Annotated in this window: 54 protein-coding genes, 1 other RNA gene and 1 pseudogene (1 of these 56 only partly in view); 16 read left to right on the plus strand and 40 right to left on the minus strand. The window is 46.3% G+C overall.

The window, feature by feature from the left end; genetic code table 11:
* Positions 1–83 precede the first annotated feature (83 nt).
* The 4 genes and pseudogenes from QZ157_RS04210 to QZ157_RS04225 all read left to right on the plus strand — a co-directional run.
* Positions 84–734: pseudogene (locus tag QZ157_RS04210) on the plus strand (Plug domain-containing protein); the annotation flags it as partial.
* 567 nt (positions 735–1301) lie between these two features.
* Positions 1302–3335, plus strand: a complete 2034-nt coding sequence (locus QZ157_RS04215; RefSeq protein ID WP_295142232.1) for an ATP-dependent helicase — start codon at positions 1302–1304, stop codon at positions 3333–3335.
* Between the two features lie 120 nt (positions 3336–3455).
* Entirely contained in the window at positions 3456–4544 is a 1089-nt protein-coding gene (locus tag QZ157_RS04220) for a DegT/DnrJ/EryC1/StrS family aminotransferase (protein ID WP_295142235.1), read from the plus strand.
* Entirely contained in the window at positions 4537–5421 is an 885-nt protein-coding gene (locus QZ157_RS04225) for a Gfo/Idh/MocA family oxidoreductase (RefSeq protein ID WP_295142238.1), read from the plus strand. The genes QZ157_RS04220 and QZ157_RS04225 overlap by 8 nt, the downstream gene beginning before the upstream one ends.
* Before the next feature lie 1181 nt (positions 5422–6602).
* Here the strand turns inward: QZ157_RS04225 and QZ157_RS04230 are convergent.
* The 13 genes from QZ157_RS04230 to QZ157_RS04290 all read right to left on the minus strand — a co-directional run bounded on the left by QZ157_RS04230 (position 6603) and on the right by QZ157_RS04290 (position 18118).
* Positions 6603–7493: an NAD(P)H-dependent glycerol-3-phosphate dehydrogenase gene (locus QZ157_RS04230; protein WP_295142240.1), complete on the minus strand. Its 891-nt coding sequence runs from the start codon at positions 7491–7493 to the stop codon at positions 6603–6605.
* 538 nt (positions 7494–8031) lie between these two features.
* A complete protein-coding gene (gene gatB / locus QZ157_RS04235; protein ID WP_295142242.1) occupies positions 8032–9453 on the minus strand; it encodes an Asp-tRNA(Asn)/Glu-tRNA(Gln) amidotransferase subunit GatB in 1422 nt (473 codons plus the stop codon).
* Between the two features lie 126 nt (positions 9454–9579).
* The gene (locus QZ157_RS04240; protein ID WP_295142244.1) at positions 9580–10290 is read right to left on the minus strand and encodes a F0F1 ATP synthase subunit A; all 711 of its coding nucleotides are present in this window, start codon (positions 10288–10290) and stop codon (positions 9580–9582) included.
* Between the two features lie 147 nt (positions 10291–10437).
* Positions 10438–11205 (minus strand): TSUP family transporter, encoded by a 768-nt coding sequence (locus QZ157_RS04245; RefSeq protein WP_295142247.1) that lies wholly within the window; start codon positions 11203–11205, stop codon positions 10438–10440.
* Positions 11206–11651: 446 nt separating this feature from the next.
* Positions 11652–12200 carry a superoxide dismutase family protein gene (locus QZ157_RS04250; RefSeq protein WP_295142250.1) on the minus strand — a complete coding sequence of 183 codons (549 nt, stop codon included), beginning with the start codon at positions 12198–12200 and terminating at the stop codon, positions 11652–11654.
* A gap of 136 nt (positions 12201–12336) precedes the next feature.
* Positions 12337–13098, minus strand: a complete 762-nt coding sequence (locus QZ157_RS04255; RefSeq protein WP_295142253.1) for a TIGR02757 family protein — start codon at positions 13096–13098, stop codon at positions 12337–12339.
* 54 nt (positions 13099–13152) lie between these two features.
* Positions 13153–15006 carry a flagellar hook-associated protein FlgK gene (gene flgK / locus QZ157_RS04260; protein WP_295142255.1) on the minus strand — a complete coding sequence of 618 codons (1854 nt, stop codon included), beginning with the start codon at positions 15004–15006 and terminating at the stop codon, positions 13153–13155.
* A gap of 2 nt (positions 15007–15008) precedes the next feature.
* Positions 15009–15437 carry a flagellar export chaperone FlgN gene (flgN, locus tag QZ157_RS04265; RefSeq protein WP_295142257.1) on the minus strand — a complete coding sequence of 143 codons (429 nt, stop codon included), beginning with the start codon at positions 15435–15437 and terminating at the stop codon, positions 15009–15011.
* Positions 15438–15472: 35 nt separating this feature from the next.
* Positions 15473–15676: a flagellar biosynthesis anti-sigma factor FlgM gene (locus QZ157_RS04270; RefSeq protein WP_122873807.1), complete on the minus strand. Its 204-nt coding sequence runs from the start codon at positions 15674–15676 to the stop codon at positions 15473–15475.
* A gap of 53 nt (positions 15677–15729) precedes the next feature.
* A complete protein-coding gene (locus QZ157_RS04275) occupies positions 15730–16041 on the minus strand; it encodes a rod-binding protein (protein WP_004321285.1) in 312 nt (103 codons plus the stop codon).
* The gene (locus tag QZ157_RS04280; RefSeq protein WP_295142262.1) at positions 16041–17102 is read right to left on the minus strand and encodes a flagellar basal body P-ring protein FlgI; all 1062 of its coding nucleotides are present in this window, start codon (positions 17100–17102) and stop codon (positions 16041–16043) included. Before QZ157_RS04280 ends, QZ157_RS04275 begins: the two co-directional genes overlap by 1 nt.
* A gap of 66 nt (positions 17103–17168) precedes the next feature.
* On the minus strand, positions 17169–17735 hold the full coding sequence (rsmD, locus tag QZ157_RS04285; RefSeq protein ID WP_295142263.1) for a 16S rRNA (guanine(966)-N(2))-methyltransferase RsmD: 567 nt from the start codon (positions 17733–17735) through the stop codon (positions 17169–17171).
* A complete protein-coding gene (locus QZ157_RS04290; RefSeq protein ID WP_295142266.1) occupies positions 17732–18118 on the minus strand; it encodes a hypothetical protein in 387 nt (128 codons plus the stop codon). The genes rsmD and QZ157_RS04290 overlap by 4 nt, the downstream gene beginning before the upstream one ends.
* Positions 18119–18261: 143 nt before the next feature.
* On the opposite strand from QZ157_RS04290, the gene QZ157_RS04295 reads away from it, so the two are divergent.
* The 5 genes from QZ157_RS04295 (at position 18262) to QZ157_RS04315 (ending at position 21462) form a co-directional block, all read left to right on the plus strand.
* Complete coding sequence (locus QZ157_RS04295; protein WP_295142268.1) at positions 18262–18633, plus strand: FlaG family protein; 372 nt, start codon at positions 18262–18264, stop codon at positions 18631–18633.
* Between the two features lies 1 nt (position 18634).
* A complete protein-coding gene (gene fliD, locus QZ157_RS04300; RefSeq protein WP_295142271.1) occupies positions 18635–20371 on the plus strand; it encodes a flagellar filament capping protein FliD in 1737 nt (578 codons plus the stop codon).
* Between the two features lie 11 nt (positions 20372–20382).
* The gene (gene fliS, locus QZ157_RS04305) at positions 20383–20769 is read left to right on the plus strand and encodes a flagellar export chaperone FliS (protein ID WP_295142274.1); all 387 of its coding nucleotides are present in this window, start codon (positions 20383–20385) and stop codon (positions 20767–20769) included.
* Positions 20756–20974 (plus strand): hypothetical protein, encoded by a 219-nt coding sequence (locus QZ157_RS04310; protein ID WP_295142277.1) that lies wholly within the window; start codon positions 20756–20758, stop codon positions 20972–20974. The genes fliS and QZ157_RS04310 overlap by 14 nt, the downstream gene beginning before the upstream one ends.
* A gap of 71 nt (positions 20975–21045) precedes the next feature.
* Complete coding sequence (locus QZ157_RS04315) at positions 21046–21462, plus strand: hypothetical protein (protein ID WP_295142280.1); 417 nt, start codon at positions 21046–21048, stop codon at positions 21460–21462.
* A 213-nt stretch (positions 21463–21675) separates the two neighbouring features.
* Here the strand turns inward: QZ157_RS04315 and rnpB are convergent.
* From rnpB to QZ157_RS04400, 17 genes are all read right to left on the minus strand, one after another.
* An RNA gene (gene rnpB / locus QZ157_RS04320) (RNase P RNA component class A) lies at positions 21676–22001 on the minus strand.
* Between the two features lie 149 nt (positions 22002–22150).
* On the minus strand, positions 22151–22360 hold the full coding sequence (locus QZ157_RS04325) for an alkylphosphonate utilization protein (RefSeq protein ID WP_185898507.1): 210 nt from the start codon (positions 22358–22360) through the stop codon (positions 22151–22153).
* Positions 22361–22659: 299 nt separating this feature from the next.
* Entirely contained in the window at positions 22660–22977 is a 318-nt protein-coding gene (locus QZ157_RS04330) for a hypothetical protein (protein WP_295142284.1), read from the minus strand.
* A 73-nt stretch (positions 22978–23050) separates the two neighbouring features.
* Entirely contained in the window at positions 23051–23668 is a 618-nt protein-coding gene (locus QZ157_RS04335; RefSeq protein WP_295142286.1) for a Type 1 glutamine amidotransferase-like domain-containing protein, read from the minus strand.
* 261 nt (positions 23669–23929) lie between these two features.
* Complete coding sequence (truD, locus tag QZ157_RS04340; RefSeq protein ID WP_295142288.1) at positions 23930–25054, minus strand: tRNA pseudouridine(13) synthase TruD; 1125 nt, start codon at positions 25052–25054, stop codon at positions 23930–23932.
* Entirely contained in the window at positions 25032–25865 is an 834-nt protein-coding gene (locus tag QZ157_RS04345; RefSeq protein WP_295142291.1) for a thiamine-phosphate kinase, read from the minus strand. Before QZ157_RS04345 ends, truD begins: the two co-directional genes overlap by 23 nt.
* A gap of 100 nt (positions 25866–25965) precedes the next feature.
* Positions 25966–27774 carry a menaquinone biosynthesis decarboxylase gene (locus QZ157_RS04350; RefSeq protein ID WP_295142294.1) on the minus strand — a complete coding sequence of 603 codons (1809 nt, stop codon included), beginning with the start codon at positions 27772–27774 and terminating at the stop codon, positions 25966–25968.
* Positions 27775–28055: 281 nt separating this feature from the next.
* Complete coding sequence (locus QZ157_RS04355) at positions 28056–28778, minus strand: hypothetical protein (protein ID WP_295142296.1); 723 nt, start codon at positions 28776–28778, stop codon at positions 28056–28058.
* Entirely contained in the window at positions 28775–29710 is a 936-nt protein-coding gene (gene hemC, locus QZ157_RS04360) for a hydroxymethylbilane synthase (RefSeq protein ID WP_295142299.1), read from the minus strand. Before hemC ends, QZ157_RS04355 begins: the two co-directional genes overlap by 4 nt.
* A complete protein-coding gene (locus QZ157_RS04365) occupies positions 29698–30135 on the minus strand; it encodes an FxsA family protein (RefSeq protein WP_295142302.1) in 438 nt (145 codons plus the stop codon). Before QZ157_RS04365 ends, hemC begins: the two co-directional genes overlap by 13 nt.
* On the minus strand, positions 30132–31844 hold the full coding sequence (locus tag QZ157_RS04370; RefSeq protein ID WP_295142433.1) for a proline--tRNA ligase: 1713 nt from the start codon (positions 31842–31844) through the stop codon (positions 30132–30134). The genes QZ157_RS04365 and QZ157_RS04370 overlap by 4 nt, the downstream gene beginning before the upstream one ends.
* Entirely contained in the window at positions 31841–33133 is a 1293-nt protein-coding gene (hemA, locus tag QZ157_RS04375) for a glutamyl-tRNA reductase (protein ID WP_295142305.1), read from the minus strand. Before hemA ends, QZ157_RS04370 begins: the two co-directional genes overlap by 4 nt.
* Positions 33133–34026: a polyprenyl synthetase family protein gene (locus tag QZ157_RS04380; protein WP_295142307.1), complete on the minus strand. Its 894-nt coding sequence runs from the start codon at positions 34024–34026 to the stop codon at positions 33133–33135. Before QZ157_RS04380 ends, hemA begins: the two co-directional genes overlap by 1 nt.
* Positions 34027–34049: 23 nt before the next feature.
* A complete protein-coding gene (locus QZ157_RS04385; protein ID WP_295142310.1) occupies positions 34050–34505 on the minus strand; it encodes a hypothetical protein in 456 nt (151 codons plus the stop codon).
* Positions 34498–34755 (minus strand): DUF2018 family protein, encoded by a 258-nt coding sequence (locus tag QZ157_RS04390; RefSeq protein WP_295142312.1) that lies wholly within the window; start codon positions 34753–34755, stop codon positions 34498–34500. Before QZ157_RS04390 ends, QZ157_RS04385 begins: the two co-directional genes overlap by 8 nt.
* 66 nt (positions 34756–34821) lie before the next feature.
* The gene (locus QZ157_RS04395; protein WP_295142314.1) at positions 34822–35445 is read right to left on the minus strand and encodes an HAD family hydrolase; all 624 of its coding nucleotides are present in this window, start codon (positions 35443–35445) and stop codon (positions 34822–34824) included.
* Positions 35442–35774 (minus strand): hypothetical protein, encoded by a 333-nt coding sequence (locus tag QZ157_RS04400; RefSeq protein ID WP_295142317.1) that lies wholly within the window; start codon positions 35772–35774, stop codon positions 35442–35444. Before QZ157_RS04400 ends, QZ157_RS04395 begins: the two co-directional genes overlap by 4 nt.
* A gap of 79 nt (positions 35775–35853) precedes the next feature.
* Between QZ157_RS04400 and QZ157_RS04405 the strand changes: the two genes are divergently transcribed.
* Complete coding sequence (locus QZ157_RS04405) at positions 35854–37125, plus strand: aminotransferase class I/II-fold pyridoxal phosphate-dependent enzyme (protein WP_295142320.1); 1272 nt, start codon at positions 35854–35856, stop codon at positions 37123–37125.
* Between the two features lie 163 nt (positions 37126–37288).
* Here the strand turns inward: QZ157_RS04405 and QZ157_RS04410 are convergent, their stop codons facing one another.
* The 4 genes from QZ157_RS04410 to QZ157_RS04425 all read right to left on the minus strand — a co-directional run bounded on the left by QZ157_RS04410 (position 37289) and on the right by QZ157_RS04425 (position 40707).
* Positions 37289–37636, minus strand: coding sequence for a hypothetical protein (locus QZ157_RS04410; protein WP_295142322.1), 348 nt, complete (start codon positions 37634–37636; stop codon positions 37289–37291).
* Between the two features lie 258 nt (positions 37637–37894).
* On the minus strand, positions 37895–39340 hold the full coding sequence (locus QZ157_RS04415; RefSeq protein WP_295142324.1) for a potassium/proton antiporter: 1446 nt from the start codon (positions 39338–39340) through the stop codon (positions 37895–37897).
* Between the two features lie 124 nt (positions 39341–39464).
* Positions 39465–39842: a helix-turn-helix transcriptional regulator gene (locus QZ157_RS04420; protein WP_295142327.1), complete on the minus strand. Its 378-nt coding sequence runs from the start codon at positions 39840–39842 to the stop codon at positions 39465–39467.
* Position 39843: 1 nt separating this feature from the next.
* Positions 39844–40707, minus strand: a complete 864-nt coding sequence (locus QZ157_RS04425) for a DnaJ C-terminal domain-containing protein (RefSeq protein WP_295142330.1) — start codon at positions 40705–40707, stop codon at positions 39844–39846.
* Between the two features lie 174 nt (positions 40708–40881).
* Here QZ157_RS04425 and QZ157_RS04430 point away from each other — a divergent pair, with 174 nt between their 5' ends.
* The 4 genes from QZ157_RS04430 to QZ157_RS04445 all read left to right on the plus strand — a co-directional run bounded on the left by QZ157_RS04430 (position 40882) and on the right by QZ157_RS04445 (position 46728).
* Positions 40882–42300: a Do family serine endopeptidase gene (locus tag QZ157_RS04430; protein WP_295142333.1), complete on the plus strand. Its 1419-nt coding sequence runs from the start codon at positions 40882–40884 to the stop codon at positions 42298–42300.
* 556 nt (positions 42301–42856) lie between these two features.
* The gene (locus QZ157_RS04435) at positions 42857–44488 is read left to right on the plus strand and encodes a DUF6138 family protein (protein ID WP_295142336.1); all 1632 of its coding nucleotides are present in this window, start codon (positions 42857–42859) and stop codon (positions 44486–44488) included.
* A 288-nt stretch (positions 44489–44776) separates the two neighbouring features.
* Entirely contained in the window at positions 44777–45469 is a 693-nt protein-coding gene (locus tag QZ157_RS04440) for a response regulator transcription factor (RefSeq protein WP_295142339.1), read from the plus strand.
* A gap of 20 nt (positions 45470–45489) precedes the next feature.
* The gene (locus QZ157_RS04445) at positions 45490–46728 is read left to right on the plus strand and encodes an ArsS family sensor histidine kinase (protein ID WP_295142342.1); all 1239 of its coding nucleotides are present in this window, start codon (positions 45490–45492) and stop codon (positions 46726–46728) included.
* Positions 46729–46950: 222 nt separating this feature from the next.
* Here the strand turns inward: QZ157_RS04445 and QZ157_RS04450 are convergent, their stop codons facing one another.
* The 4 genes from QZ157_RS04450 to secA all read right to left on the minus strand — a co-directional run bounded on the left by QZ157_RS04450 (position 46951) and on the right by secA (position 52601).
* Positions 46951–47613 carry a hypothetical protein gene (locus QZ157_RS04450; protein WP_295142344.1) on the minus strand — a complete coding sequence of 221 codons (663 nt, stop codon included), beginning with the start codon at positions 47611–47613 and terminating at the stop codon, positions 46951–46953.
* 100 nt (positions 47614–47713) lie between these two features.
* Positions 47714–47923 (minus strand): hypothetical protein, encoded by a 210-nt coding sequence (locus tag QZ157_RS04455; RefSeq protein WP_295142347.1) that lies wholly within the window; start codon positions 47921–47923, stop codon positions 47714–47716.
* Positions 47924–48394: 471 nt separating this feature from the next.
* Positions 48395–49591, minus strand: a complete 1197-nt coding sequence (locus tag QZ157_RS04460; protein ID WP_295142350.1) for an ABC transporter permease — start codon at positions 49589–49591, stop codon at positions 48395–48397.
* A 424-nt stretch (positions 49592–50015) separates the two neighbouring features.
* On the minus strand, positions 50016–52601 hold the full coding sequence (gene secA / locus QZ157_RS04465) for a preprotein translocase subunit SecA (protein ID WP_295142352.1): 2586 nt from the start codon (positions 52599–52601) through the stop codon (positions 50016–50018).
* Positions 52602–52688: 87 nt separating this feature from the next.
* On the opposite strand from secA, the gene lolA reads away from it, so the two are divergent.
* Positions 52689–53201, plus strand: a complete 513-nt coding sequence (gene lolA / locus QZ157_RS04470; RefSeq protein ID WP_295142355.1) for a LolA-like outer membrane lipoprotein chaperone — start codon at positions 52689–52691, stop codon at positions 53199–53201.
* A gap of 659 nt (positions 53202–53860) precedes the next feature.
* On the opposite strand, the gene QZ157_RS04475 is transcribed toward lolA, so the two are convergent.
* On the minus strand, positions 53861–54364 hold the full coding sequence (locus QZ157_RS04475; protein ID WP_295142358.1) for a hypothetical protein: 504 nt from the start codon (positions 54362–54364) through the stop codon (positions 53861–53863).
* Positions 54361–55683, minus strand: a complete 1323-nt coding sequence (locus tag QZ157_RS04480; protein WP_295142361.1) for an AAA family ATPase — start codon at positions 55681–55683, stop codon at positions 54361–54363. The genes QZ157_RS04475 and QZ157_RS04480 overlap by 4 nt, the downstream gene beginning before the upstream one ends.
* Positions 55684–55733: 50 nt before the next feature.
* On the opposite strand from QZ157_RS04480, the gene QZ157_RS04485 reads away from it, so the two are divergent.
* Positions 55734–57039, plus strand: partial view of a M15 family metallopeptidase gene (locus QZ157_RS04485; RefSeq protein ID WP_295142364.1) — the 5' portion only. Its footprint extends 764 nt past the window's final position; only the first 1306 of its 2070 coding nucleotides appear in the window; it begins with the start codon at positions 55734–55736; its stop codon lies off the right edge, out of view.

Consider the following 57039-nt stretch of genomic DNA (forward strand, 5'->3'; position numbering starts at 1 on the left):
CGTATTAAGCAAATAAAATATAATATTCCGAATATAAAAATATAAAATAGAATATTTTTATAAAATTCTAATAAGGAGCTTAAATGAAAGGTAAAATTTCCCTTGCCGCGTGCGCCGCGTTGGCGGTATTTTCCGCTCAGGCAAACGCCGCCGAGGCTAGCGCGTCGCCCACCGCTAAAAGCGCAAATCAAGCAAATAGCGTTCAAAACGTCGAGCTTGGCGGCGTCGAGATAAACAGCGTCGGCGATAATATCAGCGAAAGCGGCATCAGCGAAGGATTTTTAACAAAAAACGTCCAGCAAGGCATGCTAGCGGGCAAAAAGGTCATAAATTTACCCTACCAAATCAACACCGTAAGCAAGGAGATAATAAACCACCAAGGCGTAACGGGCTACGAAGAGGCGGTTAAATTTTTCCCGTCCGCGCAAATTCAGATGCGTGGCGGCGCGACGGTCGGACGCCCGCAAACGCGCGGCTTTGAGGGCAGCGTCGTAGGAAATAGCTTCTGGGACGGCTTTTACACCATCTCGACGACTGCGATACCTATGGCGATGTTTGAGAGTTTCCAGGTGCAAAACGGCATCGCCGGCTCGCTTTACGGGGCGCAAAACCCGGTCGGCATTTTTAGCTACACCAGAAAGCGCCCGACCGAAAATCAGCAAACCGTTTGGGCGGACTACACTAGCCGCGCAAATTTCGGCCTAGGCTTTGATAGCTCTATGAAATTCGACAAATAGCGGCTCGTCTTTTTGGTTTATACTTCGTTGCTTTTAAATTCGGCTCGGTCACTACCGACAAGGTAGCTCCCGTCGCCAAATTTAAAATCGCCTCGTCTAAACGCAAAAATACTTCGCCTTGCCGTTTTACGTTCAAATTTGGAGTCAATGTTGACTAAATTTGCAAATTTGACTCAAAATTTTACTTGCCAAGACCAGTATCTTGAAAATGCTAAATTCGTTACACTTAAATTTAACTAAAAACCCATGACGCTTTGCATCAGCAAAGCTATGTCGCCGCATCTCGCGTGCAGTGGGGTTGGAGAGGGTTTCTGCGTCGCTACGCTAGCAGCTGCAAGCAGAGCGTAATTCAAGCCATCCCCCCCCTTAACAAAGAAGTAAAATTGTTTCAAGCAATGTATCAAATAAAGATTCGGGTCTGGGTGCGTCAAATTTGCATGCGTTTCAAATTTAAAATACAAAACCGCCGCGCGAGCAAAACAAACCATCCCTCCTCGCCGGCTCAAAATTTTATAAATTTAAGCCCGTTTGGGTATAATCTGCCCTTTTAAACGCGAGGAAAATATGCCCCTTTCAAAACTAAATCAAGAACAATACGCCGCCGCGACCGCTCCAGCAGGACACAATCTAGTTATAGCAAGTGCGGGCACCGGCAAAACCAGCACCATCGTCGCGCGCATCGCTCATCTGCTAAATTTAGGCGTAAAGCCCGAAAAAATCCTACTGCTAACCTTCACCAACAAGGCTGCGGCCGAGATGATCGAGCGATTAAACCGACATTTTGATAAAAAAATCACCTCGCGCATCACGGCTGGCACCTTTCACTCGGTTTCTTATTCGCTACTTAAATTTCTAGAAAAACCGGTCACGCTAAAGCAACCTAGCGAGCTAAAAACTCTACTAAAATCGCTCGTCGAGAGGCGTAAATTTAACCACCTAAGCGACGTTAAGCCTTATGGGGGCGCTTATCTTTACGACGCGTATTCGCTATTTCAAAATTTAGCCCTAAAGCAGACGTTTGGCGAATGGCTAAAAGAGCGAAGCGACGAGCAAGGCGTATATGCCGAGATTTACGAGGACGTTTTGCGCGAATTTGAGGAGGAAAAGAGCAAATTCGGCTATGCGGATTTTAACGACTTGCTTATCAAAATGCGTAACGAACTGAGAAAAGGCGCGCCGCTAAGATTTGAGGAAATTTTAGTCGACGAGTATCAGGACACAAACTCGCTGCAAGGCTCGCTAATCAGCGCCTTTGAGACGAAAAGCCTTTTTTGCGTCGGGGATTTTGACCAGAGTATTTACGCCTTTAACGGCGCAAACATCGAGATCATCGGCTCGTTTAAGGACCGCTTCGCAGACGCTAAAATTTACGCGCTAAACATCAACTACCGCAGCAGCTCCGCTATCCTAGCCCTTGCTAACAAGGTGATCGCAAACAACCCGCGCCTTTACGAAAAAAAGCTAGTCGTCGGCCGCGAGGGTAAATTTACCTCGCCAAAGCTGCTGGTTTATAGCGAGCTTTTCGACCAGTACGCAAACATCGCGCAGATCATCGCCGTTTCAAAATATAAACAAGAAAACATCGCCATCATCTTTCGCAACAACTCGAGCGCCGACGGCCTAGAAGTCGCGCTGCGAGAGCTTGGTATCGGCTCCAAGCGCAAGGGCGGCGTGAGCTTTTTTGAGAGCCGCGAGGTGCGCGCCGCGATGGACCTGCTAGGCATCCTTATAAATCCAAAAGACATCATGGCCTTTATCCACGTGTGCGAATACGCAAAAGGCGTCGGTGCGGCGCTTAGCAAGGAGATTTTTGAAGTACTAAGCAAGGTTGGACACGGCGACGTCGTGCGCGGATTTTTGCAGCCTGACGATAGCGTGGAGGCCTTTGCTAAAAAGACCAAAAACTACCAACTGGGGCTTTTTGACGAGCTTGACGAGGTCGGGGAGAAGTCGCGCTTTGCTAAATTTAACTTTTGCGAGGATTTTTTCGCGCACCCGATTTTAAAAATGCAAAAACTAAGCGAGAGCGGCGGGCAATTTTTGTATGAAATTTACAACTTTTTAAGCGCCGCCAAACGCCACTCGCGCCCGACCTCGCTGATAGAAGATCTCAAAAATAGCAAAATTTACGCTCTCATCGCCGATAGTCTTGCCACCAAGCGCGCCACGCAAAAAAACGGCAACATCGACGAAACGCTAAAAAAAGAGGCCCTCGAGCGCATCGCGGGCAAGCTTGAGGTGCTGGGCGAACTGGCCAAAAACTACTCGGAGGCGGAGAAATTTTATAACTTTATCACGCTAGGCAGCAGCGAGATGAGCAGCGGTGAAGGTGTAAATTTGCTAAGCGTGCACGCCTCAAAGGGGCTTGAGTTTGACCTCGTTTTCGTAGTCGATCTCGCGCAAAATCGCTTCCCAAACCTCAAACTCATGAGCATGGGCGGCTCGCTCGAGGAGGAGCGGCGACTCTTTTACGTCGCGGTCACAAGGGCGCGCGACGAGCTGATTTTAAGCTACGCCAAATACGACAAAATTAAAAAGATAAACTATCAGCCGAGTCGGTTTTTAATCGAGGCTGGGATGGCTAGCGAGGGGATTTAGACCCGTTTTTGTTGCGGATTTTTGCTTAAATTTAAGTCCAAAAAGCCCTAAAATACGAGTATTTTGATAAATTTAATAAATTTAGTAGTATAATTTTTAATCTTAAATCGAGGAAAATAAATGAAAATAAATTTTATAGATTTGCAAGGACAATACCGAAAATACAAAAATGAAATCGACGAGCAAATCGCGCAGACGCTAGATTCTAGCGCGTATATCGGCGGCCAAAAGGTCGCGCTGCTAGAGGAAAATTTAGCTCGCTTTAGCGGCGCAAAGCACGCCATAGCCTGCAGCAACGGCTCTAGCGCGATATTTGTCTCGCTTCTAGCTCTTGGTATCGGACGCGGCGACGAGGTCATCACGTCTCCTTTTACCTTTTTTGCGACCGCCGAGATGATAGCTTTAACGGGAGCTAAGCCCGTGTTCGTCGATATCGACGAAAAAACCTACAACATCGATCCAAACCTAATCCAAGCCGCAATCACGCCAAAAACCAAAGCCATAATGCCCGTCTCGCTTTTCGGTCAAATAGCCGATATGAAACGCATCAACCAAATCGCCGCGAAGCACGGCCTAACCGTCATCGAGGACGCGGCGCAAAGCTTTGGCGCGAAGCAAGAGGGCGCAAGGTCGTGCAGTCTATCAAAGCTAGCCACGACTTCGTTTTTCCCCGCTAAACCGCTTGGCTGCTACGGCGACGGCGGAGCGATATTTACGAGCGACGACGAGCTGGCGCAAAAGATAAAAATTTTACTAAATCACGGCTCAAAAGAGCGGTATTTCCATAGTGCTATCGGCATAAACGGCAGGCTAGACGCCATCCAAGCGGGCGTTTTAAACGTGAAGCTAAAATACTTTGACGACGAAATCGCGCGCCGCCAAGAGATCGCTGCACGCTACGGCCAAAACCTAAAAAACGTCGTAACGCCCTTTGTGGAAAGCGGAAATACGAGCGTCTGGGCTCAGTACTGCATCCGCGTAAAAGATAGAGCTAGGATGCTAGAAATCTGCGCGCAAAAAGGCGTGCCGACTGGAGTTTATTACCCGCTACCGTTACATTTGCAAGAGGTCTTTAAGGATCTTGGCTACAAAAAAGGCGATTTTGCCGTTAGTGAGCGCGTGAGCGAGGACATCATGGCGCTGCCGATGTCGGCGTTTTTGAGCGAGCAAGAGCAAGACTACGTGATAGAGGTTATCAATCATGCTTAAATTTGCCGTTATCGGCCTTGGCGTAATGGGTAAAAATCACGCCCGCGCCCTGAAAAACGTAGCGGACGCAAAGCTAGTCGCTACGTGCGATCCATTTGCTAGCGGGGATTTTTGCTGCAAGCATTACGGCGACTTAGATAAGATGCTAGAGAGCGAGGATTTGGACGCCGCCGTCATCGCGACGCCCACTTTTGCGCACAAAGACGCCGCGATAAAATGCGCGCAAAAAGGCGTAAATTTACTCATAGAAAAGCCCTTAGCCTCTAGCGCCCCTCAGGCGCGCGAGATAGCGGAGGCGGCTAAAAAGCTGGGTATAAAAGCGGCAGTCGGACACGTAGAGAGATTTAACCCCGCAGTCTGCGCGCTAAAAAACGAACTAGCCCAAAGGCGAATTTACGAGATTCATACGACTAGGATTTCGCCGTTTCCGACTCGTATCGGCGACGTGGGCGTGCTAGCCGACCTTGCCGTACACGATATAGATTTGATTAGATTTATTAGCGGAGAGGAGATTTTGAGCTCGCATATCCTAAAATCCCGCCGCATCCACGCTAGCTGCGAGGATAGCGCAAATTTAAGCTTCGAGCTTAGCGGTGGCGCTACGGCCTGCGCTAGGGTTTCGTGGCTATCGCCGTTTAAAAAGCGAACCATCGAAGTCGTCTGCGAGGGCGGCGTTTTCGAGGCGGATTTGATCTCGCAGGAGCTTAAATTTTATACAAATTTAGACGCGAACTCTTTTTCGCAAAAAACCTGCTTCGTAAAAAAAAGCGAAGCGCTAAGCGGCGAGCTAAATGCCTTTACCAGCCTGCTAAAAGGCCAAAATAGCGATATAGCGACGCTTGAAGACGGCATCAGAACGCTTGAGGTTATCTCGTAGCTTTACGTATCAAAACCTAAATTTAGCGGCAAATTGGATGATTAAAATTTGGCTAAATTAGGCACGAGTTTTCCGCCGCAAACGCTAAATTTAGGCTTATCTTAAAACTTGGCTTAGTTTAGACCCGCCGGTCAGACTAGAGCGCTACGTTTTTGCCGTATTTTTGGTTGCCGTTTGACCCAAAGCAAAGGCGCGGTAATTTTCTCCAGATTCTTGCTCCAAATATCGCTAAGCCTAAACCCCTAATCGCAAACTAGGCAAGCCTAGCAAACTCAAACGCAAGCTTGGCAAATTGTGCTAAGCCGCGATGATTTTATGTGGCTTGATTCCTTTGTGCCAAAGCTAAGGGCTACGGTGCGCTTATCATGCCTGCTCTGCAACGCGGCCAAAGCCAAAATGGCTACGACTTTTTAGCAAATAGTCGCGAGTACCCTACCAAATTTTCCCTAAACGCGTCGTATCGCCGCATCAAAAATATGCATTAGGCCGTTTTGGACTATTTATGCGCTCTTAAAATATTGCAATGATTGCGGCAATTTTAATTTTTTATGGATAACGCGCAAAATTTAGGCGAAATAGTACGGTTTTTACGGCGCTTTTGCTCTATAACGGTTTAACTTTGCCGTCTTTACGCAAGCCTTTTGTAAAAAATATTTAAAATACATTAGATTTGGTTTTTATATTTGCTCGTTTATAAGTGAGATTTGCCAGTATCAAGCCGCCCGCTCTAAAGCCCTTATAGGCCCGCGTCGTATCTTTAGGGTAAATGCGACGATATCAAGGACGAATTTTACAAAGCTAAATTTTAAATTTATGAGTTTAGTTGCCTCTCTTACGGCGAATAATTTAAGATTTTCTAAATTTGCTTTGAGATTTACCGTGGATTATACGTATATTTATTGCGCCGTATTTTGCTTTTACTCAAGCTTAGTAAAAGGATGGTTTTTAAATTTAGCAACGAAATTTTATTTATCAAGTACCGCTTTTACATACAGATTTTGCGCCGTAGATATCGCAAACTAACGGGCAATGCGGCATGCTGCCGCCAAAAAAGTTCTAAAACTTCATTTACCGCTAAGACCGGTTTTGTATACCCCGCAATCTTTGCGCCGGTTTCGTCATAGATGCAAACGCCAAAAACTGCATCCCGGATTTTAACGAAAAACGAGTAAGCCTAAATCTTACTTTTTGCTAAGCAGGTCTTTTAAGCTCTCCTGTACGTCTTTGCCGCGCAGCATCGCCGCGACCTCGTTTACTATCGGCGTATAGATGTCTTTGCTAGCGGCGATTTTCTCTATCGCGTACGAGGTATCCACGCCCTCTGCGACCTCGCCTAGATCGTTTAGGATTTTGTTAAGGCTCTCGTTTTTAGCAAGCCCTAAGCCCACTCGGTAGTTGCGCGAAAGCACCGATGAAGCCGTAAGGAAAAGATCGCCCGCCCCGCTAAGACCCAAAAAGGTCTGCTGCTGCGCGCCGAAATACTCGCCGAATCTCGCCATCTCGACGAGCCCGCGCGAAATGAGGCTAGCTCTAGCACTGTTGCCAAGCCCAAGCCCGTCGCAGATACCGCCCGCGATCGCGATGACGTTTTTATAGGCACCCGCAATCTCGGCACCGATAACGTCGCTGCTAGCGTAGGCTTTAATATTTCGCGGGAAAAGCCCTGAAATCTCGCGCGCAAGAGCTTCGTTTTTAGAATTTATAACTAGCGCGCACGGAAGGTCGTTTTGTATCTCTTTAGCAAAACTAGGGCCCGATAAAAAGGCCAAATTTGCCGCATCTACGTGCTGCTCGTAAATCTCGTCTAAAAAACGAAGGCTCGAGGTTTCGATGCCTTTTGAGGCGACTAAAATTTTCTGCCCAAAGTTTTTAAAATACTCTTTTAGCCAGCCGCTAACGGACTGCGAAGGTATGGCAACGACGAGCAGATCGCACTTTAGCGCCTCCTCTAGGCCGACAAAATGCGCGCCCTCAAGCTGTCTGCGCGAGCTGATAACGCAGTCGTTTTTTTGTGAAAGCGCGTGAAAAAGCGCGCTACCCCACTTCCCCGCTCCGATGATGGCTATTTTCATTTTTACTCTTTTTTGTGATTTACGTTTATTTTAGCTAAATTTGATCGGCTTACTTCGCTTTTAGCGAAATTTATCGCTAACTTTTTGTAAAAATTGATCCCATGTTCGCAGAAAGCGTTTTAAATTTATCGCTACCGACGTCAAAGAAAGTCGAAATTTAAAACTATCGCAAAGCAAATTTACCCTATTTATTCACGCCGCTAGCAGTCTTGCAAAGCTCGTTAAATTTAAACTCGGTTTAAAAGTTCAAATTTTGCCGATGCCGACTTTACGCAAAATAAAACGCGCTTAACATTTTTAATTTATCGGTTTGGGCGGCTTTGCGGCGCCGTATTTGATGGTTTAAAACCGCGCGAGGATAAATTCGAGAAATAAATTTTGATCCGTTTTTTGTCAAATTTAACCTTTCTGGCTCCTGCAAACTCATAAATTTAGCAAAAATTTAATTCCAAAAGCTTGCTTAAGCCAAATTTAGCGCAAAACGGTTGCGTCGGAAAAAACAAAATTTAAGCGCCGAAACGACGAAATAGAACAAAATTTACCCCAGTTTAGCCTTCAAAAGCTCATTTACTTTTGCAGGATTAAACGCACCTTTGCCCTCTTTCATCGTTTGTCCGACGAAAAATCCAAAAAGCTTGTCCTTGCCGCTTTTATACTCTGCGACCTTGTCGGCGTTCGCGCTTAAAATTTGATCTATTGTCGCTATGATGGCCGAGTCGTCGCTGACCTGCTTTAATCCTAATTTTTCGATGACGGCGTCTACGCTACCCTCGTTTTCCATGAGGTAGTCAAGCACTTCTTTTGCCGCCTTGGCGCTTATCGTGCCGTCTTCGATGCGGCGCAAAAGCTCTATCATCTTAGCCGAATTTACGGGCGACGTCTCGATCGTGGCGCCGTTTTTTAGACGACCCAAAAGCTCGACGATGAGCCATGTTACGGCAAGCTTAGGAGAGATATTAGCAGCGATTAGCTCTTCAAAATACCTCGCCGTCTCCACGCTACTAGTTAAAACTACGGCATCGTCCTCTTTGACGCCAAGCTCTCGCTCGTATCTAGCGACCTTTTGCTCGGCAAGCTCGGGGATATTGATCGCTTCGTTATACATCTCCTCTGGGATCTCGACTGGTAGTAGATCGGGATCAGGGAAATATCTATACTCGGCGCTATCTTCTTTGCCTCGCATCGAGCGCGTGACTAAATTTACTGTATCAAAAAGGCGAGTCTCTTGATAAACTTCCTCATCATATTTGCCGTCTTCCCACGCCGCGCTCTGACGCTCGACTTCGTAATCGATCGCTTTTTGGATAAATCTAAACGAATTTAAATTTTTAATCTCTACGCGGGTGTAGAGCTTGCTGTCGCCTTTTGGGCGGATGCTGACGTTGGCGTCGCAGCGAAAGCTTCCCTCTTGCATATTAGCGTCGCTGATGTTTAAAAATCGCAAAATCGAGTGCAGTTTTTTTAGATATGCAACCGCCTCGTCGGAGCTGCGCAGATCAGGCTCGCTCACGATCTCAAGCAGAGGCGTGCCGGCGCGGTTTAGATCGACTAGACTCTGTCCGCTCTCGTGGATATTTTTGCCCGCGTCTTCTTCAAGGTGCGCACGAGTGATGCCGATGCGCTTTTTCTCGCCGTTTACGTCGATAAAAAGCTCGCCTTTTTCTACTATCGGTATCTCAAACTGCGAAATTTGATAAGCTTTTGGAAGGTCCGGATAAAAGTAGTTTTTACGGTTAAAAACAGAGCGTTTATTTACAGTCGCATTTACCGCCGCACCGAAGCTTATCGCCTTTCTCACGGCTTCTTTATTTAATACCGGTAAAGCACCCGGTAGCGCCAGGCAGGTCGGACAAACGTGAGTATTTGCCTCATCGCCGAAGCTCGTGGAGCAAGAGCAGAAAATTTTAGTTTTTGTATTAAGCTGAGTATGAACCTCTAGCCCGATAACGACTTCAAACATAATTTGCCTTTTATTTAAAATTTAGGGCTTATTTTAGCAGGATTTTTATTTAAGTTAGATAAAAAGAAAAGGTTGCGCCCGCCGATTTTTAGCGTATTTTAGCTAGCGGACGCATAAATTTAAATTTTAGTGTTCCTCGTGGCTGATCAAAATTGCGCCGGCAAGATACACGTAAGTAAGAATCATAAAGATAAATGTCTGCAAGCACGCCATAAAGGTAAGCAAAACAAACGCAGGAAGCGGAGCTGCCCAAGGCGCTAGCGCAAGCACGACCAAAAGAAACAAATCATCGCCCTTGATGTTGCCAAAAAGCCTGAAAGAAAGCGATACTATGCGAGATAGATGCGAAACGACCTCAACGATAAACATTATCGGAGCTAGCCATTTGTTCGGTCCCATAAAGTGCGCAAAATACTTAATGATGCCGTTTTGTCTAATACCCTCAAAGTTGTAAAATATAAAAACAACGAGCGCCAAAGTAAGAGTCAAATTTAAGCTCGAAGTAGGAGCCTCAAATCCAGGTATTATGCCTATTATGTTACTCACGAATACGATCAAACCGATAGTGGCGACTAGCGGCAGATATTTTCTAGACAGCGCTTCGCTACCTAGCACGTCCTTGCCCATAGATACCACGCCCTCCAGATATGCCTCAAGCAAATTTTGAGAGCCGCGAGGCACTAGCTGCATATTTTTTGTAGCAAGTTTAGCAAAAAGCACTACGATAAGAGCGACAATAGCAAGATGTCCCGCATAATTTACCGCATGAATAACATGGTCGTTAGTCGTAAAAAAAGAAGCGATCCAACCCGTAAATAAAAACAAATTTTCTTGCATAGATTAACCTTGAATTTATAAATTTTAGACGCAATTTTATCTAAATAAACGTTAAAAGTTTTTTAAGTTTGCCCCAAATTTCGCCCGGTTTTTAGCTTTTTTACAAAATTTAGCCCAAATTTCGTCGCCGTTTTTTTAAAATCCTGCTCACGCGAAAAATCTATCGTAAACGAGCTTTAATATCGTCGCGCCCACGACGGCTAGAAATACGACTCTAACAAATTTAACGTCCTTTTTCATGACCATATTTGAACCGAAATACGCGCCCAAAACCTGCCCCGCGCCCATCAAAAGCCCTACCGCCCAAAGTATCTGTCCGCCCGCGATAAAAACGGCAAGAGAGACGATGTTGCTGGTAAAATTTAGGATTTTCGTATGCGCGACGGCTTTTTTCATATTTAGCCCGATGAGCGCAACCATCGCAAACGTCCAAAAACTGCCCGCTCCAGGCCCGAAAAATCCGTCGTAAAAGCCTAAAATTAGGCCAAATATCACGTAAAAGGCTCGTGCGTTCATTCGGGCAGCCCTATCCTCGTCGCCGACTTTTGGCATCAAAAGCGTATAAAGGAAAATCGCTATCAAACAAAACGGGATAATAATGCGCAAAAACTCGGCGCTCAAAAACAAAATAAGCACCGTGCCGACGCACGCGCCGATAAATGTAAAAACAATGCCGATAAAAACTTCGCGGAAATTTATCATGCCTTTTCGGGCGAAATTTAGCGCCGCCGTGAAGCTACCGAAAGTACCTTGGAGCTTGTTCGTCGCTAGCGCCACGTGAGGCGGTACGCCCATCGCCATGATCGTGGGTAGTGCGATCAGTCCACCGCCGCCCGCGATCGCGTCGACGAAGCCAGCCGCAAACGCCGCCGCAAAAAATATCAAATACGCTGTAACGCCGAAGTCAAAGTCCATTTTTACCCCTTCAAAAAACAAAATCATACTACGAAAAATTTAAAAATTTATAAAATTTGGCTTTTTGTTTTACTATGGTTAAAATTTAATAAAACTGCGAGTAATTTTTGCCAAGCAGGGTTAAATTTAGCAGTTTGGGTTGCGGCGTATTTTGTAAAATTTGCCGGTACAGTCGGCGATTTTATTTTGAAATTTTGGAACAAATTTCGTAAATTTAGATACCGAAATTTGAGTCAAATTTGATAAGGGTAAATTTGGCATAGTTTTTAAAATTTCATTTGTAAAACACGATGATAAAATTTATATTTAAAAAGTGTAGGTTTAAAAAGCAGGCTATCAAATTTAACGTCCAAAACGCCTTTAGAGCAAATTTAAATCACGTCAAATTTGAGTAAAAAAAGAAAAATCCGCCGACCGCCGAGCGCGGCAAATCGGCGAATGCGGGATTATTTTATAACGCCGCAAACCATTCTAGCGCCGCCGCCGCCAAGAGGCTTTGGATGGTCGCTGTGGTTATCGCCGCCGACGTGGATCATTAGCGAGTGGCCTTTTAGCTCGTCGATTGTTTTGATTTTTGGAGCTAGCACAGGATAAACCGCGTTACCCTCAGCATCAACGAAAAGCGCAGGTAAATCGCCCTTGTGGCCGCTGTCGTCCCATGCAAAAGAGTGTTTTTTAGTCTCAGCCGGATCCCAGTGACCGCCCGCTTTCATGCCTAGGCCTTTTTCATTTGCGCCGCAGTCAGCGTTTTGATGCACGTGAAATCCGTGCGCGCCGCCCTCAAGGCCTTTAAGATTCGGGAATAGCGCCACGCCGTAGTTAGTCTCGATCGCTACGACCTCGCCTACGACAGTGTTGCCCTTTTCGCTTAGTTGCTCCATAGTTACGACTAGGTGCTTGCCTGCCTTTGGATCAAAGGCTTTTTCCTCGTGCGCAAGGGCGCTAGTAGCCAGTAGATAGCCTAGAGCCGCGCTAGCTAAAACGATTTTTTTCATTTTTTCTCCTTAAAATGTAATTGCAAGGTAACTATAGCCTAAATTTGATTAATTTAGGCTTTAAATTTTCTTAAATTTAATGCGCCGCGATGCCTCAAATTTGCCGCCGTTTCGCGTAAAGCAAAACCCGTCAAATTTACTTTATCCAGCTTAAAATTTGCGCCAGTTCGCCGCTTTGACCGATGCGGTAGAGCGCAAAGTCGTATTTGATTGGGTCGGCTGGGTCAAATTCGCAAAGCTTGTCCGTTAGCTCGCGCACGGCTTTAAAATCATAGCTTTTGCGAGAGATTAAGCCCAAATTTAGCGAAACTCGGTGTGTGTGCACGTCAAGAGGCATGAGGAGCTCGCTTTTTGGCAGGCTTTTAAAGAGCCCAAGGTCGATGTCGCTATCTCGCACCATCCAGCGCAAAAACATATTGTAGCGTTTATACGGGCTTTGCGGCGCTTTTTCGTAAGGCTTGCCGAAAAAAAACTCATATCCCTCCGAGCGGTAAGGGTTTAGCGAGTAGATAAATTTAATAAGCTCGTTTATACCGTCTATCATCGAGCCGTTTTTCTCAAAGCCAGATCTCACCGCGCTTTCGATATCGCCGTGCTTTTTTAGGCGTGAAACGGTGATAAAAATCTGCCGCACGTCCTCGCAGCTTTGAAAGCGGTATTTGTGCCGCGTCAAATTTGAGATGATCTCCTCCTCGCTTTTATCCAGCAGCGAAAAGTCGAGCGAATTTAGAAAATTTACGATTAGCTTTGCGTTGCCGTAAGCAAAAAGCGCGCAGATGAGCGATATCTCGGGCGTTTTAAATTTGCTAGCGACTTGCAGCGGATCGGCTGCGGCAAACAAGTCCGCATGGGTATTTTTAGAGATTACGTTTTGATCTAGGAGGGTTTTTAAGTCCATTTTTAGCCTTTTTGGCCGAGATTTTAAACCAGAAAGGCTAAAAGAAATTTAAATTTACTGTTTTAGCGTCAGCAAGGTATCGAGCATCTTTTCTACGGTCGTGATGATTTTGGCCGCCGCGCCGTAGCTGCTTTGAAAACGTATGAGATTTGTTAGCTCCTCGTTTAAATTTACGCCGCTAACCGACTGGTACTCAGACATAGCAACTTTATGGATAGCTGTATTTGCGTCGTTTAGATCGTTATTTGCTTGAGTCTGGCTGGCTAGATCGGTTGTGATATAGCGGTAGTAGCCCTCGACGCTCTCCTCCTTGTCCGCATGCTTATCGGAGTAAAATATTATTTTTTTATACTGCATTTGCACCATATCGTTTGCGACTTCGTTGTTGCCCGGAGTCGGATTTGAGTAGGCTTTTAGCTTGTGCGGATTTTCGGTTAGCTCGCTTTTTACGCTCATATTTTTTGCATTTCCGCCCTCAAAGACCCTATTTATCCCGATTATACCCGGGAAATTCGTACCACGGTCTACAAAAGCAACGCTGTATTCTCCGGCATTTCTTTTAGCTGTTACGCCAAACGTACCTTTGCCCGTCGCCGCGTCATATTGATAGTTTGCCTGAAAATAATCGTCCACGTCGTTTAGCGAGTTATTATCGCCGTTGTCGTCGGTGTCGGAGTTAAAGTCCCGCACGATAGAGTTGCCGCGCGTGTTGTCGTTCATAGACGTGGTTGCGTTTACGTTTATCGTCTTGCGTGCGACTTCTTGGCCTTGGTTATTATAAACTACGACGTCAAAGCTACCGTGCTTGATGTCGTTATTAAAATTCATCAGCGTCCTAGAGTTGCTTAAACCGTCTAGTTCGTCCGTTACGGCGTTTTCTACGGCTGATTTGGCGTAGATATTGTTCGTCTCGTTGATGATGCCTTTAGCAAACGTATTTAGGTTGTCGATGTATTTTTGTATGGTTCCGTCTTGAAACTCTCCGCTATCGTCCACCCTGCGTCCGCGTAGATCCAGCGCGGCGCCTAGTTTACCGCCTGAAATTCGTCCGTTTAGATCGACCTTTTTACCGTCGTTCCTCTCAAAAAATACGCCTTTAAAATCGCTCTTATCGCTTATCCTATCGACTGTTAGCGGATGATACGTCGTGCCGTCTACGATGTTAAATCCGGATATATTTATCTGATGCTTCGTACCCATATCGGTTACGGTCGGATCGACATTACTGCTTTGTAGTTGCCCTTTAAATACGCTAATACCTACGAGCTTTGACATCGCAAGCTCGAGCTGATCGCGTTTATCTCGTAGGTCGTTTGCTCTAGTAGTGCCGACTGATTCGACCCGGACGATCTCTTTATTTATCTGCGCGATTTGCTTGGCGTATTTGTTGATTTCGTTTACGGAAACCTCTACCTGCGAGTCCACGTCTTTTTGTATCTTGGTTAGCATATCGCGGGCTTTATTTATACTATTTGATAGCGTCGAGGCCGAATTTAGCAAATTTACCTTCTGCGAGCCTTCCGTCGGGTTTGATGCAAGGTTGTTCCACGCGTTAAAATAATTTTGCAAATCTCTGCCTATACCTACGCTTTGCAGATCGGGGAAGCGCTGAGAAATCTCTTCTAAAATTTGCTTTTTATATTCGCTTGATTCTAAATTTATATTTGAAGTACGAAGCCTAGCGAATGTAAACTCGTCATGCACGCGCACGACCGTATCGACCTTAGTGCCAGTACCGATGTCGCCCGGCATATCGTGAAAAGGCTCTCTAGCAGACTGTACGACGCGCTGCCTCGTGTAGTGCTCGCTATCGGCGTTTGTTATGTTGTGTCCTGTCGTAGTGATTTGCGTCTGCGCGGCATCTAGGCCGCTCATCCCGATATGTAAAGACGAAAAAATATTAGCCATTTTTAAACCCTCGTTTTAAATAAACTTTCAGGCATCAAGCCTTCTTTATCGTAGTTGCCGGGCTCGCTTTTAAACATATTTTTTAGCAAGCTATCGAAAAATTCTTTCACTCCGACGACGTATTTTGCGTATTCTTTGTTTTTTGAGTAGAGCTCTTCAAGCTTTGAGCGCATAAGTGCGAGAGATGATTTTACCTCATCATCTAGGATAGAGCTTAAATTTGCCCCGCCGTTTTCCTTTGAGACTCTTAAAAGCTCTTTATCTAGCAGCGATTTTATAGATTCGAATTTTTTAACCAGCTCGTTTTTGCGTCTAACGCTATCATCGACCTTAGTGTGATCGGCTAGTTTTATCTTTTCTATATCTTCCGTAGTTTGAGCGATGAGCTCGTCTAGCACCCCCATCGCCTCATCCAAATATCTTTTAAGCATTTTTGTCCTTTCTTTTTACGCAAGGACAAAAAATCTTATAAAAGCGTATCGGCAACGGCTTTTGCAGTCTTGGACATATCTAGTTTATATGTTCCGTTTGCGATCTGCTCGGCTATCTTTGCAACCTTGCTTTCTTCTTTGCCTTGTGTTTTTTCCATGTTTTCGCTCTTTTTTACGTCGTTTGAGCGAGTGATTTGCTGTGGGCTCATGCCCAGTTTAGCTCCCAAAGTTCCTATCATTTTAAAGCCTTTTTAGATTTGTTAGAAACTAAATCGGCAAATTTTGAAATTTCTTAAGCCCTTTCTTTCAAATAATTGAATAAAAGTTCGCTAAAGCCCAAATTTCCGCTCAGAGCCTTACTCATCGTATCGTTATACATCGAGTGATATATCTCGTCTCCGGCATCTTTGCCAAATAACGGATTTTCATCCTTTAGCGCGATATCTAGCACGCTTTTAACCAAAAACGCCTCAAAAGCGTCGGTTTGCTCTTTTAAAAGCGCGTCTTGCTCGCTTTGAGGCTTATCCGTGCGTCTATTTTCGATAGAGCTCGTGGCAAATTTATTATACGAGCTTAAAGCCGCCGAAGTATCTACGTTTAACATTATATTATCTCCAAATTTACGTGTATAGCGCCTACGCGTTTTAGATTTTCCATTATCGCGATGATGTCGCTAGGCGTCGCGCCCATCTTGCTTAGCGCCCTTGCGACGCTAGCTACGGTTGTTTTTTCGCCGCTGATTTTTAGCATATTAGTTAGCGGATCAACCGCTGCGCCGTCTTGCAGATCGATTGTTTGCTGATTTGCAGCCATATCGCCATACGAGCTAGGTTCTATCTTTATCGTGATATCTCTGTGCGTGATGACGACTGGATCAACCGTGATATTTATACCGCTTACTATCGTACCGGTTCGCTCGTCGATTACGATTTTATCTAGTGCTTTATAATCAACGTCTAAATTTAACACCTTAGCGATAAACTCAACCGCGTTTGAGCCTTCCGGTTTTGATACTTTGATGGTTCTAGAGTCGATAGCCGTCGCAGTTTCGCCGCCTAGATTTAAATTTACGGCTCTTTGGATATTTGAAGCGGTGTCGAAATTCGACTCCTTTAAGCTTAAAAATATCGCTTCTTGATTATAGATATCGTATGCTATCTCGCGCTCCACGATCGCGCCGCTTGGGATCGTACCCGCAGTTACGTGGTTACCATCCTTGCTTGCTCCGCCGCGAGATGCCGTCTTGCCGCCTATGGTTAGCGAGCCCTGCGCTAGAGCGTAAATGTCGCCGTCCACTCCCTTAAGCGGAGTCATCAAAAGCGTTCCGCCCTGAAGGCTCTTTGCGTCGCCGATAGATGAGATTACGACGTCAAGCTTATCGCCCTGCCTAGCAAATGGCGGCAGCTTTGCGATAACCATTACCGCGGCGGTGTTTTTTGATTTGATGTCGTCTGGCTTTATTTTTACATTCACGCTTTGAAGCATATTTGAAAGAGACTGGATCGTAAACTCCGAGCTACTGCCGTCGCCAGAGCCGTTTAGGCCTACGACCAGGCCGTATCCTATCAGCTGATTTTCCCTCACGCCCACGACATTTGCGATGTCTTTTATCTGCGCCGCAAAAGCCGATATAGCAAGGGTTAGCAAGCATGCCGCTAGTTTCATTTTTGTCCTTAAATTTGTATTTTCAAGGACTAAAAGCAATTAGCATTCCAAATTTGACGCAAGAATTTAAGAGTAGTAGCTAAGCGAAGTATTTCCGAATTTTTTAGATTTTAAAAGCGTAAACGCACCGATGCTTTCCGGTAAATTTAGGTGGCTAGCATGCTCAAAAGCGATCAGGTAAATTTTATCTTTAGGCAAATTTAGCACCAAATTTACGCACTTTTCATAAATATCCGCAAAGCCGTCTCTGATATCAAAAGGCGGATCAAGATACAAGATAACGGGCAAATTTTGCCTCGTGACGATGGCGGGAGTAGTATCAAAAGTATCGCCGTTTATGATTTCTAGCTCGTCACCGATAAGTTTAGCGTTTTGTATCGCGATTTTGTAGGCGTTTTTATCAATTTCTACCGCGTAGGCCTTTACCGCGCCGTTACTTAGCGCTTCTGCAGCCATCAGCGCGCTACCGCCGAAAGCCTCGATAAAAACCTTACCAGCTAGCTCGTAACGAAACGAGTCGAAAAACGAGCCTTTGACGATGCTTTTGGTGCTTCGCGTAGTTTGAAGCGATGGCAAAAGCAGCTTTTTACCCTTAAATTTACCGCTTGAAATCGTAGCGTAGAGATTTTTCAACGAGTTTTCCTTAGAATCGCGAGCAGCTCTTCTTTAAATTTATCTATCAAATTTGAAACTTCAAGCTCCAAATTTGAACCGTTTTGCGATGCGGCTTCTTCTTTTATAACAAATGCGGGCGAGGTCGTGCAAGAAGGCGCGACGGGTTCTGAAAACTGAATCGCCGAATAAAACTCCTCAAGCGCGGAGATAAGGACTTCTTTGCTAAAAGGGATTTTTAGATGAGGAGAGTGCTCGGCGATCACGAAAACGGGCTTTTTTGCTTCTATCTTTTTATCAGCCACGATAAAATCGCAATCTTTTTTAGGCGAGATAAAATCTCTTAAAAATAACCTTAGCGACTCCCCTAGCAAAATGCAGTCGCACTCAAGCGAAATTTTCACGAATTCTCCTTTCCGCCTTGATTTAGGCTGGATTTTAACAAATTTATGCGAAAATTTAAATTAAGAAAAAATTTGCCCGGCGGGGCTAAAAAAATTTGCAAATTTGACGATATAGAAGCTAGCAAACATTTAAAGGAGAAAATATGGAAATTTTCAAAGCGGCAAGCCAGCCGATGGCAAACGTAGCTACAAGCTCGCATGCGCAAAGCTCTACTCAAACTAGAGAGGTCGAGCAAACTCACATCCAGCATGACGCAACGCGTAATTTAACCGAGCAAAATAACGAAACGCTAAGCAAAGAAGTAAAAGAAGCCACCGAAAAACTAAATAAACAAATGGAAGATCTAGGCACCAGCATACGCTTTGGCTATAACGATAAAATAGGCGCGATGTATGTAAACGTAATGGAGATGAAAACAGGCGAAGTTATTCGCAAAATCCCGACCGAGCAGGCGATGAAGCTAAGCGAGTATTTTAAAGAAGCCGTCGGCGTATTATTTGACAAGGAGAGCTAAAATGGCGCTAGGTAAAGTTTCTTCACTCGGCTTTGGAAGCCAAGTTCTAACTCAAGACGTTATAGATAAGCTAAAAGCCGCCGACGAAGCGGGTCAGATAAAACCGGTGACCTCTAAAATCACGGCAAATGCGACGAAGCAAAAGGATCTAACAGCTCTAAAAACACTCATCAGTACCTTTCGCTCCTCGGTTTCAACTCTAGCAGACGATAGCTCGTATCAAAAAAGAACTACCACCGCAGACGGCAAAAGCGCGGAGGTGACCGCAAGCGCGGGCGTGGCGGTACAAGATATAGAAATAGACGTAAGGCAGCTAGCCAAAAAAGACGTTTATCAAAGCACCAAATTTGCCACCTCAAGCTCATTTATCGGCAAAAACGGAACATTTGGCATAAAAGTCGGGGGCACGACGCATAAAATAGAAGTAAGAAGCTCCACTACGCTTGAAGAGCTAGCCGATAAGATAAACGAGGTCACAAACGGCGCCGTTTCGGCAAAAGCGATGAAAGTAGGCGGAGAAGATCCGTATCAGCTTATACTGCAATCAAAAGAAACGGGTGCTGAAAACAAGATCGAAATCACCGACGTAGATAGCGACGGATCGGCTCTAAGCGGCGCATCGGACGTCTTGCAAAAGCTCGGCTGGGACAGCGCAAATATCGCTAGTAATAAAATCTCAACCGCGCAAGATGCAGAGTTCGTCTACAACGGTATCACGATAAAACGAAGCGGCAACGAGGTAAAAGATTTAAATTTAGGAATGACGATAAAGCTAAAAGATACGGGCAAGACGACTTTTAGCATCAAAGAGGACGCAAGCGCTATAAAAGAGAGTATGCAAAGCCTAGTTACGGCATACAATAATCTTACCAACAACCTAAAAGTCGCCACCGACTACGATAGCGATACGAAAAAATCGGGTACTTTTCAAGGCGTGAGCGAGATAACGGGCATAAAATCGATGCTAAATAAAATTTTATTTGCCAATCAAACCTACACCGATAAAAACGGCGTAACCAAAACCGCAAATTTAGCCGACTACGGGCTAAGCTTGAATAAAGAGGGCTTGCTGGAGCTTGATAGCTCAAAACTGGGTAGAAAGCTAGACGAGGATTTGCAAAGCGTGCAAAAGATATTCGCAGGAGGCACGACCTACGGCACGGCTCAGGCCTTTAGCTCTAAAGCCGTAGACGCCGGCTCGCTAACTATCGCAAACGAAGATCTAGTCATAAACGGCAAAAAGATAAATTTACCGGCTACTGCGGCTACGAATACCTCAAAGCAAAATGCACTAGCTCTACTAAAAGCCATAAACGACGCAGGTATCGCTGGCGTGCAAGCTACCATAGCCTCAAGCGAGGACAAAATAACGCTAAAAACCACAAACGGTACGGCAATAAGCATAAAAGGCTCGCCCGCCACGCTAAACGCGGTAGGCCTAAGCGAATCTACGATAACGCCTAAAAGCACGACCGTAAACGGCATCTTTTCCTCGGCGAAAAAGACTGTAGACGGGCTAATCAACTCAAAAAACGGCTCTTTAACCAAATACGGACAAAGCCTGATCGAGGAGAAAAAAACGCTCGATGCCGAAAAAGAAAGGACGCAAAAGTCGCTAGACGCGAAGTACGCCACGATGGAAGAGCGATTTTTAGCATACGATAAGATCATCAGCAAGCTAAATAGCCAATTTTCGTCGCTAAAATCGATGATCGAAGCCGAATATAATAAAAAATAAAAGGTAAATTTATGCAATACAACACTGCACACGCTGCGTATTCGCAAAATGCCGTAGGCGGCATCGAGTCGCCTACTAAGCTCATCGAGATGCTTTACGAGGGCGTTTTGAGATTTGTCTTTAGAGCCAAAAAAGCGATGCAAGAAAACGACGTGGAGAAAAAAGTATATTTTATAAACCGCACAAACGCGATTTTCGTCGAGCTTCTAAACTCGCTAGACTACAACCAAGGCAACATCGCGCACTATCTGAGCGGCCTTTATACCAGGCAGATCCAGCTACTAGCCATGGCAAATATAAACAACGACGAGCAGAGCCTAAACGAGGTCGTAAGCGTCACAAAGCAGCTACTAGAAGCTTGGAAAGAAACGACCGGACAAGCCGATGTGGCTGGATGAGCTAAAAATCGCCGTCGCTAACGATGATGCGGAGGCTATCGCGGCGCTAGCAAACGAAGCGCCTAGCAAATTTGACAGCCTAGAGGAAGCCCTGCAAGCCAAAGAGCTCCTGGGCGCAGCGATAAATTTGATCCAAGAAAATAAAGCAAAGCTAGGCAAAGAGCTAGAAAAACTAAAAAACGTAAAAAAATACATGGCGTCGTAAATAATTTCTTAAATTTACGGCGCTTTTATCTCAAATTTTCTTCTAAAATTTACCCAACAAAGGCAAAAAATATGACGAAAAACGCTATAAAGGACGCTTTAAAAAATAGACTCGGTGCGGATATAGCGGGCGACTTTAGAGTGCTAAAGGAGCATGAATTAGCCAAATTTAACAATGAAACGAAATTTGTTTTTGAGGGCGAGAGCGAGATAGTGCGCGAGTTTTATATCTTTGCAGATACGGGAACGGGCGATCTTTGGCTTGTCTGTTTAGATGACGGCAAGGTTGCTTTTTACGATCATGACGCGGGTTATCTTTGCGCGTCAAATTTGGTTAAATTTAACCTGGATATAGCAGGCTGGCTTGAAGTTGCCGAACTGTTTGGAAAATTTGAGACCATAGACGAACCGAGCGACGAACAAAAATCTAAATTTAAGCTAGCTGTTAGCGCTGCGTGTCCGCAAATTTTAGAAATTTGGGATATTTAGGCTCCAAAAACGCGCCTTGCGCAGTTTCAAATTTAAACCCTATCCGTAGCCGTCAAATTTAAACCCAATTCCGCCTCGCCAAATTTGATCAAATTTTACTTTGCCGCACGGTCGCCGCAAACCTCAGCTTAAATTTGCAAAACGCGCCGTTAAGATAGCGGTTTGTCGCAGTAAAAACACATAAATTTAAAAACTTGATGAAATAAAAGTAGTAAAAAAGGCATGGCGATAAGCCGAGTTCTGTCGTGAGTGATTATTTATCTACTCCAAATTTTACAATTTGGCTCTAGCGAAGGGTTTGACATAAGACTCAAAACCATCCCTTCTTGCTGCGAGTTGGGTTTATATAGCCGCCGCGCTTGCACGCCGCGCTGGTGGGCTCTTACCCCACCGTTTCACCTTTACCGCCGAAGCGGCAGTTTGCTTTCTGTTACACTGTCCCTTGGGTCGCCCCAGCCATCCGTTAGATGGAACTCCGTCTTATTGCAGCTCGGACTTTCCTCTTTTGCATACGCAAAAGCAATCACTTGCCATACCTTGGGCGCGATTATAGCTTTTTCGGGTTTAAGGATAGCTTGGATGTGATTTTGCGACCTTTGAAACAAATAAAAAACCACGCAAATATCGTTAGGCATATAAATTTAACGAGCGACTTATCGCGTCAAATTTGCGTTTTTTATAGACGAGATTAAGCCTTCTTTAAAAACTCCGTCTTTAGCACTATAACGCCCATTTTATCGATCTTGCCTTCGATTTCTTTGTCGTCGTCCGTGAGCTTGATGTTTTTTACCATGGTTCCGCGCTTTAGCGTCGCGCCAGCGCCTTTTACTTTTAGATCTTTTATCAGGGTTACGTTATCTCCCGCGTTTAGTTCGGTTCCGTTTGCGTCTTTTGGCATATTTTCTCCTTTAAATTTAGCGCCCATTTTACTAAAAAATCATCAAAAAATAAAGCCCGACGCGCTAAATTTAAACACGGATAGTAAATTTTGCCGTCATAAAATAAGCCAGTCTCGTTGCGAGTAGCTCAAAAGCCAGCCGTGAGCTAAAAAAGCTAAATTTAACTCCGCGCGTCAGGCTAAGCCGCGATCTTTATCTGCCCTCTTTCTTTTTATTTTTTACGCAGTTTTTAAATTTATTAAGCTAAAGCCTCGCGCGCCTTTTACGCCGTCTCAGCCAAGCGCGAATTCCCGTCCGCTTACCTACTCTCCCGCATCGTATAGACGCCGCCTTCGTTCGTTACGTCAAATTTTTGCTTTGCTATCTCGTCAAAACTCTTGCCATTTATCTTTACCTTGCCGGACGTAGCGCTTTTATCGCCTATATTCATCTTAAATTTACCTCCTGCTAAAAGCAGCTTTACGCGGATGCCGTTTTTGGGCGAATATTTACCGTCTTTTTTATCAAAAAGCGCGCTAAAAGGCAGGCCGTGCGCCGTCTCGCCGGGGCCTAGCAACCTAAAATCGCCCGCAAACGCGCAAACGGCCGCAAGCGTAAAAATCAAAATTTTCTTCATCGCTCAACCTCGTTTAAATTTTATGCGATACAAAACTCCGCGCCGCACTTTGCGACCCGCGCCGTAAAAGGCTTTAAGCCTCGATAAATTCGTCGTTATTTATCGCGCGCAAGTCGCAAACATCGCCGAATTTCGCCATAATCTCGCGCGTAGCCTCCGTAAAAGGCTCGCAGCCAAAGTGCGGCACGACGCAAAAATCAACCAAATTTAACCCCGTAAAATCGCTCATTTTTGCGCTATTTTCATCCATCAGCGTAGCATATTTCGTATCCGGAGCCGCCGCGATCGCTCCCGCCGACTCGCCGACGTAAATTTTACCCGCTTTGACCGCGTTTTTTATAGCTTGGGCGGCGCGCGATTTTCGTAGCTCTTTAAGCAGATAAAACGTATTTCCGCCGCTAACGTAAATGACGTCGCACCGACTAATAGCGGCTAAAATTTCATCGCCATAAAAGGATTCGTCCTGCTCTGATACTAACGCCGCCGAATTCTGGGCGCGAGAGACGTCAAGGCGTATTAGCTTCGCGCCTAATTTTTCTAAAATCTCCGCCGCTTCGCCGACGTAGAAATTTACCTCTTCAAATTTCGCCGCGGTATCTATGAAAACGACGTTTTTGCCGCTAAATTTTATCCGTTCGTTAATCCTAGTCGCGACCTGCGCAAAGTAAGAGCAAAGAAAAATATTCGCCATTTTTAATCCTTTTAAAATATAAATTCGCAAATCCATTATATCCAAACGAGCCTAAAACTCTCGCATTTCGCGTCGCCCGCGTCTTACTCTATGGTTAAATTTAGCGGTTTTAGGATACGGGTATCGGTGTGTAAATTTTGGTAAATTAGCCTCAAATTTAAGCTTAAAACGACTCAGACCAGACAGAGGCAAGGGAACGGGCTAGTCGTCCACGACCAAAGCCGAGCCGCTAACGACTTATGGCGGAAAAGACAAGCCGCCCTACTCAAAGATATTTTTGTGTAACATTTCCTCCAGCACCACCGTCGCGTAGCTTCCTTTTTGTAGCGTGAAATTTATCGTAAAGTGCGCCTTCTCCTCGTTGTATTTGTAGCCGGCATCCTCCAAATAACACCACGCAAAGCGCCTAGATCCCGTCATTTTAGCTTTATATTCATTTGCCTGCGCGAAAATTTGATCCTCTACCGCTTTCGCCGCGCCCTGCGCCTCATACGCCTTTGCGCCCGCGATCAGCCCGCAGCTAGTGATATCTCTCGCGTCAAAGCGCGCCCCCTCTGCGTCCAAATCCTCACATAAAAAACACTTGCCGTGCGGGTAGTGCCCCAAAACTTCGCCCTCAATAAGCTTAAAAAATCTCTTTTGCGATTTTAAATTTTTCAAAATCGCGCCGTCAAGATAAGGGTAAATTTGAGCTAGCTCGCCTAGGCTAAAATCCTGCGCAAATCTCGAAATCTCCACGCGTTTGCTAAGCCAGCGGTTAAAAAGATCGCTCTGAAAGGCCGAGATCAAAAAGTCGTTTAGCTTTGGATTTTTGCTCTTTTTGCCGTTTACGGTGCCCGATTTTAGCAGTTCCAGCCCGCTTTGCGCATTGTCGCCGTATTTACCGAAACGCTGATAGCCAAAGTAGTTAGCATATCCCGCCTCGCCCACGTTTCGCACGGCTTGCTCGAGTTTGGCGGCCTCGCTAGGCATCACTTTTTTTAGGCGGATAAAAAAGCTATTGCCTTTTAGGTGCCCGATGCGCAGTTTATTGTCGTGCGCGGCAAGGCTTAAAATTTTCATCTTTTCGTGGCTAAAATTTGCTAGCATAGCCTCAAATTTACGCGGCATCGAGATAAACTGCGTCGTCATGCCCTGCTTGTCTTTTAGCCCCGCGTAGCCAAAATCTCGCATCTTTACGCCGCTTATTTCGCTTAGCGCATGCAAGGCTTCTTGCGTCGTCATGTCTTTTTTGCAAATTTCAACGATGAGGTGCTCGCCCTGCCCGCTAAATGCGTAAAGCGGGATCTCGCGCACCACAAAATCGTCCGAATTTTTACTAAAATATGCATTAATGGGCGCGTGAGTGAGCGCGTAGAGAGGCTTAAAAATGGTGGTTTCTTGCATTGCTTTTAAATTTTCCTTTCGTTATTTTGGCAAAAATCGTGATCTTGGTGCGGGTTTTGCGTGCTAGGCTTAAGATTTTAGCGCGGTTTTTCGGACTAAACGTAAATAAAATCTCGTATTCCTCGCCGCTATTTAGCTCGCGTTTGCTTAGCCGTTTGCTAAATTTTGCCCCGCACCGACTCTGCACGCAAAGCTTGGCTAGATCTACGCCAAGCCCGTCTGAAACGTCCATAGCGGCGTTTATCTTGCTTGCTGCGGCGTAGAAAAATTTATCTTTTAAAATAGGCCTTTTAAAGCGCGAATTTGACGCGACCCGTCCGCCATTTAAAAGCGTCCTAAGCCCTTTTAGACTGCCTCCAAGCTCGCCCGTAAAAGCGACCAGATCGCCCTTTTTTGCTCCGCTTCGCAAAACCGCCTTGCCGCAAAGCCGCGAGATAATCGTAACGCTAAGTAAAATTTTATCGCTACCGATCGTGTCGCCGCCGATGATAGTCACGCCGTACTCGTCGCAAACGTCCGCAAATCCCTTGCGTAGCGCCGAGATCTGCGCCGCGCTCGTGTTTTTTGGTAGCCCAAGTCCCAAAAGCGCAAATTTAGGCTCGGCATTCATCGCGACGGCGTCGGAGAGATTTACGAGCATCGCCTTGCGCGCGATCTCCTCCATGCTAAGCCAGCCTACCAGGAAGTGCGTCCCCTCGCAAAAAAGATCCTTACTATACACCCATTTGCCGCGCTCATGCGTCACCACAGCGCCGTCGTCGCCGATGAAGGAGTTGCTAAATTTATCGATTATTAGGCGTTCTTTATCCATTTTGCGATTTTATAAAATTCGGGCTAAAAAGGCGCTTGAAAAACGAATTTATTTAAGCGGCTCAGCAAATTTAGCCTCTCAAATTTGCCGATTTTAAAATCTATCCGAAAATCTCAAATTTGTTAAATAGCTCAGGCTCATCTTTTACTATGCCGCGCTTAACGAGATCAGCCACGACTTCGCGGTTGCAGTCGGTTTGCAGCGGCCAGCCACGCGTATAGCCCTCGGCCTCGCCTTTTGCGGTGGCGTCGATGCAGACCGCACCCTCACGCACGTAGATATCACGCAGAGCGTCGATATTATTCGTCACGCGCCAAAGCAGCATATATGGATTTTCCAGACGGTTTTCGGGCCCAACGAAAACGAGTAGTTTAAAGTACTCTTTAAATTTCAAAAGCTCATCAAAAACCTCTTTTACGAGGCGGTTTTTGTCAAATTTAACGACGCAAATCGGAGTTTTGGTATTTGTTTTAAACTGCGCTAGCTGCGTTAAATTTGGCTCTATTTCTTTAAATTTAGCAAGCAGCGCGGCGTCGTCCAAAAGTACCGGCGCAGGCGCCGAAAAATCCTGCGTCGCGTCGATTCCCAGCTTACCGCCAAAGCACGAGTTTGGACTCGCGTGATCGAGCTGATCGCACACGCCCTCGCTGATTAGCAGGCTTTTATCGCCGAAGCGGTTTAAAATATGCTCCGTAAGCGCGTCATAATCGCTCAAATTTGGAGCATCCTCGCCCACAAAAACCGCGTGCTTAACGAAACTCATCTGCCCCACGCCCCAAAACGCGTGCATTGCCTGCTTGGCGTGCGCGGGATAAAGGGCGTTTATCTTAGCTAAAATGAGGTTGTGAAAGACGCCGTTTTCAGGCATGTTGTAGTCTAGAAGCTCGGGTACCGTCGTGCGCAAAAGCGGCAAGAAAATGCGCTCGGTCGCCCAGCCCATATACTTATCCTCAAGCGGCGGCTTGCCGACTACGGTCGCGTGAAACAGGGGCTCACGCTTGCTCGTGATCGCCGTGACCTCCATCACCGGAAAAGGCTCGATCGGCGTATAAAAGCCGGTATGATCGCCAAAAGGCCCCTCAAGCTCAAATTTATCCGTATCCACAAAGCCCTCGATCACGTAGTCCGCGTCGTGCGGGACGTAAATTTCATTCGTTAGCGACTTTACGAGTTTGGCGGGCTCTTTGCGGATAAAACCGTAAAGCAACAGCTCAAACACGCCCTTTGGCAGCGGCGCCTGACCGCACCAGATATATAGCGGATCGCCTCCTATTGCCACGGATACGGGCATCTTGCGGCCAGCGCGCTTGTATTCGTTAAAGAAATTTGCGCCGTCTTTGTGGATCTGCCAGTGCATGCCGAGGCGATTTTTACCATAAATTTGCAATCGGTACATACCGACGTTTTGCAGTTCGCCGCCCGGGCTCTGCGTATAGACCTGCCCCATCGTGATAAAGGCACCACCGTCAAGCGGCCATGTTTTTAGCACTGGAAGCGAGAATAAATCGACATCCTCGCCAGTAAATTTGACCTGCTGACACTCGCCCTCGCCTTTTAATCTTTTTGTAAAAATTTTTCTCATCTCAAACAAATAAGCGGCAAAATTTAGCTTTTCACCAAAGCTCTTAGGTTTTTTAGGCTTTAAAAGCTTTTCTATCTCGCTCGCGATCTCGTCTGGCTCGCGTCCGAAAATAAGCTCTAAAGCGCGCTTTGAGCCGTAGATGTTTGTTAGTACGGGGGCAAATTTACGCCCCGTTTTTTTGCAGATGGGATTTGTAAAAAGCAGCGCCTGCGAGTTTTCGCGCTTGACCTCGATGTAGCTTGCGTGCGCGATCTCCAGATCGATATCCGCGGGCTCATCTATGACGCGCAGCAGGCCATTATCTTTTAGAAGCTTGATGTAGTCCATATTTTTCCTTAATAATTTATATCCGAACGAGCCGTTTTTGAAGCTAAAATTTTGGCCGCGTTTGAGTTAAATTTGTAAACATTTTGAGCCAAAAACACAACTTTAACTGCCGAAAAATTAGTAAAATCGTAAAAATTATCGGTTTTGGCGGATACGCTAATTTAACGCCGACTTAGCAAAAATTTGATCTCTTACAACCTCTAACCAAAAGCGCATGGCGCTAAATTTGCAGCGTTAAGGCAAGCAAAAAGTGAAAACCGGCTAGGGTTGCCTCCATCGGTCTAAGTCGTCTTAAAAAGGTACCATTTTGAGTTTGGAGAGAGCCGTTCTAGCATTATAAACTCGCTCGGACTCATCTGCGGCAGATCGGGTTTATTTTCCACGCGCATAAAACCCACTACGTTATCCGTTACGCCGCCAATAATAAGCTCAAAAACTCCGCCGTCGTACGCCGCATGAGATAGATGTAATCGCTTTACGGCTTCGTTTGCCGCCGCTTCGTCCTTTTGATATAGCGCAAACAGCTCTTCAAATTTCGCCTCGTTTTCGCGTCCGAATTTTAGCAATGCATTATCGTTTGCTAAAATCAGCCTTAAATTTTCTATATCCCCGCCCATTGCTCTAAGTTGCGCCTTTTCCGCCTCGCTCGCAGTCTCATAGCCCCTTATCATCGCCTCTATAATGCCGGTTTGAGCGAGAGATCTAAGCGCATAAATACCGTCTTCTTTAGCAAAAATGTATAAATCAAGGGATGTGCCGTTTTTAGAAGCGAGCCAAACGCGAAATATCCCGCTAAATTCGCCACTCCGGCCGAGTTTGGCGACTTTGATTTCGTCAAATTTGTCCGATGAGTAAAAATTATTTTTTAAGCGATCTCGCATCTCGCCTTTAAAATAGGCGTTTTTATCGAAATTTTTATCGGTAAAGAGCGAATAAATAAGTTCTAAATCTACCTGCGCAAAAAGCGCGGACGTCAAGAACGCTAAAATAAGCGCTTTTCTCATATATTCGCCATCTCCTCGGCGCGTTTTAGCAGCTCTTTTGCGCCCTTGCCGATAAATATCCGTCCAAGCTCGGCGCCTACGCTCTTCCACTGGCTTTTTTGCGCGACGATATTTTCGCGTATGCTCTCGCTGCCGTCGGGCAGTCCCACGACCGCGCGTATCTCGATCTTATCGCCGTTTAAATTTGCATTTACGCCGATAGGCACCTGGCAGCCGCCCTCTAGCATCGCGACGAAATCGCGCTCCACAGTCGTCTCTATCACGGCTTTTTCGTCTTTTAGGAACTCTATCAAATTTAAAATTTCAGCATCCTCTCTAGCCTCGATACCAAGCGCACCCTGCCCCATCGCAGGCACCATCTGATCTAGCTCAAACGGCACGATATGCGCGACTTCGGAGCGTAAATTTAAGCGGTTTACGCCCGCCATCGCTAGGATGATCGCGTCAAATTCGCCCTCTTTTAGCTTGCGCAAACGAGTTTGGACGTTGCCTCGTAGCGAGATGATCTCAAGATCGGGGCGCATCGCTAAAAGCTGCATTTTGCGGCGCAGACTCGTCGTGCCCACGCGCGCGCCCCCTGGCAGATCCTCAAATTTAGCGTATTTTTCGCTTAGCATCGCGTCTCTCACGTCCTCGCGCGAGCAGATAGCCGCTAGCACTAGCCCCTCCGGAAATACGACGGGCACGTCTTTTAGACTATGCACGGCGATGTGCGTTTCTCCGCTTAGCATGCTGTCTTCCAGCTCTTTCGTAAACAGCCCCTTGCCGCCGATTTTAGCCAGCGGAGTGTCTAGGATCACGTCGCCTTTGGTTTTCATGCCCGTTAGCTCGACCGCGATTTGCGGATAGCGGGCTAAAATTTTATCCCTGATATGCTCGCTTTGCCACATAGCTAGCACGCTTTTTCTCGTTGCGATTTTTAGTTTTTCCATATTTGCCTCTTTTCTTCTACAACTTCGACGTCGATGATCTCGCCATCATCGCGCGGTTTGCTCTGTCCGCTCTCAAATTTTTCGTAATAATATTCGCTCCCGCTCTTGCGTTCGCCGCCGTTTTTTAAATTTGCAAAAAAAGCGACAGCTACGATCGCCGCGCCCAAAACATCGGTGATAAGCCCCGGGATAAACATAAAAAATCCCCCGATCGCCATACCTACGCTACTAAAGACGTCTGAGGGCTTAAAAAACGCGATATTGCTCGTGAGCTGAAAAAATCCGACGCGAAACATAAAAAATAGCCCCAAAACAGCCGTAGCGATGACCTCTAGGACTAAATTTAAAAATCCGTACGCGTGGATAAAAAAATACGCCGCCACGATCTCCAAAACGACGTAGGGCGTAAAAAAATGCTTTATCATAGGCTCTTTAAGCGCACTAAAATTTCGCTCGCTTTGACCGTTTCTTTAACTAAGCCATCTCGCGTAACGAGCTCTACCATGCCTTCTGCTAGCCCCTTGCCCACGATCACGGCATAAGGAAATCCCATCAGCTCAAATTCGCTCATTTTTACGCCAAAGCGCTCGTTTCTATCGTCAAGCAGCACCGAAACGCCCGCCTTGCGTAGGTCCTCGTAAAGTCCCTGCGCAAATTTGACGCCCTCTTCGTCCTTTAAATTTGAGACGATGATTTCAAATTTAAACGGAGCTAGGGTTTCGTTCCAGATTATGCCTTTTTCGTCGTGGCTAGCCTCGACGGCGACGGCGACCAGGCGGCTAACGCCGATGCCGTAGCAGCCCATGATAAACGGTTTTGCCTTGCCGTTTTCGTCCAAAAACGTCGCACCCATCGGCTCTGAGTACTTGGTGCCTAGCTTAAATATATGTCCGACCTCGATACCTTTGCTAACGCTTAAATTTCCGCCGCAGCAAGGGCATTTATCGCCGGCTTTTACGGCGGTTAGGTCCTTGAAACGCTCCGCGTTAAAGCTGCTAACGCTAACGCCTACAAAGTGATAATCCCGCTCGTTCGCGCCGCAGATCATCTGTGATTCGCCGCGAAGCTCCTTATCGATGTAAAACTCTACGCCTTTTAGCCCAACCGGCCCGCAAAATCCGCCGACTAACCCGGCTGCCGCGATCTCGGCTTCAGTCGCGTCCGCTAGCTCGAGCGCCCCGCATGCGTTTTGGGCCTTGACCTCTTGTAGTTCGTCCTCGCCGCGCACGAAAAATACCACGATTTTCTCGCTTTTTTCGCATTTATCGCCGATAAAAATCGCCTTTTTTATCACCGCTTTTATGCAGTAAAACTCATCAACTCTAAAAAACTCTGCCACCTCTTTGATGGTTTTGGTATTTGGAGTTAAAAATTTAGCCGCGTCAGCCTCTGGCCGCTCAGCCTGCGTCGTTCGTTTTGCGCGGGTTGCGGCCTCTATGTTTGCGGCGTAGTCGCAGTTTTCGCAGACGATGATGTCGTCCTCGCCGCTATTTGCCAGCACCATAAACTCTTTACTTCCGCTGCCGCCTATCGCGCCGCTATCGGCTCTAACCGCGCGGAAATTTAACCCGAGGCGAGTAAAAATTTTGCTATAAGTTTTCTCCATCAGGTCAAATTCGCGGTCCAGATCCTCGGCGTTTGCGTGGAAGCTATATCCGTCCTTCATCAAAAACTCTCGCCCTCTAAGCAGCCCGAATCTCGGCCTCGCCTCGTCTCTAAATTTGGTATTTATCTGATACAAATTTAGCGGCAGCTGTTTATATGACGTTACCTTGCCTCGCACGAGCGCGACCACGCTCTCTTCGTTGGTCGGGCTTAGGACAAAGTCGTTTTCTTTGCGGTCCTTAAAGCGCAAAAGCTCCTTGCCGTAAAACTCATACCGCCCGCTCTCGCGCCAAAGATCCGCAGACGTGACGAAGCTCATCGAGATCTCCTGCGCGCCCGCTTCGTCAAGCTCCTCTTTGACGATATTTTTTATATTTTCAAGCACACGTTTGCCAAGCGGCAAAAAGTTGTAAAGTCCGCTGCCTACCTGCTCGGCGTAGCCCGCTCGGAGCAAAAATTTATGACTTGCCAGGCTTGCGTCTTTGGGCGCTTCTTTTGCCGTCGGCGCGTAAAATTTGCTAAATTTCATTCGTTCTCCCATTCAAATTCGTTATTTTCTTCTTGCGGCGTTTGCTCCGCGACGTTAAAGATCTCCCCGACGGCTCTTAGCTGCGCTTCGCTTCCGGCAGCACCCGCGAGGCTTTTTAGATTTATCGTCGGCGCGTGCAAAAACGCCTTAAAAACCTGATGTATGAGGCGATACGCCTCCTCTTTGTCGCTATGTTTTAGATAGCCCTTTTTTAGGGCTTTTGCGACTTCTCTTTCGGCGCACTCTTTAGCCTGCTCTCTTATGCCTTTGATTAGCGGCGTGACGGCTAGCTCGCGCAGCATTTGGAAAAACGCCGCCGTATTTCGCCCGACGATGCCGTACGCGATCTGCGCCTGTTCCTCGCGCAGGGCAAGATTTTTATTTACGATCTCTTGCAGGTCGTCCACGGCGTAAATTTTAATATTTTCGCCCTGCGTGATCGCGATATCGCGCGGCACGGCTATATCAAAAAAGTAACGCTTAAACTCCTTTGGCTCTACCATCGCGTCGATCAAAACCGGATGCGGCGCGGCGGTCGCGGAAAATATGATTTGATATTTATTTATGTACTGCGCTACGTTTGAAAGCGAGTCGTATTCGTTATTGTCCCCTAGCGTCAGGGCCAAATTTTTAGCGCGCTCTTTGTTTCGGCTGATGATTATCGTTCTCGCGCCGCTTGCGATTAGATGCTTTGCGGCTAGCTCCGCCATCTCGCCAGCGCCTACTATCACGGCGACCATGCCGTTTAGCGTGCCGAAAATTTCCTTAGCCTTCGCCACCGCGACGCTTGAGACCGAGATCGGGTTTTTGGAGATTTCGGTTTTGTTTCGTACCTCCGCCGCGCACTTAAAGGCAAACTCCATCGCCCTGCCGAGCTTCGCACCGCATTTACCGTTAGCGCGGGCAAATTTATACGCCTCTTTTAGCTGGCCCGCGATCTGCGTTTCGCCGATAACAAGACTATCTAGCGAGCTAGCTACGGCAAAGAGATGATGCACGGCGCCGTTATCCTCGTAGATGTCGGCTCTGCTTTGCAGCTCCTCAAAAGGGATGCCGCAGATGAGCGACATGCAGGCGATGATGTGCTTGCTAGCGCCTTCGACCGTCTTTACGCTAGCGATGATCTCGACGCGGTTGCAGGTGCTTAGCACCATGCACTCGTTGATGTTTTGGCTGGAGCTAATGAGGCGTAAAATTTCGTTTTTGCGCTCGATGTTAGAAAAAGAAAGCTTTTCGCGCACGGATATATCGGTGTTTTTATGCGTAAAGCTCACGCTTGCGTAATGCATCAAAATTCCCTGTCTATCATTGATTTTACGATACTTTCTAGGCCGTCTACGTTAAATTTTTCTACCGATTTTATCGCCTGCTCGCCTAAATTTTTAGCCGCTTCTATGCTTTTTTTTATCGCGCCCGTTTCGTTCATCTTCGCCCTCACCCAGCCTCGCTCGGCCTCGCTCAGGTCCTTTTTAAACAAGCTTTTTAGCTTCTCTTTGTCCGCTTCGTTTAAGCTTTCGTAAAGATAAATGTAAGGTAGCGTCGTTTTGCCCTCTTTAAAGTCGCTGAAATTGGGCTTTCCAAGCGTCGCGGCGTCTTGCGTGACGTCTAGGATGTCGTCTACGATCTGAAAAGCTAGGCCTAAGTTTTTACCGTAAATTTTAAAATTACGCGCATCAAGTCCTGCTAACATCGCTCCGACCGCAGCCGCAGCCTCGATCAAAACGGCGGTTTTATAGTAGATCATCGTTTCGTATGCAGACTTATCGTCGTTAAATTTAGCCGAGAGATCCACGTCCATCATCTCGCCCACGCTTAGCTTGCTAACCGCGCCCGATATCTCGCCCGCGATCTCGTGCGGGAATTTCGACAGCTCGTAAAAGCCTTTCGAGTAGAGGATATCGCCCAGCATAACGGCGTTTTTAGTGCCAAAGCTCGCGTTTATACTCGGGCTTCCGCGCCTGGTGTCCGCGTCATCTATCACGTCGTCGTGAAGCAAGCTAGCTAGGTGAATAAGCTCGGTAATCGCGCAAATTTTAAGACTCTTCTCGCTTTCGCCCGCTATTTTTAAAAGCAACTTAGAGCGCAGCTTTTTGCCCGAATTTATCCGCGCAAACATCGCATTTGCAGGCTCATAGCCAAGCTCCGCGATAAAATTTTTCATTATCAGATCGATTTTTTCCATTTAGGCTCACTTAAATTTTGCTTTTACTTGGCGTTTTGCGCGCTGTTTTGAGCGCCGCTCTGCTTTCTTGGCGGATCCAAAAACTCAACATCTACGCGCTGTTCGTCGTCGTTTATCAGCACGCGAAATTTCGCTACGCCTTGCTTAAAATCCTCAAAAACCAGATATAGCGCGACGCGGTCGCTAGGCGGAAACTTAAGATCTGGTATCAAAGTCTGCTTATAGGTTTCAAGGCCGCGCCTTAGCGACATAACAAGCTGGCGAGGATAGTTTCGGTAGCGCGAATGCACGATAATGTTCGTGTTATCAAAAAGCGTCCAGCGAAAGTCAAAGCTCTCTCGCTCGTTTGTGCCCTTTTTGGTTACGAAAACCCGCGCCCACTCGTCTTTTTTAAGCTCAAAAAGATGCTCTTCCTCGAAATTTACCGCGCCGAAAGCCAGCGATAAAAACAACGAAAATATAACGGCTATTTTACTCATTTTGACTTAAAATATCCCCACTAAGCCCGATATAAATGTCGTTTAGCCGCTCGTTTATAAGCGTCTGATTTTGAGAAATAAACGAATTTTGCGCCGTTTCGTCAAAGCCGCTTTTTTCGCAAAATTCACTCATCGCGATAAATTTTTCAAAGGTCTTTTCAAGCTCGTTTTCGACTAAGTTTTTGTTCGCGTTAAATAAAATATCAAAGAATTTTTCTCTCGGACTTTGAGAAAATATATCATAATCCATAAATTTTAAAACCTTTCGCAAATCTTAAAATACGTATTATTTCTCGTAAAATAATGCGCTAAATTTTTATAACTTCTCGATGTATAGGGCGGCTTCTGCCACAGTAAATACATTGTCGCAGCTTGGACTTTGGCTACCAAAACCCCAGCAAACGTTTAGATATCTCATATCCGCATTACGTGCGGCAAGCTCGTCTTTTTTACTATCTCCGACAAATATCGCTTTATCGAATTCGCCTGATTTTAGTATCAAATTTAACATCGCCGGATCTGGTTTTTGAGGTACGTTTTCGTCCGCTCCGACGATGAGATCGAAAAATTTAAATATCCCGCTTCTTTGTAAAATTTCATCCAAAGTATATCGCGGCGCATTGCTAGCTAGAGCGACGAAATGCCCAGCCTCTTTTAGCCCGGCTAATAGTCCATCGACACCCTCGTATGCCGCGGCGTATTCGTGGTAGTTTTTCTTAAATTTAGCTTCAAAGTTATCCCGCAGCTTCATATCGGGCTTATCTATACCGTAAAAGTCAAGCCCCAAATTTCGCCCCGGCTCGTTTATGGCCTTTACGATAAACTCCGCGGCCAGATCGCCATCAAGCCCCAGCTCTCGCCGCACCTCGTTTACCGTCTCGCAGATCGCTTTTGCGCTATCTATGAGCGTGCCGTCCATGTCAAATATCACGCATTTCACTCTTCGTCCTTATATTTTTTTCTATGTTTTTCTTTTTTATAGGTTTTTTGGTTTTTTAGCTTTTCTAGCGCGTTGGCGTAGGCCACCAGCTCGCCTCTATCGCCGCCTTTTACGACTAAATTTACGAAATTTTCAAGAGATTTCGAGTAGGCGTTGTCTAAAAAAACCGGCTCGATCTTGCGTAAAATTTCAGCGTTTTTGCCCACCCTAGCGCGAAATTCGTCCTCGTTAAAATCCTCTCTTTTTAGCGCGCTAATCGCCGCTTTTGCGAATTTTTCCAGACCGCGCAGGTATTTTACGCGCTTAAATTTGTCGTTTTGTTCAGCCATTTTTTCCTTTCAAAAGCCCAATTATACCAATTTAAACTTTTAGCGGTTATAATGCGCGCAAATTTTACAAGGAGAAAAGATGCAAAAAGAGACGATCGCCACGCACTACGGCTACGACACCAAGGCAGGCCCCGGCGCCATGGCGGTGCCGATTTATCAGACTACGGCTTATGATTTCGGCAGCGCCGATTCGGCTGCGGCGAGGTTCGCGCTAGAAGACCCTGGCCACATCTACACGAGGCTAGGCAACCCGACGACGGACGTGCTAGAGAGCCGTATAGCCGCGCTCGAGGAGGGCTCGGCCTCTATCGTGACGGCTAGCGGTCAGTCGGCGATTTTCTACTCGATCGCAAATTTAGCCGCGGTCGGCGACAACATCATCGTGGCAAAGAAAATTTACGGCGGCACGATGGTTCTTTTCATGCACACGCTTAAGCGTTTTGGCATCGAGGCGCGGGTGTTTGACAGCGACAGCGCGGACGATCTTGAAAATTTGATAGACGACAAAACGCGCGCGATATTTTTCGAGACGCTATCAAACCCGCAAATCGCAATCCCGAATTTTAAAAAGATCGTCGAGATCGCGGATAAGCACGGCGTCGTAACAATCGCAGATAACACCGTACCTACGCCGATCATTTTCCAACCGCTAAATCACGGCGTAGACGTCGTCGTGCATAGCGCGAGCAAATATATCTGCGGCCAGGGCCTAAGCCTAGCGGGCGCAGTCGTAGCTAGCAAAAATTTAAACGCCAAACTAGTCGGCAACGCCAGATACGCGCACTTTAACGAGCCTGACGAGAGCTATCACGGGCTAGTTTACGCGCAGATGGCGGATAAATTCGACATCTATACGCTGCGCATGAGAGTGGCTTTAGTGCGCGACATAGGCGCTACGATCTCGCCTTTTAACTCATGGCAGCTCATCCAGGGGCTTGAGACGTTAAGCGTTCGTATCGAGAGGCACTCACAAAATGCGCGCAAAATCGCCGAGTTTTTAAACTCGCACAAATACGTAAAACGCGTAACCTATCCGACGCTAAAAAGCGACTCGGAGCACGAAAAGGCGCAAAAATACTTCAAGGACGGCATGGCTAGCGGGCTAATGTGCTTTGAAACCGATAGCTATGAGCGCGCCGTAAAGATGCTCGGAAAGGTAAAGCTCTTTAAAATCGTCGTAAATATCGGCGACTCCAAGTCGCTCATCACGCACCCGGCCTCCACTACGCATCAGCAGCTCTCAAGCGAGGAGCTAATAAAGGCAGGCATAACAAAGGAGCTAATCAGAATCAGCGTCGGCCTAGAGAACGCAGACGACCTCATCGCCGATCTCGCGCAGGCTTTGGAGTAAAAGAGGGTTAAATTTGAAAGATAAATTCGGCTAAATTTAAGCTAGATTTAAATATACCCCTAAGCGGCTTCGCCGCTTAGGAGGCTAAACGCCAGATTGTTAAATTTGATCAAGAGGGCTTCCCTCTTGATCCTTGGCTCGTTCAAACTCAAATTTGAGCAGGCTACTTGTCCTTTTTTCTATCGGCTTTCTCTTTTATCTCTTCCGCCGCCTCTAAGTCTAGCTGCGCCTGCTTAAACGCTTTACGCGCCTTATCGACGCGACGAGAGTTTTTAACGCTGCGGTCGCCCTCGTAAGCCTCTTCTGCGTCTTTTAGCGCCTGCTCCGCTTTACCAAAATTCATCTGCGCTGCTTCTAGGTTATTCGTAGCCTTATCGCCGCCCGCCAATTCGGCTCTTGACGTTACCTTGCCCGTTACTGGGTTACGTCCGATAGTTAATTCTAAATCCTCTTTTGCGCGTGCAGCCGAGCCGCGAGCGACGTCGCACTCTTTTTTACCAGCACTTATCATAACCCCCCCCCTATAAATCTAGGTCTATTTTTTGGGTCATCACAATCAATATTAGCAAAAGCACTTAAACTAAACGCACTTAAAAGCATAGCTATAATTAATGCTTTATTTTTCATCTTTAACGCCTTTCTCTTTATTTTTATTAAGCCCTCTTTTATTTCTTATTCTACGAAACGCGCTTGAAAATGTAGATAAAGTCAAATCCTCAAATTTCATTTCTGTTTCCTTTCTTTAAAATTTACGCAAACGGCAGCAAATTTACGCCGTAAACGTTTTTAAGGTTTCGTTGTATTTGTTTTCGTCCTCGCACTGGATCAGTAGCAAGTCGCCCTCCTCAAACACCGATGAACCCGTCGGTTTGATGTATTCGCCCTTGCGCTTGATGAGTAGCACCAAAAAGTCGCTAGGAAGCTCAAGCTCGGCTAGGTTTTTGCCCACGACTTCGGAGTCAAAGCGTATGGTGTGCTGGCGTAAAGTGTGGTAAAAGATCGGTAAATTCGACATCTCGACCTCTTTTGGCACGGCTTCTTCTTTGACGCCGCATTTTTGCGCGACCTTTTCTAGCGTCATGCCCTGGATGATGATCGAGACGAATACTACGAAAAATATCGTGTTAAAGATTAGCTCCGAATTCGGTAAATTTGCCCCGAACGGATAGGTCGCAAGTACGATAGGAACGACGCCGCGAAGTCCTACCCATGAGATAAATATCTTTTCTTTAACATTATACCTAGAAAGCAAAAGCGAGAGAAAAACACCCATAGGACGCGCGACGAACATGATCCAAAATGCGACCACGGCGCCCGCAAGCGCGACGGCGGGCAGCTGGGAAGGATTTACCAAAAGTCCCAGCGTCAAAAAGATGACGATTTGCATCGTCCACGCGATACCGTCGTGAAAACCGATCAAATTTTTCTTATGCGCAAACTCTTTTTTGTTTATAAACATTCCCGCGATATATACGGCAAGAAAGCCGTTGCCGCCGACCTTACCCGCCAGCACGTATAAAAGCATGACCCAAGCCATCGAAAACACGGGGTAAAGTCCCCAGTACTCAAGCCTAAGGCGGTTAAAAAGCCCCGGCAGCGCGACGCCGAACATATATCCCATTAGCCCGCCTAGCAAAAACTGCTTTACTAACGTAAGCGCGACGTCCGGAACGCTAGGGATCGTAGCTATGGAGATGATTTGCAGTATTGTGACGGTTAAAAAGATCGCCATCGGGTCGTTTGATCCGGACTCTAGCTCCAAAAGCGGACGGATGTTGTTTCGCAGCGAAATTTCCTTCGCCCCAAGTATTGCAAACACCGCCGCAGCATCGGTCGAGGAGATGATAGAGCCAAAAAGCAAAGCCTCCAGCCAGTCAAGGCCTAACAGGTATTTTACCAGCACGGCTATCATGCCAGCAGTAAGCACGACGCCAAGAGTCGCTAGGATGATGCCGTTTATCATGACTGGGCGGATCGATTTTAGATTCGTATCAAGACCGCCAGCGTAAAGTATAAAAATAAGCGCGATAGTACCTACGTCTTGGGCGATTTGGCGATTATCAAAATCAAGTCCGAGCAGCCCGTCCGAGCCTGCAAGCATACCGACTGCTAAAAAAACGACCAAGGACGGAACGCCGAATCTATCTGAAACCTTGCTAGAGACGATACAAGCGATAAGTAGGATAGAGAAAAATAGTAAAAAAGTTTCTAACATTGTGCCTCATTTGGGTTCAAAGCGGACAAATTTAAGGCTAAATTTAGCGCCCTAATAGCCTCAAATTTGGCGCGTTTCGTAAATAAATTTTACCCGATTTTACCTTTTTAACGGATAAAAAGGATTAATTTTTATCATCGTAAAAGATGAGATCAAAGCTATTTTTGCGCTTTACGAGAGCTTTTTTAGACGGTGCGGTGCTTTGTTCAAATTTAGCCAGTTCCTCTTTCATCTGCCTTATCGCGGCCTCAGACTGCTCGATCTGATCTTTTAGCTGCAAGATGATATCCACGCCTGCTAAATTTACGCCAAGATCGCGCGTTAGACGTAGTATCATCTTGATGCGGTCCATATCTTTTTCGGAGTAAAGGCGCATCTTGCCCTCGGTTCTTGACGGCTCTAGCAGTCCCTCGCGCTCGTATTGGCGAAGCGTCTGCGGATGTATGGAGAGCACCTTTGCTACGACGCTGATTAGATAGACCGGTTCTTCGTATTGTTTCATCTTATGCCTCCGGGAGTTTTTGCTTCATAAGCTCGGCTAGCTCGCCGTCTAGGGCATTAACGTCCGGCAAAGACACGCGCGCTCGCAGATACAGATCGCCGAATATCCCGCTTTTTCTATTTTGCACGCCGTACCCTTTGAGCCTGATTTTTTGCCCCGATTTTGAGTTTTCGGCGATTTTTATCGTGACGTCTTTTTTAGGCGTTTTTACGTCTATCTTACCGCCAAACATCATCGTTTTTAGCGGGATTAGCACGTCTTTATATAGATCGTCGCCGTCTCTTTCGTACTCGTCGCTAGGCGCGATATTTACGGTTAGTATCAGATCGCCGCGTCCGCCGTTACCTTTGCCTTTTATGCGTAGTTTTTCGCCGTTATTTATGCCGTTTGGGATTTTTATTTTGATGTTTTCGCCGTTAAAATTTATCGAGTATTCGCCGCCTTTTACCGCTACGTCAAACGGGATAGTTACCTTTGCCCGCGAGTCCATATCCTCCTCGTCCTCAAAGCCGCTAAAACCGCCCCTGCTAGAAAAACCGCCAAAACCGCTAGCGCTACCGCTAAAGCCGCCGCCGAAGATATTTTTTAAAATTTCGTCCAAATTTCCCATGCCTGAGCTGCTCGCAAAATCATGGAAATTCTGTCCGCCGAACATCGCGTCGCCGTGCCTGTCGTACTGCGCGCGCTTTTTTTCGTCGCTTAAAATTTCATACGCGGCGTTTATTTCTTTAAATTTATCCTCCGCACCGGGATCTTTGTTGATATCGGGATGATATTTGCGCGCCAGCCTCCTATACGCCTTTTTTATCTCGTCTGCGGAAGCCTTTTCGGACACGCCTAACGTTTCGTAAAGACTATTGCTCATATTATATCCTTTTAGTCAATTAATTTTATAGCGATTATAGCACAAAGCTTTAGCGTATGTCAATCAAGTATAGTAAATAAGATAATTTTAAACGGCTTAAAGAATAATTAACTTTACATTGAGCTTAGCGCCATATAATCGCGCTTTGAAAAATTTTATCCAAAAGGAAAAACAATGAAAAAGATAACCGTATTATCTTTGGCTACGTCTTGCGCGATCTTTGCCGCAAGCATAAATTTTAACGAACCCGCAGAGGATTTTACTAGAATAAATCCCGAATTTAATAAAAACGTCGTCCTCTCCTACAATAGCTCCATCACCGACGCTAAAAAATCGGTCGTAAATATCTCCACTACAAAAACGCTAAACGGCGCGGGGGCCGATATGGGCGATATGTTTAACGATCCTTTTTTTAAAGATTTCTTCGGCTTTCAGTTTAACATCCCTCAAGAAAAGCAAAAAAGCAGTTCTTTGGGATCTGGCGTCATCATCTCCTCCGACGGCTACATCGTGACTAATAACCACGTGGTTGAAGATAGCGACGAGATCGTAGTCACGCTGCTAGATAGCGATAAAGAGTACAAAGCAAAAATCATCGGCACCGATCCCAAAACCGACCTAGCTATCATCAAAATCGACGCTAAAGAGCTAAAAGCCATACCTTTTGCCGACTCGGCTAAGCTAATGGAAGGAGATATAGTTTTTGCCATCGGAAATCCTTTCGGCGTGGGCGGCAGTATCACTCAGGGCATAGTCTCAGGCCTAAATAAAGACAACATCGGCCTTAATCAATACGAAAATTTCATCCAAACCGACGCCTCGATAAATCCTGGCAACTCAGGTGGCGCGCTAGTCGATAGCCGAGGCTATCTAGTGGGCATAAACTCGGCCATCCTTAGCCGCAGCGGCGGAAACAACGGTATCGGCTTTGCCATCCCGTCAAATATGACCAAAGATATCGCCAAAAAGCTCATCGAAGACGGCAAGATCGAGCGCGGATATATCGGCGTGATGATAGCAAATCTCAACGAGCAGCAAAAAGAGATCTACAAAAACAAAGAAGGCGCGCTAATTAGCAGCGTAGAAAAGGGATTACCGGCCGATATCGCGGGCATTAAACGAGGCGATCTGGTCGTAAAAATCGACGATAAAGATATAAAAAACGCAAACGACCTAAAAAATCTCATCGGCTCGCTAGCTCCGAACAAAGAGATCACGCTAACCTACGAGCGCTCGGGCAAGCTAGAGACCGCTAAGATAAAACTAGCTAACGCCAACGCCCAGTCAAGCGGCGGCAAAACGACCAAAGGCGACTCGGCGATAGACGGCCTTAGCGTAACTTCGATCGACGATAACGCGAGGTTTAAGTATAGACTAGCCTCAGACGTCGCAGGCGTGCTCGTTACAGACGTAAAATCAGGCTCAAATGCCGAAAAATTCGGCTTTGAAAAAGGCGATATCATCATCCAAGTCGCCGAGGAAAATATCAAAAATTTAGACGACTTTAACAAGGCCGTAGCAAACGCCAAAGGCAAAAAAACTCTCGTTTGGGTCAATCGCGGCGGACTTTTCCAAGGTCTTGTTATCAAATAATCTAAGACTAAGGCGCGCTAAAATGCGCCTTTTTCTAAATTTATCTTTTTTTCAAAATTTACGCTTTAAGACTTACCCAAATTTGCCGAGTTGTAGTATCTGCGCTCCAAAATAGCTCGCGTCAAATTTTAGCTTAGCCTGCGGTAAATTTGACGATCCCCCCTCATTTTTGCCGCTCGCAGCTAAACAACTCGCCCAATTTATCGCGTATGCAGACCACAACTAGAACTTAAATTTATTTTTAAAATTGCCTGCCAAATTTGACGGCAAATTTAGACAAATTTGCACTGCGACCGCTCAAATTTAATCACTTTTTGGACTCTAATTTAAGGCTCAACAAACACACTCATCCACCCTCACTTTCTTAAATTTGGCTTTATCAAATTTACCGCCCCACATTTACGCGCTTTAAATTTACATTAAATTTAGCCGACGACTACGTTAAATATCATGCCGAATTCGGCGCAGAAATTTTAACCCAAAAGCCGTATTAAACGGCTAAATTTAAGCAAATTTGAGCTAAATTTATCCAAATTTTATCTCAAAAGGACGGGCGATGAACGAAGCTCAAATTTCGCTAGCAGGCAAGATCGCGGACGCGCTCAAGCGCCTGATTGCAGGCAAACTAGACTCCCAGTACAAGGGCGAGACGCCGTATTCACAGTGCCGCGTACAGGAGGGATATTTTGATTTTTTAGGCGTGGAGTGCCGCAAATCTCGCATCAAGCTCTACCTCCACGACTTTGACGCAGATAGCCTTAGAGCCGATGCGCCCGAAGTGGACGAGCTAGAGCGCGAGGAGTTTGAGGAGATTGCCCCACTTATCGCAAAGAGCGTTGAGGAGGAGTTTTTGGCCGAAGCAAATCTGCCGTTTTTTGCGTATAAGCTGGATCTGGCGGTCAAATTTGAAGGTGCGAGCGGGAGCTTGGCACAGCGCAGCTGCGAGCATAAATTTTACTTTGAAAACACTGCGCGAAAAGCTGAGCTAAAGCGCAAAATAGATGATTATATAGACGAGCTCATCATCCGCCGCGATAAAAAGATCAAAGACGGCCGCGAGATTTTCGTGTTTATGGACCGCATTTTCGATCTTTCGCTTATGGATTACGACGAAGCGGCGCTAACGGCGCTGCTTGAGCGGGTTATCGCCGCGGTGCAAGACGTCAAAAACAGGCGGCTTTTGGGGGATTTTATCATCGCGCTAGAGAATAATCTGCGGCGCTGGAAAGAGGAGAAATTTCTGCCGAAATTTTATGATATCAGCGATAACGGCTGGAGCAAGAGCTATAAGCTCAAAAAGGATTTTGCGCCCCAAAATGCGGGCGCTGGCGAGCTTGCGCTTTTCGTGCGGGCGGCGTTTTGGCGGATCAAATTTAAGCGCTACGCCTGGGACGTGGATTTTGCGCGCAAGGATTTGGAGTGCGCGGCTAAAATTTTCGGTTCGGCGCAGGCGCAAAAGTATTTAGACTGCGGCACAGGCGAGCTAGACGAAAGCCTAACGAGTTTTAAAGACGCGGACGTAGAGTGCGCCGCAAACGATGTTTTTGCGCAAATTAGCGTAAAAATCAAAAACGAAACGCCTCAGGCTTACAAAAAGGCGCTAATCTTTATCGTAAATCTGCTGCGTGCGGGCTTTGCGGCTAGCTACGCCGTTAAATTTAGCTCAAAAGCGGATAAAGCCTATCTGCCGGTAAAAGGGCTTGAAAAGACGCAGACGCACCGATTTTTCGCTACCGCGCTAGCGCATGAGGTAGACTCGGAGCTTGAGCTTTATGCCAAAGAGGCTCTAAGGCATAAATACGAATTTTACGCCGATATAAACGACGAAAAGTGCCTAATGACGGGCAGTTACGCGGTATTTGGCCTTGCGCTAAAAAGCGAGAAATATTTCGCGCTAGCTAAGCAGTATTTTAAAAACGTAGACGACGAACATCAAAGCGCGCATATAAAATTTATCGAGGCTTTTATCGATAAATACGGCGTTAGCGCGCAGAGCTTGGACGTATTGGTCGATGCCTTCTCATCGTATCAGGATGATAAAATTTATAAAAATTTACGTGCGCTAATGGACGAACCTACTAACAAAGCCCTGTTTTTGTGCGCTCTTGAGAACCTAAAAGGTTATAAAAAGGAAAATGCTGCGTATGCGGCCTGGGGACGGGGCTGGGAGAAGGAAATTTCTGGTTGATTGCGATTTTACAGGCTTGTCTCTTGCACATATTGACTTTTTACGCTCAAATTTGGAGCCAATTTTACTAAATTTGACGAACCGAGACCCAAGTCTTGAAAGCGCCAAATTTGAGTGAGTTAAATTTGGCGCTATTTTTTATGTTAAGAAGGAAGGAATTTGAACTACGCTCTGCTTGCAGCTAAGAGCAAAGCGAAGCAAAAATCATTTAAAGGCGCGCAGGAAACTAGCCGCGCTCGCCATTAAAAATTTAGTCAAAACTCGCTATAATCCCCCAAAGGACATAAAATGATAAAAATTCTGATGATAGAAGACGATTTAGAGCTAGCTGAAATTTTGACCGAGTTTTTAGCTAAAAGCGATATGGACGTAAAGACGGCAGAGGAGCCGTATATCGGACTTTCGACGCTAAACGTAGAAAAATTCGACCTCGTGATCTTAGATCTCACGCTGCCGGGACTTGACGGCCTAGAAGTGTGCAAAGAGATCCGCAAGCGCCACGACGTGCCCATCATCATCTCAAGCGCGCGCCACGATATCACCGACAAAGTAAACGCCCTAGATAACGGCGCGGACGATTATCTACCAAAGCCTTACGACCCGCAGGAACTACTTGCTCGTATCAAAAGCCATCTGCGCCGCCAAAGCGCGGTAGCGGGCGCAAATTTAAGCGGCACAAAGGAGCCTGCGCGCGAGAAAGATATCGCGGTAGATGATTTTAAGCACGTCATCACGCTAAAAGGCGAGCCGTTAAATTTGACCGCGGCGGAGTACGACATCCTAAAATACATGCTTCAAAAAGAAGGCGGCGCGATCACTCGCGAGGAGTTCATCTACAACTGCGCGAGCATCAGCGAGGACTCGACAAATAAGAGCATCGACGTCATCATCGGGCGCATCAGAGGCAAGCTAGGCGACGACCCCAAAGAGCCAAGATACATCCACGCTATCCGCGGTATCGGCTACAAGCTAATGCAGTAAATTTGACATAAAGCCCGCAAATGAAACGCTCATCGGTTTTTTACACTATCACTTTTATCTTTGCGCTTGCGCTAACAAGCATCTTTTTAGCATTTTTGTGGCTGATGGACTACGACAAGCAAAACTACGCGCGCGAGCTAAACGCCAAGTACTCCACGATCGCTAGAAATCAGCTCTTTTTGATGAGCGGTATCATAAACGAAAAAGAGTACGAGCGTCAAACGGGCGACTTTAAGATGCCTGAGATCACGAACGAACAGCAAAAAGAGGAGATCCTGGCAAACGCAACCGTGCTTGAGGAGATCTCTGCAGACATCGGCTCTAGCGCCATCATGATCTATCAAAATCACCACTATCTAAAAGTCCAGCACGTGGATAAAACCCTGCTTTTAAAGGATAACGACTATCAACCATACCGCTACGACATCATCAAGATTATCTTTTTGCTAGTTGCGATCATACTTCTGGCCGCTTACGTTTTTGTTATCAGAAAGCTAAAACCGCTAAGAAAACTAAAGCGCCAGATAGCCAAATTTGCCGCGGGCGAGATCGACGAAGTACAAAACATCAGCAGCGGTAACGACGAGATTTCCGAGGTTGCGGAAGCGTTTTACGACGCGGTTTGTCAGATTAAAAATTTAAACGCGTCGCGCAAGCTATTTTTAAGAAACATAATGCACGAGCTAAAAACGCCGATCACCAAAGGCCGCCTAGCCGCCGAAATGATCGAAAAAAACAAAAACCAAGAGCGACTCGTATCGGTGTTTATAAAACTCGAAAATCTCATAAATGAATTTGCCGCCGTCGAGCAAGTCACCTCAAACATCGCGCTAAATAACACTAAAATTTGCCGTATCGACGACGTCATCGACGAGGCTCTGGATATCGCGATGGTAGATCCCGGACAGGTTACTATTAGCAAGCTAGAGGATGTGAACCTAAACGCGGACTTTAAGCTGCTAGCTATCGCCGCAAAAAACATGATAGATAACGCTCTAAAATACTCTCCAAACAAGCATGTAAACATAACTATCACGCGAGAGTCGATCAAATTTATCAACGAAGGCGAGCGGCTGTCAAAGGAACTACGCCACTACGTCGAGCCATTTACCAAGGGCGAAAGCGCGCAAAAAAGCTTCGGTCTGGGGCTCTACATCGTGGAAAATATAATCAAAGCACATAAGCTAACTCTAAGCTACGAATACAAAAACGGACTAAACGTATTTAGCTTTGAAAACCTGCAAAATATCGCGGCGTAGAAGTAAATTTGAGCATTTTGTAAAATTTGCGGCACGCGAGGTAAATTTGAGCTGAAATTTAAAGCGAGCCGCTTTTTCTGAAATTTAAAATTCGGCGTATCGTTGCGACCAATCAAACGCCAAATTTTGAGCTACAAATTTGGCGCTCGTTTTAAATTTGCATCCGGTTAAATTTAGCCGCTCCTCGCTACTCATAATAAAAAGACTTTACGGGCGCGAAATTTAGAGCCCCGCCTCTTTGCACAGCGCGTAAAAATCAACTTCGCCGCCGCGAGATTTAAACTCAAAATAGCACTCGTAAAGCTTTACGAAGTATTCAAACTCTAAATTTAGCCGCGCGCTTATCTCGTGTTTTTCTCTTACGTCGCGGGCTTCGCTGGTTAGCTGCTCGTAGTATGCGCGCTCGATCAGGCAGCCCTCGGGAAAATGGTGCGCACCCCAGTCTAGCGCGTCTAATAGCATGCAAAAATATAACTCCACGGTTCGCGCGTCGCAGCGCTCGTGGCGATATGCACGGCGCAAAAGCTCGTCCCCACCAAGCTCATGCAAACCGCGCATGCAAATCTGATACGCCCAGCGCAGATGCGGCATTTCGCCTGCGATACAGCGCCTTTTTAGATACTCGCCGACTAGTTCGCCGAGCTCAAACGGTAGTTCGCCGTTGCCGCGGTTTTTTAGATTTTTTAGCTCGCTTTGGTCTTCGTCTAAAATTTCGCGGCAAAGTTCACCCAGCGCATAGTCCCGCTGCGCCTCGCTAAACTCGCTTTTAAATTTACCAACGGCGCCCTTTAGATGCTCGTTTGCCCGCTTTTTTAGCCCGGCATCATAGAGCCTTAGGTATTCGCGCAGCTCAAATTTTAGCCGGCCAAAAGTGTCCGTTTGCATTTAGTTCCTTTAGAAGTGTAAATTTAGCGAGTTAAAACAATAACCTCGTCGCACTCAAACGCGACCTGTCGCCCCGCCAGATACAGCTTGAAATAGGGCTTTAAAAAGTCCGCCTGCGTAGATCGGCATTATACGAGCTTGTAGCAAAGCCGTCTTGTAGCGGCGCAAACACCGCCCGCACACCCGCTCCGTCAGGCATAAAACACTGAAAAAGCCCGTAAAGCTTATCCTGTAAATCGATCCCTTCGCAATCTAAATCAATATCCAGTCCCGCCGCCTCGGCAATGCGGTGCGCATACTCGATCGTCATTTTCTCCCAAATTTGGATTAAATTTTGAGCATTATACCTTAAAGGGTCTCAAATTTTTGCTTGCAAATTGATACAATTCATTTTAAAACGGCAGTAGAATATGGCGTAAATTTAGCATAAGTGCCGACCGTAAGCATGGCTTTCTAAATGCCGTAAATAAAATTTAGCACTATCGCAGCACGACAAAACCTAGACAAACTTACGGCTACTACTTGGTTGCGGATACCTTACACGATGTACAATTTCTAGTTTGGAGAGTCAATTTGACACCGACGGCGGCTTAAATTTAAAAAACTTACACGCACGAGAATAAAAACTCGAACGAAAATAATTTAAAACGGCGTATTTTTATATAAATAAAATTTTACCGCTTTTTACGTAATTCAAAAAATAGACGAGCCAACGCGGTCAAAACGGCAAATTTTATTCGCTCAAATTTAACGCAAAAGCATTTTGGCTAAAATGCCGAATTTATTCATTCCTAAGCGTTTCAAGCACGTTTATCTGTGCGGCTTTTTTGGCCGGATAAAACGACGAAAACGCTACGATGACGATAGCTCCGACCAAGATCATAGCAAGATCTAGCAAGGATAGCTCCATAGGAAGCTTCGCGCTGCCGTAGACGTCGGCCGGCAAATTTACGATATCAAAGCTGCCGAGCAACCACACGCCAAAGAGTCCGAGCCCGAGCCCAAACACTATCCCGCCCCCGCCTATCGTAGCACCGAGAGCAAAAAAGCTCTTTTTGATCTCGGCCTTGCTAGCACCGAGCGAGAGCAGTAGCGCGATCTCTTGGCGGCGGTTCATAACGGTCATAAGTAGCGAGCTTATGATATTTAGCGAGGCAACCAGGATGATGAGCATCAAAACGATGAAAAGCGCGCGTTTTTCAAGCGCCAAAGCGGAGAAAAAGTTGCCGTTTTGTTGCCACCAGCCGATGGCTTTTTGCCCCAATCGCAGCTCGCGCGAGATCTTTTCGATGTCGGCGAACGGATCATTTGAAAACACGTGTATACCGTCAAATTTGCCCTCATCGTACTCGAGTATCTTGCGTAGCGCCTCCACGCTCGTGTAGAGGTAGCTTTTATCGTAAGCAACGAGCCCCGAGCTAAACGAGCTCACGACGTCAAAGCGCTTCATTTTAGGCGTTAGCGCAAAACCGCTCGGGTCGTTTTTAGTAAAAATGAGCGTGAGTTTGTCGTTTTCGTTTATCATCATCTCGTTTTTGACGCCTTGACCTACGAGCAGGCTGTATCCGTCTAGCTCACGGTTCTCAAGGCCGGCCGCAACGACCGAGTTTATCTGCTTTTCGTCGGCCGAATTTACACCAAAAAGCAGTCCGCCCTCAAAGCTATTCGCCCCCTTTATGATAACTTGACTCATGATATATGGGCTAAATTTGAGATTCGGAAACTTTTGCTTTAGTTCGTTAACATCGCTCTCGTCGATGTTGCCGCGTATGGCGGAGAGGATCGTGATCGGGTAGTTCATGGTAAAAAGTTTGCGCTCAAATTCCTTGTCAAAGCCGTTCATGATTGCCATCGCTACGATAAGCACCATGAGCCCGACGCCCACGCCAAGAAAAGCCAAAAGCGCTGAAAGCATGATAAAGGGCTGGGTTTTGTCAAACCGTAGATATTTGAAAAGTAGATATTTGGTTAGGTTCATTTGATTTTCCGTTGTTTAAATTTGGGCTTTTTGCACCTTTTGATTTTATTTATAGGCAAAGGTTTTGCTTTTTTGCTCGCCTATAAATTCGGTGCACGTTTTTATTTTTCTCGCCGTTAATTTTTCAAAGTCCGTTTCAGCTGGGTTTTTTGATCAAATTTATAGCTCACCTTTTAAATTTATTATATTTTAGGGGCTTCTTGCTACTTAGATTTTACTTTGGGCGCAAGTTTTAAATTTGTCAAATTCGGCGCGCTTAAAATTTGCTCGATTGGGCGGTAAATTTTAAAGTCGCTTGTAAGTTTTAAATCTAAAAATACGCCGTAAAAAAGCGGCGTAAATTTTACAAAAACAAGCACGCCGCCGCAAAAACAGCAGCGAGCTTAAATGCAAAATTTAATAAGCCGCCGCCAAAACCCAAAAGCTAAATTTTATCCCAATCCTCCGCAAAAGCTCCTTTTTTAGGCCCGCTCTTGCCGTGACAGTCTTTGTATTTTTTACCGCTTCCGCACGGGCACGGGTCGTTTCTGGACACTTTTTTGCCGGGCTTTTCTTCACTCTCGGGCGCGCTAATAGCCTCGCTATCTTGCGCTTCTTGCGGCGCAGACTCTATAGGCTCGGAGAAGCTTAAGCGCACGGCCGTTAGCAGCTTGATGCTTTCAAATTTGATGCGGCTAACGAGCTCCATAAAGAGATTAAAGCTCTCTTTTTTATACTCGGTGAGCGGGTCTTTTTGGTTGTAGCCGCGCAGTCCGATGCCGGTTTTTAGGATGTCCATCTGATATAGATGCTCGCGCCACGCGGTATCTAACACCTGCAGGCAAAGCACCTTTTCTAGGTATTTGCGCTGACCCTCGCCTATGACGCCCATTTTTTCCTCGTAGTCGGCTTCAAATTTGGCCGTTATCTTCTCGGCAAGCTCGGCGTAGTCGAGATCTTTTAGCTCATCCGGCTGCATGAATGCGCCGTTTGAGATTATCACGGAGCTTAGTTTTTCGAGATTGTATTCGCTCTTTGGCTCGCCTGCGTAAATTTCGGCCTGAGCTAGCAGATGCTCGACAAATTCGGCGCGATTTTGTTTGATCTTTTCGCTGACTTCAAAATTCGGATCAAGAAGCTCGTTTCTAAATTTATACACGGTTTTTCTCTGCTCGTTTGCGACGTCGTCGTATTCAAGGATATGTTTTCTTGATTCAAAGTGCAAACTCTCGACCTTTTTTTGCGCGTTTTCGACGGCTCTAGTGACCATTTTCGAGTCGATGCTTTCGCCCTCTTCGATACCAAGGCGCGTCATTATCGCCTTGATGCGGTCGCTGCCAAATATTCTAAGCAGATTATCCTCAAGGCTTAGATAAAAGCGGCTAACTCCCGGATCGCCCTGACGTCCCGCGCGACCTCGCAGCTGGTTATCGATACGGCGGCTTTCGTGCCTTTCGGTGCCGATGATATATAGACCGCCCAGAGCCCGCACCTCGTCGTCGATACGGATATCTACGCCGCGTCCAGCCATGTTCGTAGCGATCGTAACCGCGCCGCGAGCGCCGGCTTGAGCGATGATCTCGGCCTCTTTTTCGTGATTTTTAGCGTTTAGCACGGAGTGAGGGATCTTTTCTTTCACGAGCAGGTTGTGCAGATTTTCGCTCTTTTCGATCGAGGCGGTACCCACAAGTACGGGCTGACCGCGGTCGTGAGCCTTTTTGATCTCGTCGATCACGGCTTTAAATTTCTCATTTTCGGTTTTATAGATGAGATCGTTGTTGTCTTTTCTGATAACCGGCACGTTTGTCGGGATCGATACGACGTCAAGCTTGTAAATTTGCGAAAACTCCGTCGCCTCCGTCTGCGCCGTACCCGTCATGCCCGATAGTTTTTTGTAAAGCCTAAAGTAGTTTTGAAATGTAATATCTGCTAGCGTTTGGCTCTCTTCTTGGATTTTTACGCCTTCTTTAGCCTCGAGCGCTTGGTGCAAGCCCTCGCTAAATCTTCGACCTTCGCTAAGACGCCCCGTAAATTCGTCGACGATGACGACTTGACCTTCGCGAACGACGTAATGCACGTCTTTTTCAAAGAGATTGTGCGCTTTTAGAGCTTGGTCTAGGTGGTGGCTCAAAATCGCGTTTTCCATGTCGTAGAGATTTGCCACGCCAAAGAGCTTTTCAGCCTTTGAGATGCCTTCTTCGGTGATCGCTATCGTGCGGTTTTTCTCATCGACGGTAAAGTCGCCGGTGGCTTTTTCTTGCGGAGTCGCAGGCGGTTCGCCGCGCTTCATCTGGCGTGCGACTTCGTTTGCCTTGATGTAGCCATCTAGCGTGCGATTCGTAGGACCAGAGATGATGAGCGGCGTCCTCGCCTCGTCGATTAGGATACTATCGACCTCGTCCACGATGACGAAGTTATGCTCTCTTTGCACCTTGTCTTTGAAATCCATTTTCATATTATCGCGTAGGTAGTCAAAGCCGAATTCGTTATTCGTACCGTACGTGATATCGCTGGCGTATGCCGCTTTGCGCGCTTCGTCGTCGTATTCGCCCCCTAGTATCACGCCGACGCTTAGGCCTAGAAATTTATAAATTTCGCCCATTTGCGTCGCGTCGCGTTTGGCGAGGTAGTCGTTTACCGTCACTACGTGTACGCCCTTGCCGCTCATCGCGTTTAGCACGACGGGTAGGCTTGCTACGAGGGTTTTGCCTTCGCCCGTTTTCATCTCGGCGATCTTGCCGTCGTTTAGCACCATGCCGCCGATTAGCTGAACGTCGAAATGGCGCATATTTAGCGTCCTTTTACCTACCTCACGCACGATGGCAAATACATCGTCCAGCAGCTCATCCTGGCTCCTTTCGCCGTTTTGTACCTGCGCTTTAAATTCGTTAAATTTAGCCTTCAGCTCATCGTCGCTCATCGCTTGATATTTGCTTTCAAGCGAGTTTATATAGGCGACGCGTTTGAAATATTTTTTTACTTCTCTGTCGTTTTTCGTACCGAATATCTTTTGCATAAACGCCGTTATCATTTCTAGCCTTTAAATTTTATTAAAGTTCGGATTTTAACATTTTATTATTTAAACTTAGCTAGAATTTTGTCCGGTAAAGGAAAATATATGAAGAAAATTTTAGCATTTTTACTATTTTGCGCCTCGGCTTTTGCGGCTACGTTAAATTTCGTCACGCTTCAAAGCGACTTCGTGCAAACCATCACGAGCGAGAGCGAAACGGTCGATTACTACGGTAAATTTTACGCAAAAAGCAACAACCGCGCCTACTGGATCTACGAGCGCCCGACGCCTAAAAAAATCTACTTTGATAAAAACCGCGTCGTCGTGATCGAGGATGCGCTCGAGCAAGCTATCGTCTCTAAATTTGAAAAGGCGCCGAATTTGATCGACGTCGTTAGAAACGCGGTTAAGATCACCGACACGCTTTATAAGGCTAAATACGACGGCGTAGAGTATCTAATCACCGTCAAAAACTACATTCCCACAAGGATCGACTACGAGGATAAGCTCGGCAACAAAATCAAAATCACGCTAAGCAACACGAAAAAAGATTTTAAGATAAGCGATGATTTGCTGACGCCGGTGATACCGTCGTATTATGATGTCATAAACCAATAAATTTTTAGTGAAAAGCGGCTTGTCTCGCGAGCGCTTTTTACGGAGTTTATAAAATTTTGGCTCGATGAACTACATGTTCTATCTTCGCCAAAATTTTACCGCACAACCCTAAAAATCATCTCGCGATACTTTGCCTTATCGTTTTACACTCAAAGTTTAAAAACTCAAATTTAATCAAATTTACAAATTTAGCCTCAAAATTTCACTCACCGAGACCCGCATCTTGAAAATGCACATTTGACAAACAAAAATTAGTTTCTAAACCCCAGCGACGCTTTGCTCGTAGAGCAAAGCAGTGTCGTCATCTTGAACGTGCAGTCGGGTGGGTTGGGGGTTGGGGGGGCGAAAGGGCGACGCTCTACTTCGCTGCGCTCGTAGCTGCAAGCAGACCGTAAGTAAAAACCCCTTCCGCCTCCCAAGAAAAAGAAAAAGCTTAAATTTTAGAGAAACCAAAATTTAGCACCGCCGAGACTCGGGTCTCGGTGGGTAAAATTTACAAATTTGACTTTAAATTTGAACGTAAAATGATAAGGCGCAGTGTTTTTTCGTCAGACGAGGCAGCGGCGATCGAGGCAAGGGGGCGGACTGGTCGTCCGTGACCAAAGCCGACTCAGCCGGTAACGAAGTATGGCGGAAAAAGATAAGCCGCGTTATTAAATTTACTGCTCTCCGAAGTCTTTGCCAAAATCATCTATCTGGTTTAAATCCATCGGTTTTAGCTGATTTTTATTTCCCCTCAATATATCCTCGACTTGCTCTTTTTGCGATCTTTTAGAGCCTGTGGTTTTGACGTTTTTTAGCGCTTCAAGTAGCTCTTCGATATTTGGTTCGCGCACGGTTTTTAGCGAGATTATGAGCACCTCGTCGATATCTATGGAGTGCTTTTTAGCGGTGTATTTAACAAGAGTTTCTTTAAATTTTTCCTTACCCAGCGAGGTTAGCAGATCCTCGACATAAAAGCTGCCGATAACGACGTTTAGCGCGTCAAGCACGTACGCTTCGTTATCCGCGACGTCGCGCCCCTCTAGACGCAGGCTCACGCTTACTTTTTTGATCGAGCTTTTAGCGTCTCTGGAGTACAGATCGGTTTCAAAATTATCGATATTTAACGTCTCGGCAAAGGCCATAACCGCGGCAAAAGCCAGCGCAAAAATCTTTTTCATACGTCTTCCTTAATGTTTTCAAATTTGTTTTCAAGATAGAATTTCTCGACCTCTTCGTCTATTTTAACGACGCTTTGCAAATACTCTCTAAACGGCCGACTTTTGCCGTAAAATATCCTCAGCTTTTTAGGATCGATCGCCCGTGAGAGCGCGACGTAGAGCTGCCCGTTGGCAAAGATGTGATTTAGGTCGCACACTAAATTTTCGATGCTCATGCCTTGGGATTTGTGGATCGTGATCGCATAGGCTAGCTTTAGCGGAAACTGCGTCAAAGACGCCCTCGCGCGCTCCTGCAAATGCTCGCCTGCCATCACGAACTCGCTCATATCAAATCTCGCTCGCTCTACCTCGACGATCTCGCCGTCAGCTTTTTGCACGATGACGCTTTTTATCTCGCCGCCTTCTTTTAAAATTTGCATTATCTGCCCGCGCTCGCCGTTATAATACTCGCCCCATTTATTTATGGTAAATATAACTTTCGCGCCGATTTTTATATTTAAAATTTCAGGCGCGTAGAGGTTTGCGATCCAGCGATCCAGAGCGTTTTCGTTTAAATTTTCATCGTAAATTTCCACTAGCGCTTCGGCTCTTTCAAGCGGCGTCGGTAGCTTAGAGAGCATCTTGTTATTTAGCTCGTCCGCTTCGTAGTTTCGCCCAAAAAGCACGCTCGTATCGTCATCTACCTGCACGCTTGGCACGCGTAAATTTTCGATATAGCTAAACACCTCTTCGCTCAGTCGCCCGACGCGAAGCATGGATAAGATATCGTAAAATTTCTTGTCTTTCGTACGTTTTGAGACGACTAGTTCGATATTTTTAAACTCAAATTCATGCCACGAGCTAGAGTTAAAAGCGTAGAGAAATTTAAAGAGTGAGTTGCCGTCTTCGCCGTTTTTTCGCACGGGCGGCAACTGATAAAAGTCGCCAACAAGCATCACGCGCCCGACGAATCGAGAACTCATCAAGCGGTAATAAATCATATCCATGAGCCCCGCGCTGATCATCGAGATCTCGTCTATCACGATGAGATCGCAGACGTCTAGCATCTTTTTTAGTTCGCCAAGTTTCCCACGCTGTTTGCGGTCGTAGCCGCGCAGCTCCTCGAGGCTTGAGCAAATGCCGAATTTAAAAAAGCTATGCACGCTCACTCCGCCGACATTTACCGCCGCGATGCCGGTGCTACCCAGCACCACTACGTTTTTTAGCTCGCTTTTATAGTGCTTGATGACCGCTTGCGTGAGGTGGCTTTTGCCCACGCCGCCACGCCCGGTGAGAAAGACGTTTGATTTTTTTAAGATTTCTAAGAGCTGATTTAGCACAAATTTCCCTAACTTTTTGTAAAATTATAGCTTATTTTTAAGGAGTAAGATTGAAATTTTATAAATTTATATTTTCCGTAGCGACGGCGCTAGCGATGTTGGGCGGTTGCGCATCGTCAAAAGATGCCTCTAGTGCAGTAAATTTACCCGATCAAGGTGCCAATACAGCGTCGGCATACGATATGCCCGAGGAGAGCGCGGACGAAAATTTAGGCCACATCAGTTATCTAAAATTTGACGTCGATCAAAATGCGAATGCGCTGCCGATACTGCCTTTTGAAGCGCAAAGTAGCGGCGAAACTCTGCTGCAAAAACGCTTTAACTCGCTTGATCTAAAAGCGCCCTCAACCACTGCAAAAGATGCGTTTTGGGCGCTAGATTACTATAAAAATACGGCAAAAAGGCAGTATTATTTCTCAAATATGCGCAAAATTCCAAACGAATGGTTTGAAAAAGTGCGAAAAAACGCTAGCGTGGAGAGCTTCGGCAAAGTCTCTCTACCTGCGATAACGACGGCAAATACTAGCCTGCGAAACCTACCGACCGACGAGGCCGTACTCTATAATCCCGTGCGCGCAGGCGAAGGGCTGCCGTTTGACTACGCCCAGCTCTCTTTCGTCTCAATCGGTTATCCGCTTTACGTTTCGCACTTTTCGGCCGACGGCGCGTGGGCGTTCGTAGGTAGCGACGCCGCATGGGCCTGGGTGAAATCGACCGAAATCAAAATTTTAAGCGCAGAGGCCGTGCAGGAGCTAAAAAACTCCAAATTTTTAAGTGTTATCAAAGACGAAGAGCCCGTCTACGACAAAAACGGCAACTTTTTGTTTTACGGGCGCATAGGGGCGATTTTGCCGTTTCAAAGCGAGGATCAGTTTAAATTTTACGGCAAAATCCAGACTCAAAACGGGCTAAAAAACTACGAGATATCAAAACAAAGCGCAAGCCGCTTCCCGCTTAAATTTAGCGACGAAAACGTAAGAACGCTCGCATCATCGTTGCTCGGGCAAAGCTACGGCTGGGGCGGGTTTGGCGGCAAGCGCGACTGCTCGCTGTTTTTGCAGGATTTTCTAGGCAGCTTTGGCGTGTGGCTGCCGCGAAACTCAAAGGCGCAAGGCCAAATCGGCAAGGTCGTGAGCCTGGCAAATCTAAGCGCGGAAGAAAAACTACGCGTCATAAAAACGCAAGCAGTGCCGTATAGAACGCTATTTCACATGAACGGGCATATCATGCTCTACGCGGGTATGCGCGGCGACGAACCGCTCGCCGTGCACGACGTCTGGGGCATCCGCACGAAAGATAACGGCAGAGCCATGATCGGCGGCATAGCGATCACGACGCTAAAAATCGGCTCGGACG

The sequence above is a fragment of the uncultured Campylobacter sp. genome (genome assembly GCF_905372745.1).
GTDB lineage: Bacteria > Campylobacterota > Campylobacteria > Campylobacterales > Campylobacteraceae > Campylobacter_A.

What these genes read in the sequence shown, in the direction of transcription:
- QZ157_RS04215 (WP_295142232.1), top strand. Translation starts at nt 1,302, where the DNA reads ATGCCCCTTTCAAAACTAAATCAAGAACAATACGCCGCCGCGACCGCT.
- QZ157_RS04220 (WP_295142235.1), top strand. Translation starts at nt 3,456, where the DNA reads ATGAAAATAAATTTTATAGATTTGCAAGGACAATACCGAAAATACAAA.
- QZ157_RS04225 (WP_295142238.1), top strand. Translation starts at nt 4,537, where the DNA reads ATGCTTAAATTTGCCGTTATCGGCCTTGGCGTAATGGGTAAAAATCAC.
- QZ157_RS04230 (WP_295142240.1), bottom strand. Translation starts at nt 7,493, where the DNA reads ATGAAAATAGCCATCATCGGAGCGGGGAAGTGGGGTAGCGCGCTTTTT.
- gatB (WP_295142242.1), bottom strand. Translation starts at nt 9,453, where the DNA reads ATGTTTGAAGTCGTTATCGGGCTAGAGGTTCATACTCAGCTTAATACA.
- QZ157_RS04240 (WP_295142244.1), bottom strand. Translation starts at nt 10,290, where the DNA reads ATGCAAGAAAATTTGTTTTTATTTACGGGTTGGATCGCTTCTTTTTTT.
- QZ157_RS04245 (WP_295142247.1), bottom strand. Translation starts at nt 11,205, where the DNA reads ATGGACTTTGACTTCGGCGTTACAGCGTATTTGATATTTTTTGCGGCG.
- QZ157_RS04250 (WP_295142250.1), bottom strand. Translation starts at nt 12,200, where the DNA reads ATGAAAAAAATCGTTTTAGCTAGCGCGGCTCTAGGCTATCTACTGGCT.
- QZ157_RS04255 (WP_295142253.1), bottom strand. Translation starts at nt 13,098, where the DNA reads ATGGACTTAAAAACCCTCCTAGATCAAAACGTAATCTCTAAAAATACC.
- flgK (WP_295142255.1), bottom strand. Translation starts at nt 15,006, where the DNA reads ATGGCTAATATTTTTTCGTCTTTACATATCGGGATGAGCGGCCTAGAT.
- flgN (WP_295142257.1), bottom strand. Translation starts at nt 15,437, where the DNA reads ATGCTTAAAAGATATTTGGATGAGGCGATGGGGGTGCTAGACGAGCTC.
- QZ157_RS04270 (WP_122873807.1), bottom strand. Translation starts at nt 15,676, where the DNA reads ATGATAGGAACTTTGGGAGCTAAACTGGGCATGAGCCCACAGCAAATC.
- QZ157_RS04275 (WP_004321285.1), bottom strand. Translation starts at nt 16,041, where the DNA reads ATGTTAAACGTAGATACTTCGGCGGCTTTAAGCTCGTATAATAAATTT.
- QZ157_RS04280 (WP_295142262.1), bottom strand. Translation starts at nt 17,102, where the DNA reads ATGAAACTAGCGGCATGCTTGCTAACCCTTGCTATATCGGCTTTTGCG.
- QZ157_RS04295 (WP_295142268.1), top strand. Translation starts at nt 18,262, where the DNA reads ATGGAAATTTTCAAAGCGGCAAGCCAGCCGATGGCAAACGTAGCTACA.
- fliD (WP_295142271.1), top strand. Translation starts at nt 18,635, where the DNA reads ATGGCGCTAGGTAAAGTTTCTTCACTCGGCTTTGGAAGCCAAGTTCTA.
- fliS (WP_295142274.1), top strand. Translation starts at nt 20,383, where the DNA reads ATGCAATACAACACTGCACACGCTGCGTATTCGCAAAATGCCGTAGGC.
- QZ157_RS04310 (WP_295142277.1), top strand. Translation starts at nt 20,756, where the DNA reads ATGTGGCTGGATGAGCTAAAAATCGCCGTCGCTAACGATGATGCGGAG.
- QZ157_RS04315 (WP_295142280.1), top strand. Translation starts at nt 21,046, where the DNA reads ATGACGAAAAACGCTATAAAGGACGCTTTAAAAAATAGACTCGGTGCG.
- QZ157_RS04325 (WP_185898507.1), bottom strand. Translation starts at nt 22,360, where the DNA reads ATGCCAAAAGACGCAAACGGAACCGAACTAAACGCGGGAGATAACGTA.
- QZ157_RS04330 (WP_295142284.1), bottom strand. Translation starts at nt 22,977, where the DNA reads ATGAAGAAAATTTTGATTTTTACGCTTGCGGCCGTTTGCGCGTTTGCG.
- QZ157_RS04335 (WP_295142286.1), bottom strand. Translation starts at nt 23,668, where the DNA reads ATGGCGAATATTTTTCTTTGCTCTTACTTTGCGCAGGTCGCGACTAGG.
- truD (WP_295142288.1), bottom strand. Translation starts at nt 25,054, where the DNA reads ATGCAAGAAACCACCATTTTTAAGCCTCTCTACGCGCTCACTCACGCG.
- QZ157_RS04345 (WP_295142291.1), bottom strand. Translation starts at nt 25,865, where the DNA reads ATGGATAAAGAACGCCTAATAATCGATAAATTTAGCAACTCCTTCATC.
- QZ157_RS04350 (WP_295142294.1), bottom strand. Translation starts at nt 27,774, where the DNA reads ATGGACTACATCAAGCTTCTAAAAGATAATGGCCTGCTGCGCGTCATA.
- QZ157_RS04355 (WP_295142296.1), bottom strand. Translation starts at nt 28,778, where the DNA reads ATGAGAAAAGCGCTTATTTTAGCGTTCTTGACGTCCGCGCTTTTTGCG.
- hemC (WP_295142299.1), bottom strand. Translation starts at nt 29,710, where the DNA reads ATGGAAAAACTAAAAATCGCAACGAGAAAAAGCGTGCTAGCTATGTGG.
- QZ157_RS04365 (WP_295142302.1), bottom strand. Translation starts at nt 30,135, where the DNA reads ATGATAAAGCATTTTTTTACGCCCTACGTCGTTTTGGAGATCGTGGCG.
- QZ157_RS04370 (WP_295142433.1), bottom strand. Translation starts at nt 31,844, where the DNA reads ATGAAATTTAGCAAATTTTACGCGCCGACGGCAAAAGAAGCGCCCAAA.
- hemA (WP_295142305.1), bottom strand. Translation starts at nt 33,133, where the DNA reads ATGCATTACGCAAGCGTGAGCTTTACGCATAAAAACACCGATATATCC.
- QZ157_RS04380 (WP_295142307.1), bottom strand. Translation starts at nt 34,026, where the DNA reads ATGGAAAAAATCGATCTGATAATGAAAAATTTTATCGCGGAGCTTGGC.
- QZ157_RS04385 (WP_295142310.1), bottom strand. Translation starts at nt 34,505, where the DNA reads ATGAGTAAAATAGCCGTTATATTTTCGTTGTTTTTATCGCTGGCTTTC.
- QZ157_RS04390 (WP_295142312.1), bottom strand. Translation starts at nt 34,755, where the DNA reads ATGGATTATGATATATTTTCTCAAAGTCCGAGAGAAAAATTCTTTGAT.
- QZ157_RS04400 (WP_295142317.1), bottom strand. Translation starts at nt 35,774, where the DNA reads ATGGCTGAACAAAACGACAAATTTAAGCGCGTAAAATACCTGCGCGGT.
- QZ157_RS04405 (WP_295142320.1), top strand. Translation starts at nt 35,854, where the DNA reads ATGCAAAAAGAGACGATCGCCACGCACTACGGCTACGACACCAAGGCA.
- QZ157_RS04410 (WP_295142322.1), bottom strand. Translation starts at nt 37,636, where the DNA reads ATGATAAGTGCTGGTAAAAAAGAGTGCGACGTCGCTCGCGGCTCGGCT.
- QZ157_RS04415 (WP_295142324.1), bottom strand. Translation starts at nt 39,340, where the DNA reads ATGTTAGAAACTTTTTTACTATTTTTCTCTATCCTACTTATCGCTTGT.
- QZ157_RS04420 (WP_295142327.1), bottom strand. Translation starts at nt 39,842, where the DNA reads ATGAAACAATACGAAGAACCGGTCTATCTAATCAGCGTCGTAGCAAAG.
- QZ157_RS04425 (WP_295142330.1), bottom strand. Translation starts at nt 40,707, where the DNA reads ATGAGCAATAGTCTTTACGAAACGTTAGGCGTGTCCGAAAAGGCTTCC.
- QZ157_RS04430 (WP_295142333.1), top strand. Translation starts at nt 40,882, where the DNA reads ATGAAAAAGATAACCGTATTATCTTTGGCTACGTCTTGCGCGATCTTT.
- QZ157_RS04435 (WP_295142336.1), top strand. Translation starts at nt 42,857, where the DNA reads ATGAACGAAGCTCAAATTTCGCTAGCAGGCAAGATCGCGGACGCGCTC.
- QZ157_RS04440 (WP_295142339.1), top strand. Translation starts at nt 44,777, where the DNA reads ATGATAAAAATTCTGATGATAGAAGACGATTTAGAGCTAGCTGAAATT.
- QZ157_RS04445 (WP_295142342.1), top strand. Translation starts at nt 45,490, where the DNA reads ATGAAACGCTCATCGGTTTTTTACACTATCACTTTTATCTTTGCGCTT.
- QZ157_RS04450 (WP_295142344.1), bottom strand. Translation starts at nt 47,613, where the DNA reads ATGCAAACGGACACTTTTGGCCGGCTAAAATTTGAGCTGCGCGAATAC.
- QZ157_RS04455 (WP_295142347.1), bottom strand. Translation starts at nt 47,923, where the DNA reads ATGACGATCGAGTATGCGCACCGCATTGCCGAGGCGGCGGGACTGGAT.
- QZ157_RS04460 (WP_295142350.1), bottom strand. Translation starts at nt 49,591, where the DNA reads ATGAACCTAACCAAATATCTACTTTTCAAATATCTACGGTTTGACAAA.
- secA (WP_295142352.1), bottom strand. Translation starts at nt 52,601, where the DNA reads ATGATAACGGCGTTTATGCAAAAGATATTCGGTACGAAAAACGACAGA.
- lolA (WP_295142355.1), top strand. Translation starts at nt 52,689, where the DNA reads ATGAAGAAAATTTTAGCATTTTTACTATTTTGCGCCTCGGCTTTTGCG.
- QZ157_RS04475 (WP_295142358.1), bottom strand. Translation starts at nt 54,364, where the DNA reads ATGAAAAAGATTTTTGCGCTGGCTTTTGCCGCGGTTATGGCCTTTGCC.